We start from the raw sequence: 48,425 nt of genomic DNA, 5'->3' as shown, positions 1-48,425 counted from the left end.
CAACTCCGGAAAGAGCGGGCGAAGGGCGCGCCGAAGACGGGATCGGGCCCCTCCGGGTGGCAGGGCGCCGGCCGGAGGGACAGGAAGGAGTAATTTCAGCCCTTGGCCGGCAGCGTCGCGAGGAAGCGCTCGACCGTGGGCAGGATGTTGCGGACGATGACGCGGACGCCCTCGGCCGTGGGGTGGAGCAGATCGGGCTGGTTGAGCACCCGGTCGCCCGCGATGCCCTCCAGGAAGAAGGGGTAGAGCACCAGGTCGTGAGCCTTCGCAAGCTCGGGATAGATGCTGTCGAAGCGCGTAGCATACTCCGTGCCGAGATTGCGCGGGGCGTACATGCCGGCCAGCAGCACAGGGATGCCGCGCGCCTTCAGCCGGGTGATGATGGCCTCCAGCCCCTTGCGCGTCGCCGCCGGATCGAGCCCGCGCAGGGCGTCGTTGGCGCCGAGTTCGAGGATGACGCCGTCGGTACCGTCCGGCACCGACCAGTCGAGCCGCTCCAGCCCGCCCTGGACGGTGTCGCCGGAGACGCCGGCGTTCACGATCTCGACAGCATGGCCCTTGGCGCGCAGCGCCTGCTCCAGCACGGGCGGGAAGGCGGCGCTGGCCGGAAGATTGTAGCCGGCGGTCAGACTGTCGCCGAGAGCGACGAGTTTGAGCGTGCGCGCCGGCGCGGATGCGGGGCTGAGGGGCGGTGTCTGGGCCATGGTCGCGACCGGCAGCAGGCAGAGACAGAGCAGAAAAGCGGCGCAGAGAGATTGGACAAGCGCTCTCCCGCGCCCATATCGCGGCTCTGGGGCACGACATTTCGGCTTGCCCTGCTCGGGCCGCGTTCGGCTGCGAGCAGGGTCGCTGGTGGATTTCGAAGTCAGGATCATTGGATGATGAGCGATACGCGCGTCCCGCCGACGGATCAGCCGGCGATCGAATTGCGGGATGTCGAGCTTAGTTTGGGGCGTGCCGCCGCCCGCGTCCATATCCTCAGGGGTGTTTCTTTGTCGCTGGCGGCGGGGCAGGCCACCGGCCTCGTCGGTCCCTCCGGCTCCGGCAAGTCGACCCTGCTGATGACGATGGCCGGCCTGGAGCGGCCCGACAGCGGCATGGTCAAGGTCGCCGGCCAGGATCTCGGCGCGCTCGACGAGGACGGGCTGGCCGTCTTCCGCGGCCGCCATATCGGCATCGTCTTCCAGTCCTTCCACCTCGTCCCGACCATGACGGCGCGCGAGAACGTCGCCCTTCCGCTCGAACTCGCCGGCGCAGGCGACGCCTTCGCCAGGGCCGAAGCCGAGTTGCGCAATGTCGGGCTGGGCGCCCGCATGGACCATTACCCGGCCCAGCTCTCGGGCGGCGAGCAGCAGCGCGTCGCCATCGCGCGGGCCGTCGCGCCCGACCCGGCCATCCTCGTCGCCGACGAGCCGACGGGCAATCTCGACGAGAGCACCGGGCGCTCGATCGTCGATCTGATCTTTGCGCTGCGGCGCGAGCGCGGCGCGACGCTGGTGCTCGTCACGCATGACCTCTCGCTGGCGGCCCTGTGCGACCGCACCGTGCGCCTACGCGCCGGCAGGATAGAGACTGCCGGCCCCACCCCGGCCGCCGCGGACATGGCGGCGCTCTGAGATGCACGGGACCGTCAAGCCTCTCCCGACCTCCCCGGCCGGCGCCCCGCTGGCTGCGCTGGCGCTGCGCCTCGCCTGGCGCGATCTGCGCGGCGGCTTTCGCGGCTTCGGCGTCTTCATCGCCTGTCTCGCGCTGGGCGTCATGACGATCGCCGCCGTCGCCTCGGCCTCGCGCGGCCTGACCGAGGGTCTTTCCCGCGAGGGCCGGCGCATCCTCGGCGGCGACGCCGCCTTCGGGCTGATCCACCGCGAGGCGACGCCGCAGGAACTGGCCTTCCTCACCGGCCGGGGCACGGTCTCGACCATCGCCACCATGCGCGGCATGGCCAATGCCGGCGACAAGGGCGCGGCGCTCGTCGAGATCAAGGCGGTGGATGCCGGCTATCCCGGCATCGGCGAGCTGGTCACCGAGCCGAAGGCTCCCGTCGCCGATCTGCTCGCGGCGCGAGAGGGCGTCTATGGCGCCGTCGCCGATCCCGTCCTGTTCGGCCGTCTCGACCTGAAACCCGGCGACATCGTCCTCGTCGGCTCGGCCCGCGTCCAACTGCGCGCCAATCTCGTCTCAGAGCCCGACAAGATCGCCGCCGGCGTCGGCTTCGGCCCGCGACTGCTGATCTCGCAGGAGGCCCTGCGCGCCACCGGCCTGCTCCAGCCCGGCAGCCTGGTGCGCTGGACCTACCGCGTCGCCCTGCCACCTCAAGCCTCGAGCGATGCCGATCTCGCAGCCCTGATCGCCGATGCCGGCACGCAACAGCGCGATGCCGGCTGGGAGATCCGCTCCCGCGCCAACGCCAATCCGGGCTTCCAGCGCAATCTCGAACGCTTCACCCAGTTCCTGACGCTCGTCGGCCTGACCGCCCTGCTGGTCGGCGGCGTCGGCGTCGCCAATGCGGTGCGCCGTTTCGTCGAGGCCAAGAAACTCGATTTCGCGACGATGAAGGCGGTCGGCGCCACCGGCGGACGCGTCGTCGCCATTCACCTGACCGAGGTGATGCTGGTCGCGGCGCTCGGCACCGCGATCGGCCTTGCGCTCGGCGCCGCCGCGCCCTTCGCGCTCGGCGCCGCGCTGACCTCCGTCCTGCCGGTTCCCTTCGAGCCGACGCTGGCGCCCGGCGAACTCGGCGTCGCCGCGCTCTACGGCCTGCTCACCGCGCTGGTCTTCGCCATCCTGCCGCTCGGCCGCGCCCACGACGTCCCGGTCTCGGCTCTCTTCCGGGACCAGATCGCGCCCGATGCCCGCCGGCCCCGTGCGATCTATCTCGCGCTCTGCCTGGCGGCAGCGGCCGGTCTCGTCGGCGTGGCGCTGCTCTTCGCCTATGATCGGCGCATCGCCATGATCTACATCGCGGTGATGGCCGGCATCTTCCTGCTGCTGCGCGGCGTCTCCTGGGGGCTGATGGCCCTGGCGCGCAGGCTGCCGCGGCCGAAGAACCCCTCGCTGCGCATGGCGCTGGCCAACAGCCACCGCCCCGGCGCGCTGACGCCCTCGCTCGTGCTCTCGCTCGGGCTCGGCGTCGCCCTGCTCTCGGCGCTCGCCTTCATCGACACCAGCCTGACTCGGCAATTGACGCAGGCCCTGCCCCAGAAGGCGCCGAGCTTCTTCTTCCTCGACATCCCCAACGCCGAATCGGCCCGGTTCGACGCGATGCTGCGCGAGGAGCGGCCGGGCGCTGCGCTGGACCGCGTGCCGATGATGCGCGGTCGCATCGTCTCCATCAACGGCGTCCGTGCCGAGGACATCAAGGCCACCGAGCAGGCGGCCTGGATACTCGATGGCGACCGCGGCATCACCTACGCCCAGGCCATCCCCGAGGGCTCGCGTGTCGCACAGGGGGAATGGTGGCCGGCCGATTATCGCGGCGAGCCGCTCGTGTCCTTCGACGCCCAGATCGCCTCCGGCATCGGCCTCAAGATCGGCGACAGCCTCACCGTCAACGTGCTCGGCCGCAACATCACGGCCCGCGTCGCCAATCTGCGCACGGTCGAATGGCGCTCGCTCGGCATCAATTTCGTGATGCTGTTCTCGCCAAACACCTTTGCCGGGGCGCCGCACACCAACCTCGCCACGATCACGCCCGCGGCCGACCGCGCCGCCGCCGCCGGAACCGACGCCACCCTCCTGCGCCGTCTGGCCGTCGAGTTCCCGACCGTGACGGCCGTGCGGGTCAAGGACGCATTGGAGGCGGTCAACGCCATCGTCGCCCAGCTCGCCACCGCGATTCGCGGCGCCTCCGGGCTCGCCATCGCCGCCAGCCTGCTGGTCATGGGCGGCGCGCTGGCGGCCGGCCAGAGGGCGCGACTTTACGACGCCATGATCCTGAAGACGCTGGGCGCCACGCGGCGTTTCATACTTTCGTCGTACGCCCTTGAATACGCGGCCATCGGCCTCGTCTCGGCGCTCTTCGGCGTTGTCGCGGGCGCTCTCGCCGGCTGGGGCGTCGTCACGCAAGTGATGAAGATCGAATTCGTGAGTGACCCGACCGGCGCTTTACTGGCCGCGACTGCCGCTGTGGGCGTCACGGTCCTGTTCGGGCTTGCTGGCACGCTGAAAATACTGTCCAAAGCGCCGGCTTCTCACCTGCGCAATTTATGATGACTAGCTGAGAAAGACTCTCGATAAACATTACATCCCTATCATTTTGCATGCAGGGCGCGGCGCGTTTCTATGGATGCCGCCGTTTAATCATGGTGCCCCTTGTAAGAACCGGGGAAGCCGCTCATATTCCCGATATCGCCACCGTTGTGCGCGACGACCGGCTCCCGCTCAGGCGGCGCCGGTCCGGATTCAACGTCAGGGGAAACTCGCTCGATGAGCAACTTCGACCGCAATGCTCCAGTCTGGGGTGCCGGCCGCGCACAGCAGACCAGCGCCGTCGAGATGGATCAGGGCCTGCGCTCGTTCATGCTCGGCGTCTACAACAACATGTCGATCGGCCTGGCCATCACCGGCCTCGCCGCGATCGGCATCTCCATGCTGGCGATCGCCGGCGTCTCGCCGACCGGCAAGGTCACGGCGCTGACCCCGCTCGGCCAGGCGCTCTATCTCAGCCCGCTGAAATGGGTCGTGATGCTGGCGCCGCTCGCCTTCATCCTGTTCTTCTCGTTCAAGGCGGAGAGCATGAGCTCCTCGGCCGCGCGAGCCATGTTCTTCGCCTTCGCGGCGGTGATGGGCGTTTCGCTGTCGTCGATCTTCGTGGTCTACACGGGTGAATCGATCACCAAGGTGTTCTTCATCACCGCCGCGACCTTCGGTGCACTGAGCCTCTACGGCTACACCACCAAGAAGTCGCTCTCGGCGATGGGCTCCTTCCTGATCATGGGCCTGATCGGCCTGGTGATCGCCTCGGTAGTCAACATCTTCCTGCAGTCCAGCGCCCTGTCTTTCGCCGTCTCGGCGATCGGCGTGCTGGTCTTCGCCGGCCTGACCGCCTGGGATACCCAGCGTCTCAAGGAAATGTACCTCTACTCCGACATGAATCCGGAGGAGGCCGCGAAGCTCTCGGTGAACGGCGCGCTGTCGCTCTATCTGAACTTCATCAACATGTTCCAGATGCTGCTCTCGCTGTTCGGCAGCAAGCAGGAGTGATCCGCCACCCGCCCCTCATTCGGGGCAGGCATGCGAAAACAACGAGCCCCGGCCTCGCGGCCGGGGCTTTTCTTTTGACGGTGCCGCAGGAAGATCGGTGCATGACAGCACCTGCGATCCGTCATGCCACGCCCGCCGACATTCGAGACATCACCGCGATCTACGCGCACGCGGTGCGTCACGGGACGGCCTCGTGGGAACTGGAGCCGCCCGACGCGGCGGAGATGCAGCGCCGCTTCGAAGCCGTCACCGCAGGCGGCTACCCCTATCTCGTGGCGGAGCGCGACGGACGCCTTCTGGGCTATGCCTATGCCAGCGCCTACCGGCCCCGCCCCGCCTACCGCACCACCGTCGAGAACTCGATCTACATCGCGCCCGACGCCCAGGGCGCCGGCTCCGGCAGCGCGCTTCTCGCCGCCTTGATGGAGGCCTGCGCGAACCGCGGCTTCCGCCAGATGATCGCCGTCATCGGCGACGGCACGGGCGGATCGATCGGCTCGCGGCGGCTGCACGAGCGCGCCCGCTTCCGCCTGATCGGGGTGGCCGAGAAGGTCGGTTTCAAGCACGGCCGCTGGCTCGACCAGATGCTGATGCAGAAGGAACTCGGCGAGGGCGACCGCACGCCGCCGGCCTGAAGGCCGAGCCTCGAATCAGCCGACGACGCTGAGCTTCCGGTCGAGAACCCGCAGCACGCGCGACAATTCCGCGCCGCGCTTCAGCACCAGCCCCGTCGCTGCGACGACCGAATAGGCGCCCTGCCGCTTCGCCAGCGCGGGATCCTTGACGATGCGGTAGAGCGGCACCTCCGAGGAGCGCCGGTAGACCGAGAACTGCGCCTGGTCTTTCAGAAAATCGATCGCGTAGTCGCGCCATTCCCCGGCTGCGACCATCCGACCATAGAGGTTGAGTAGCTCGGACAGTTCCTTGCGGTCGAAGGTCACCGTCGCGGGTCTGGCTGCGACGGGGAAGGGAATCACCCCGTTGGCCGCCTGCGATTGCGGCGTCTCGCTTTCGCTCATTGCGCCTCCCGACGGCCGCGCCATGGCGGCCTCGATGCCTCGCACCCGATGATGCCCGCGCGATGCTGCGCTGGCAAGCAATCGGCGCGCCCCTGTTGCGGCGGCGGACCGCGCCAGAACCGGTGATGGGGCTCTCACGGCTTCGTCAGCGGCGCCGCATTTTCGCCGCGTTCGGGCCAAGTCCGCGCCCTGTTGCTTGGTTGGAATGACCGTGTTGCCTCGACGGCCCGGCTTCGCCGATCTTCGGTTTGTCAGCCCCCCAGCCCCCCGCGGATCGGGCGGGGCCGGGCCAGTTCGATCGGGGCCAACTCAGCGGCTGGCGTTCTGCGCCGGCCGTTTTTCTTTGTCGAACAACCCGACTCACCGAGCTTGCCGGTGGTATTCCGCGTTGGGGCGCATATCGACCGCCGAGGCCATGCGGTTCGACATGTTGTAGAAGGCGGCCACCGCCGAGACGTCCCAGATGTCCCGCTCGCCGAACCCGACCGCCCTTAATCCATCCCGATCAGTCTCGCCGACGAGCTGCGGTGTCTCCGTGAGCTTGACCGCGAAGTCGAGCATGGCGCGGTGACGCGACGACAGATCGGCGGCGCGGTAATTCATCGCCATCAGCTCGCCCAGCACCGGATCCTGCGACAGCTGCCGCACCGCGGCGCCATGGGCCGTGAGGCAGTAGTAGCAGCGGTTCACGCTCGACACGGCGACCGCGATCATCTCGCGCTCGAGTTTCGACAGCCCGGAGGGGGCCAGCATCAGGTCATTGTAGAAGGCGGCGAAGGCCGAGAGCTTGGCGTCGTCATGGGCGTAGGCCACCAGCACGTTCGGCACGAAGCCGAGCTTTTCCAGGCATTTGTCGAAATAGGCCTGATTCTCCGCGCAGAGAGGCCCCGGCGGCAAGTCGAGTGCCATCGCAGGCGGGGCGAGATCCTGTGGCGCCGGTTTCTCCCCGGGCTTCGGTTTGTCATGATTGGCCGTCATGGTTCGTCCTGTCATGTCGCCCGGGTCGTCGCCCAGCGCTGCACCACAATTGAAAGGCGTCCCAGCCTATGTCATCGCTGGGGCAAAATAACAGGGGTGGACCATGGGCAAACGCGTGACCAATGCGACGGCTGCCGCCGTTTCCGCAATCGAGGCCGCAGCCATTGGTCTTCCGGGAACGATGCCGCCCGAGTTTCCGCGCCTGCTCTTCGGCCGTGACGTCGCGGAGGATCTCGAAGCCCTGCCGGCGGACCTCTTGGCCCGCGCCGCGGCCTCGGCCTACGCGCATCTGCTCGCGCCCCGCCCACCGCAGGCGATCAATTTGCGTTTTCGCGACGACGCTTTCGACAGCGAAGGCCGGGAGCGCCAGGTCACCATTCTGGAGGTCGTCAACGAGAACAAGCCCTTCCTGCTCGATTCGACGCTGGCCGAACTCGCCGAGCAGGGCTACGAGCCGCGCCTCGTCTCGCACCCGATCCTGGCGGTCGCCCGCACAGCCGACGGCACCTTCATCTCGCTCGCCGGCGAGGCGGCGGGCCGGGCCCCCGAAGGCACCCGCCGCGAAAGCCTGATCCAGATCGTCATCGAGCGGATCGATTCGCCCGAGGCGCGCGACCGCCTCTGCACGGGGCTGGAGCGCGTCTATGCCGATGTCGGGCTCGCCGTCGAAGACTGGGCCGCGATGCGCGGACGAATCACCGAGGTGATCCAGGCCTATCGCGCCAATCCCCCGCCGCTGCCGGAGGACGAGGTCACCGAGGCGCTGCAGTTCCTCGAATGGATCGCCGGCGACAATTTCACCCTGCTCGGCATTCGCGCCTACCGTTTTCCCAATGGCGATGCGGCCGCCGACCCGATCGAGGGCTCCGGCCTCGGCATCCTGCGCGATCCCGCCGTCAAGGTGCTGCGCAAGAACCGCGAGATGGTCACCGTCACGCCGGAGATCCGCGCCTTCCTGGCCAAGCCGCAGGCGCTGATCATCACCAAGGCCAACGTCAAGAGCCGGGTCCACCGCCGCGTCCATCTCGACTATGTCGGCGTCAAGCTGTTCACGCCGGACGGGCGGCTCGATGGCGAATTGCGCATCGTCGGCCTGCTCACCTCGAATGCCTATACCGGCAGCGCGCTTGCCATTCCCTATCTGCGGCTCAAGGTCGCTCGCGTCGCCCGCACCATCGGCTTCGATCCGGCGAGCTATTCCGGCCGCGCGCTCTACAACGTGCTCGACGCCTATCCGCGCGACGAACTCTTCCAGATCGACGCTGCGACGCTGGAGAGCTTCGCGCTGTCGATCCTGCAATTGACCGAGCGGCCACGAATCCGCGCGCTGGCGCGCGTCGACGAATTCGACCGCTTCGTCTCGATCCTCGTCTTCATCCCCAAGGACCGCTACGACACCCGCGTGCGCCGCCGCGTCGGCGAGTTCCTGGCGCGCATCTATCAGGGCCGGATCTCGGCCGCCTACCCGGCCTATCCGGAAGGGCCGCTCGCCCGCACCCACTACATCATCGGCCGCGACGAGGGGAAAACCCCGAAGATCGACCGGGCCACGCTGGAAGCCGGCATCACCGCGATCGTGCGGACCTGGAGCGACGGGCTCAAGGACGTGCTCGATTCCGAGCGCTCCGGCCCCGCCGCCCGGGCGCTGGCCGAGCGCTATGCCGAAGCCTTCGGGGCCGCCTATCGCGATCGCTTCTCGCCCGCCGAAACGCTGGCCGACATCGATCTCCTGCAGAAACTCTCGGCCGATCGCCCGCGTGCCGTCGACCTCTACCGCCGCGAGGGCGATGCGCCGACGCGGGCCAACCTCAAGGTCTTCTCGCGCGGCACCGCGATTTCACTGTCGGCGCGCGTGCCGGTTCTGGAGAACATGGGCTTCCGCGTCGTCAACGAGCGGACCTACAACATCACGCCGCAGCCGGCCGCCGGCGAGGCCGCCGACACGACGCGTGTCTGGCTCCACGACATGACGCTGGAGCGGGCCGACGACGGCGAGATCGACGTATCCCGCCTCGGGCCCGCGCTCGAAGCGGCGATGATGGCGCAGTTCCGGGGCTTGGCTGAATCGGACCGCTTCGACCAGCTCGTCCTGGCAGCCGGGCTCGCCTGGCGCGAGGCCTCGCTGCTGCGGGCCCTCGGGCGCTACCTCCGTCAGGTCGGGGCGCCCTATGCGCAGGGCTACATCGCCGATGCGCTGGCACGCCATCCCCCCATCGCCGCCGGACTGGTCGCGCTCTTCATCGCGAAATTCGATCCCCGCCTCGGCGATGGCGAGCGCGCCGAGAAGATGGAGACCGAGCGCCAGGCGATCGAGACCGCGCTCGACGCGGTCACCAGCCTCGACGAGGACCGCATCCTGCGCCGCCTCGTCAACCTGATCGACGCAGGCCTGCGCACCAACTTCTTCCAGATCGGCCCCGACGGGCAGCCGCGGGGCACGATCTCGATCAAATACGACTGCGCCAAGGTCGATTCGCTGCCGCTGCCGCGCCCGCTCTACGAGATCTTCGTCTATTCGCCGCGCGTCGAGGGCATCCATCTGCGCTTCGGCAAGGTCGCCCGCGGCGGCCTGCGCTGGTCCGACCGGCCGCAGGATTTCCGCACCGAGGTGCTCGGCCTCGTGAAGGCGCAGCAGGTGAAGAATGCGGTGATCGTGCCGGTGGGCGCCAAGGGCGGCTTCGTGCCCAAGCACCTGCCGCCGGCCTCCGACCGCGCGGCCTGGTTCGCCGAGGGCACCGAGAGCTACAGCATCTTCGTGCGCACCCTGCTCGAGCTGACCGACAATCTCGACGGCGAGACCGTGATCCCGCCCGCCGACACTGTGCGCCATGACGGCGACGACCCCTATCTCGTCGTCGCCGCCGACAAGGGCACGGCGACCTTCTCCGACACCGCCAACGCGCTCTCGCTGGAGAAGCATCACTGGCTCGGCGACGCCTTCGCCTCCGGCGGCTCGCAGGGCTACGACCACAAGAAGATGGGCATCACGGCGCGGGGCGCCTGGGAAGCGGTGAAGCGGCATTTCCGCGAGGTCGACATCGACATCCAGACCACGCCCTTCACCGTGGCGGGCGTCGGCGACATGTCGGGCGACGTCTTCGGCAACGGCATGCTCCTTTCGCCCGCCATCAGGCTGGTCGCGGCCTTCGACCACCGCGACATCTTCCTCGATCCCGATCCCGACCCGGCGGCGTCGCTGGCCGAGCGCCAGCGCCTGTTCGACCTGCCGCGCTCCTCCTGGCAGGACTACGACAAGAGCCTGATCTCGGCCGGCGGCGGGGTTTTCTCGCGCCAGGCCAAGAGCATCCCGCTCTCGCCGGCGGTGCAGGCCCTGCTCGGCCTGTCCAAAGCGGAGGTCTCTCCGCCGGAGCTGATGACCGCGATCCTGAAGGCGCGCGTCGACCTGCTCTGGTTCGGCGGCATCGGCACCTATATCCGCGCCTCCGACGAGAGCGACGCGCAGGTCGGCGACCGCGCCAACGATCCGATTCGCATCACGGGCAGCGAGGTCGGCGCCCGTGTGATCGGCGAAGGGGCCAATCTCGGCGTGACCCAGCGTGGCCGCATCGAGGCCGCCCGCGCCGGCATCCGCCTCAACACCGACGCGATCGACAATTCCGCTGGCGTCAACACCTCCGACGTCGAGGTCAACATCAAGATCGCGCTCGCCGCACCCGTGAAGGATGGCCGTCTGGCGGAAGAGGCCCGCAACGCGTTGCTGGCGGAGATGACCGACGAGGTCGGCCAGCTCGTCCTGCGCAACAACTACCTGCAGACGCTGGCACTCTCCCTCACGGAGGCCCGCGGGGTCGGCGCGACGCCGGGCCTGCGCTACCTGATGCAGACGCTGGAGACGCAAGGGAGACTCGACCGCACCGTCGAGTACCTGCCGAGCGACGCGGTGCTGGCCGAGCGCGAGAAGCGCGGCGAGGCGCTGACGCGGCCCGAACTCGCCGTGCTGCTCGCCTATGCCAAGCTCGCCTTGCACGACGCGCTGCTGGAATCCGACGTTCCCGACGACCTCTATCTCAACAGCGAACTGGTGCGGTACTTCCCGCAGGCGCTGCGCGAGCGCTATGCCGGCGATATCGCGGGCCACAAGCTGCGCCGCGAGATCGTCGCGACGCAGCTCGCCAACGCCATCGTCAACCGCGGCGGGCCGACGCTGGTCCCGGTGCTCTCGGCGCTGACCCATGCCGAGGTGCCGGCCATCGCCGCCGCTTATGCGATTACGCGCGACGCCTTCGACCTGATCTCCCTCAATGGCGCGATCGACTCGCTCGACGCGAAGCTCCCCGGCAAGGTCCAACTCGGGCTCTACGGCGCCGTCCAGGATCTGCTGCGCGATCGCATGGGCTGGCTCCTGCGCCGCGGCGCGGCCACGCCCGGCACCATCGAGGCGACGGTCTCGCATTACCGGGCCGGCGTCACGGCCCTGGCCGAGACGCTCGAGACGCTGCTGCCGGAGGTCCAGGCCCATGCGCGCCAGGCCCGCATCGCCGTCCTGACGGCGGAAGGCGTGCCGGCCGACCTCGCCGCGCGCATCGCCAGCCTGCCGACCCTGGCTCAGGCGACGGAAATCGTCGACATCGCCGGGCAGAGCGGCGGCGACATCGCCTCCGTCGCCGCGATCCATTTCGGAGTCGATTCGATCTTCGGCCTGTCGGCTCTCGCGGCCGCGGCCGCGGCGGTGCCGGCGACCGATGATTACGAGCGCCTCGCCCGCGAGCGTGCCGTCGAGACGCTGTTCGACGCCCAGGCCGGCCTGACCCGCGAGATCGCGGCCGGCGGTTCGGGCCTCGACGCCTGGCAGGAGGCGCGCCGGGTCGACGTCGACCGCACCCGCACCACCGTCCAGGCCATCGCCGCCTCCGGCCTGTCCCTGCCGAAACTGATGGTCGCCGCCGGCATGCTGGCCGACCTGCCCCGCAAGGGCGCCTGAGCGCCCGCCCAACCGAAAGCTGAGCGATGACCGAGTCCGTTACCGAAACCGCCACCCGGATCGACCCGAAGCTGCTCGAAATCCTCGTCTGCCCGCTGACCAAGGCGACGCTGGAATATGACGCGGCGAAGCAGGAGCTGATCAGCCGCGCAGCCAGGCTGGCCTATCCGATCCGCGACGGCATCCCGATCATGCTGCCGGAGGAAGCGCGTCCGCTGGAGGACTGAGAGATGGCGTCATTCTCGGGCGAAGCCCTCGGGTCCGATCTTCGATCGGCCCAAGGATAAACGCCGCGGAGACCCGAGAATCTCCTGCCGATCTCGTCCGGAGAGAGATGGTCGGGTCGAGCCCGACCACGACGTACCCCCGTCAGAGCGCCTCGCCGCGCAGCAGCCGCGGCGGCGCGCCGGCGACACCCGCCGCCTCGCGGATGAAGAAACGCTTCAGCCCCGGCAGACGGTCCACGAGCCCCAGGCCCAGATCGCGCGCCAGCCGTAGCGGCGTCGCGTCGTTGGAGAACAGGCGGTTCAGCCCATCCGTGACCGCGCCCATCGCCACCGTGTCGAAGCGCCGGGCCCGCTCATAGCCCTCCAGAACGTCGGCCGCGCCCGGATCGAGCCCGAGGCGGGCGGCATCGACGATGACCTCGGCCAGCGCCGCGACATCCTTGAGACCGAGATTGAGCCCCTGGCCGGCGATCGGGTGGATCAGATGGGCGGCATCGCCCAGCAGGGCCAGGCGCTCGCCGACGAAGCGGCGCGCCACGCCGAAGCCGAGGGGATGCGCGCTCACCGGGCTCTCCAGCGCGATCTCGCCGAGTTCGAGCCCAAAGCGCCGCTCGATCTCGGCCAGCATGCCCTCCTCGTCGAGCGAGAGCAGCGCCGGCACGTTCTCGCTGCGCTCGGTCCAGACCATCGAGGAGCGATGGCCGAGCCGCCCGCCATCGCTGAGCGGCAGGATCGCGAAGGGCCCCGACGGCAGGAAATGCTCGACCGCCCGCCCGCCATGCGGCCGCTCATGGCCGATCGTCGCCACCAGCCCCGACTGGCCGTAGCCCCAGCCGACCCAGCCGATGCCGGCCTGCTCGCGCAGTTTCGACCGCGCCCCATCAGCCGCGACGAGCAGCCGGGCCCGCAGGACCTCGCCGCCTCCGAGCACGACACTGACGCCGCTCTCGCCACTGTCGAAGCGCGCGACGCCCTCGCCCCGCAAGTCGACGCCCGCCTCGCGGCAGGCTGCGGTCAGCGCCTCGATCAGCGCCCCGCTGCCGACCATATGGGCGAAGGGCTGGCCCGGCTCGACCTCGCCGTCGAAGGTCAGGAAGACCGGGCGGATGGCATCGCCGCTGCGGCTGTCGGAGACGACCATCTCGGTCATGGCCTGCGCGCCATCCGCGATCTTGTCCCAGATGCCGAGCGCCTGGAGCATCGCCTGCGCCGCGGCGGCGACCGCATAGGCGCGCGTATCGGGGCGGGCCTGTCGTGCGACGAAAGCGGGGTCGGCGACGATCACGCTGAAGCCCGCGCCGAGCGCCCGCTTCAGGGCGAGCGCCAGCGTCAGGCCGGCGATGCCGCCGCCGGCGATCAAAATCGACTCACGCGGCCCCATCTGCTCGCTCATGCGCCATCCTCCTCGTCGCCGCGGGAGCACGCCACCTCCCGCCTTGACGATCCGGGACGGCTCGGTGCTGATGCGGCGGAACCGGCGGCTGCTGTGCGCGCAAGCCGGCCGCACCGTCAACCCGCCTGCCGCCAGAGCCTGTTCGACCATGTCCCAGATCAGCGACTCCCTGATGTCGATCCTCGACCTCGAGCCGCTCGAGCGCAATCTGTTCCGGGGTCGCAGCCCCCGCGTCGGCTGGCCGCGCGTCTTCGGCGGGCAGGTCATCGCGCAGTCGCTCTACGCCGCCTGCAAGACGGTGGAGGGCCGCCAGCCCCATTCCCTGCACGCCTATTTCCTGCTCGGCGGCGATCCCGAAATCCCGATCCTCTACGAGGTCGACCGGCTGCGCGACGGCCGCTCCTTCACCACGCGGCGCGTGCTCGCGATCCAGAAGGGCGAGGCGATCTTCGCCATGTCCGCCTCCTTCCAGGTCGAGGAGCCCGGCTACGAGCACCAGATGCCGATGCCAGACGTGCCGCCGCCCGAGGACCTCCCCGATCGCGACGCGATGAGCCGCGACATTCTGCCCAACATGCCCAAGGCGGTGCGCGCCTATTACCAGCGCGAGCGACCGATCGAGATCCGCCCGGTCGAGTTGCGCCGCTATGCCGGCACGGGCGAGGCGATGGAACCGCGCTTCCATGTCTGGATCCGGGCGATGCAGCCGCTTCCCGACGATCCCGCGATCCACCAGGCCGTCCTCGCCTATGCCTCCGACCTGATGCTCCTCGATTCGAGCCTGATCGCCCACGGCACCTCCGTCTTCGACCCGCAGATTCAGGCTGCCAGCCTCGACCACGCGCTCTGGTTCCACCGTCCCTTCCGGGCCGACGACTGGCTGCTCTATGCGCAGGACAGCCCCTCGGCGTCGGGTGCGCGCGGTTTCTCGCGCGGTCTGGTCTTCGACCGGGCAGGCCGGCTCGTCGCCTCTGTGGCGCAGGAGGGGCTCGTCCGGCCACGGCCCGACCGCGCCTGACTATTTTATAGTCAATCGCCTGCCAATTACTCAATCGCTCGATTTCTGAGCAGGCTGCCCGCGCCGGAATCAGTCCGACGCGGCGATTCCCGGTGCATGCCAAGTTTCCAACCCCCGGTCGCCAGTTGGCACGCGGCTTGAATTGCGACCATCGACGCGCCGCGATGACAGGCGCGCGAGGCGCAACAGGATCGCCGGGGCTGACTTCCGGGCGGCGAAACGGGGAAACCCAGCAATGAAGATCGTGATGGCTATCATCAAGCCGTTCAAGCTGGAGGAGGTGCGCGACGGGCTCACCGCCATCGGCGTGCACGGCCTGACCGTGACCGAGGTGAAAGGCTATGGCCGCCAGAAGGGCCATACCGAAATCTACCGTGGCGCCGAATACGCCGTGAGCTTCCTGCCCAAGATCAAGATCGAGGTGGCCGTGTCCGACGAACTCGTCGGCAAGGTGATCGAGGCGATCACGGCAGCCGCCCGCACCGGCCAGATCGGCGACGGCAAGATTTTCGTTTCGTCGATCGAGAAGGCCGTGCGCATCCGCACCGGCGAGACCGACGGCGACGCCCTCTGATCACACGCGATCCTTCAAGGAGTTTCCCGATGACGTTGAAGACCTCTTTCCGATCCGGGCTGGCTGGCGTGGCATTGGCCGCGACCAGCGCCGGGCTCGCCTTCGCGCAGGCGACGGCCGAGGCGCCCGCAGCGGCCGTGCCCAACAAGGGCGACACGACCTGGATGCTGCTGTCGACGATCCTGGTCCTGCTCATGGTCATGCCCGGCCTGGCGCTGTTCTATGGCGGCCTGACGCGCAGCAAGAACATGCTCTCCGTGCTGAGCCAGGTCACGGCCACTGTGGCCCTGATGTGCATCGTCTGGGTCGTCTACGGCTACAGCCTCGCCTTCACGAGCGGTGGTTCGATGACGAGCTTCATCGGCGGCTTCTCGAAGAGCTTCCTGGCAGGTGTCGGCCCCGAATCGACCTCTGACACCTTCACCAAGGGCGTCGTCATTCCCGAATACGTCTTCATCTGCTTCCAGATGACCTTCGCGATGATCACTCCGGCGCTGATCATCGGCGGCTTCGTCGAGCGCATGAAGTTCTCCGCGATGCTGCTGTTCGTCCTCCTCTGGAGCACGTTCGTCTATTTCCCGATCGCGCACATGGTCTGGCACAGCGAGGGCTATCTCTTCACCCTCGGCGCGCTCGACTTCGCCGGCGGCACGGTCGTTCACATCAATGCCGGTATCGCGGCGCTGGTCGGCTGCCTGCTGATCGGCAAGCGCATCGGCTATGGCAAGGAACTGATGTCGCCGCATTCGCTGACCATGACCTATATCGGCACCGCCCTGCTCTGGGTCGGCTGGTTCGGCTTCAACGCCGGCTCCAACCTGGAAGCGACCGGAACGGCCGCTCTGGCCATGATCAACACCTTCACCGCGACCGCAGGTGCCGCGCTCGGCTGGCTCTTCATCGAATGGATGGTCAAGGGCAAGCCTTCGCTGCTGGGCATGCTGTCGGGCATCATCGCCGGCCTCGTTGCCGTGACGCCGGCCGCCGGACTGATCGGTCCGATGGGTGCGATCGTGCTGGGCGCCATCTCCGGCGTGGTCTGCTTCTTCTTCTGCACCTCGATCAAGAACGCCCTGGGCTATGACGACTCGCTCGACGTCTTCGGCATCCATGGCGTCGGCGGCATCATCGGCTCGATCGGCACCGGCATCTTCGTCGCTCCGGCGCTCGGTGGCGTCGGCGTCGCCGACTACGCCATGGGCGCGCAGGTCTGGAAGCAGTTCGTCGCGGTCGTCATCGCCATCGTCTGGTGCGGCGTCGGCTCGCTGATCCTGTTCAAGATCGTCGACGTGGTCGTCGGCCTGCGCGTCGCTCCCGATGCGGAGCGCGAGGGCCTCGACATCGCCGAGCACGGCGAGCGCGCCTACCACGCCTGAGGACAGGCGCCCGGCCGGGGCTGACCGGCCGCCACGACCTCATCCCCGGCGGGCGACCGCCGGGGATTTTTCATGCGGAGTGGGTCGCAGGCGGGGGATGCCGCCAAGGTTAAGCGTGTCTTAACCTCGGCTTCCTAACGTGATCGGACCGGCCGATGCGACGCGGCCCGCAGTCCTGGATGACGGCCCAACCCCGCATGCGCACGATCCGACGCTCCTCCTCGCTGATGGACCGCCTGCCCGATCCGGTGCGGGACTTCCTGTCGCGCCGCGCCAGCGAGATGGTCGGCCTCGCGCTGCTCGCGCTGATGGCGGCCGTCGCCCTGTCGCTGGCGACCTGGTCGGTCGACGACCCCAGCCTCAACAACGCCACCAGCGGCGCCGTCGCCAACTGGCTCGGCCGGCCGGGCGCGATGGTCGCCGACCTGCTGATGCAGCTCATCGGGCTCGGCGTCATCGCCCTGCTGTTTCCGCCGCTCGTCTGGTCGCTCAGGCTCGTCCGCTTCCACATCTTCGACCGTGGCGCCCTCAAGCTCGGCCTCTGGATCGTCGCCGTCGCCGCCACGGCGGCCGTCGGCAGCGCCCTTCCCGCCACGCCGCGCTGGCCCCTGCCGACCGGCATGGGCGGCGTCATCGGCGACGGCCTCCTCTTCGGCACGCGCAACCTCGCCGGCATCGCCGGCAATGCGGTCGGCGGACTGGTCGGCTTCCTCTATGCCGGCATCGCGATTCTCGCCGTCACCGCGGCCGCCGGCTTCGGCTTCGTCGGCGACGAGGACCCGGCCCTCGACGAGGACGAGGCCGACGAATCCTGGTCGGAAAGCGAGGACCGCCGCGACGACGAGCCCGGCATCGCCGTGATCCTCGTCGGCTGGCTCGCCCATGGCGCCATGGCCCTGCGCGGCATGATCCTGCGCCGCCTGCCGCAAGCGCCACGCGTCGCGACGCAGGGCGCCGGCTCATCCGGCACCGGCCGCAGCGGACTGGAGCCCGTGGCCGCCGCAGGCCGCGTGCGCCGCGAGCCGCAGTTCGACGACGGCACGGGGCGGAAGGCCGGCCCGCGTCCCGAGACCCCCTTCGACCCGGCTCCCCTGCCGCCATTGCGCGGACCGCGCGCCGCGCCGGCCGACGACGCTCCCTTCGACCTCGACGACGACGAGCCGCTCGACCTGCGCGACCTCAATGCGCCGCGCGTCAGCGCGCCGGCCCCCGGACCCAAGCCCGGCAAGCGCATCCAGCGCGAGGCCCAGCCCTCGCTGCTCGACCGCGACGAATTCGAACTGCCGCCGCTGACTTATCTCGGCGAGCCCAAGAAGCTGCCGGCCAGCGCTGTCTCGACGGATGCGCTCGAACAGAATGCCACGCTGCTCGAAGGCGTCCTCGAGGATTTCGGCGTGCGCGGCGAGATCACGCAGGTGCGCCCCGGCCCGGTGGTCACGCTCTACGAACTCGAACCCGCTCCGGGCACCAAATCCTCGCGTGTGATTTCGCTGGCCGACGACATCGCGCGTTCGATGAGCGCGATCTCGGCGCGCGTGGCGGTGATTCCCGGCAAGAACGCGATCGGCATCGAACTGCCCAACGCCAAGCGCGAGACGGTCTATCTGCGCGAATTGCTGGCGAGCCAGGATTTCGAGAGCTCCAAGCACAAGCTGGCGCTGGGGCTCGGCAAGACCATCGGCGGCGAGCCGGTGATCGTCGATCTCGCCAAGATGCCGCATCTCCTGGTGGCCGGCACCACCGGCTCGGGCAAGTCGGTGGCGATCAACACGATGATCCTGTCGCTGCTCTACCGGCTCAAGCCCGAGCAGTGCCGGCTGATCATGGTCGATCCCAAGATGCTGGAACTGTCGGTCTATGACGGCATCCCGCATCTGCTCACCCCTGTCGTCACCGACCCCAAGAAGGCGGTCGTCGCCCTGAAATGGGCGGTGCGCGAGATGGAGGAGCGCTACAAGAAGATGTCGAAGCTCTCGGTGCGCAACATCGACGGGTTCAATGCCCGGGTGCAGGAGGCGGCCGCGGCCGGCGAGGTCATCACCCGCACGGTCCAGACCGGCTTCGACCGCCATTCCGGCGAGGCGATCTACGAGGACGAGGTCATGGACCTCGAGCCCTTGCCCTATATCGTCGTGATCGTCGACGAGATGGCCGATCTGATGATGGTCGCCGGCAAGGAGATCGAGGGCACGATCCAGCGTCTGGCCCAGATGGCGCGCGCGGCCGGCATCCATGTGGTGCTGGCGACGCAGCGTCCGTCCGTCGACGTCATCACCGGCACGATCAAGGCGAATTTCCCGACGCGGATCTCCTTCCAGGTCACCAGCAAGATCGACTCACGCACCATCCTGGGCGAGATGGGCGCCGAGCAGCTGCTGGGCCAGGGCGACATGCTCTACATGGCTGGCGGCGGCCGGATCACCCGCGTGCACGGCCCCTTCGTCTCGGATGCCGAGGTCGAGAAGGTCGTCGCCCATCTCAAGACGCAAGGCCGGCCGCAATATCTCGACGCCGTCACCTCGGAAGAGGACGAGCCCGGCCCCGAAGCCGAGGACGGCGCGGTCTTCGACAAGACCGGCATGGGCCAGTCCGAGAGCGAGGATCCTTACGAGCAAGCGGTGGCGGTGGTGCTGCGCGACAAGAAGGCCTCGACCTCCTACATCCAGCGCCGTCTCCAGATCGGCTACAACCGCGCCGCCTCGATCATGGAGCGGATGGAGAACGAAGGCATCGTCGGCCCCGCCAACCACGCCGGCAAACGCGAAATCCTCGTCGAAACCGGCAGGGCGAGGGAAGACGAGGACTGAGGCCAAGCGGCGCAGGCCTTGTCCGGAGCGCCTGCGGTCCTCAAATTGCCATCAGCGCGCTGCAACCTGCACGGCAGCCGACGCGTTCAGGTCACGAAGCCGTGCGCCCCTTCGGAATGCACGGATCCGCCGACCCGACCGGGAACGGCACACGACCAAGGAGAAAGGCCGGCCCATGGCACCGACATCGACGCGACGGACCAGGGCTGCGCTCAACAGCCGCGTCACGGTGCTGGCATGCCTCGCCGGCCTGGCCCTGTCCAGCCCGCTCGCCGCCCAGCCGCTCCAGATCCTGCCGCCCAAGCCCGCTGCTGCAAAGCCTGCCGCTCCCCGTGCCCTCCCGCTACCGCCGATGCGGCCGCCGGGACTCGGCCTGCCGCGCGTCGCGGAGGCGGCAACGGTGCAGGCGGCCTCCGTCGGGGCCGCGGCCCCCACCGTCATGGAGGCCACACGCACGGCCCCGACTGCGCCCGTGACGCGCGCTCGCACAGCCGCCCCCGCCACCCGCGAGGAGGCGATCGAGCGGCTGAACGCCTATCTCAACAGTTTCACCACCCTGCAGGGCAACTTCATCCAGCATGCCGCCGACGGCCGCCGTCTCGAGGGCCGCATCTACATCCAGCGGCCCGGCAAGATGCGCTTCGAGTACGAGCCGCCCGCCACGATCGAGGTGATCGCGGATGGGACGTCCGTGGCCGTGCGTGACAAGCGCCTCGCGACGCAGGATATCTATTCCCTCGGCCAGACTCCGCTGAAGTTCCTGGTGCGCGAGCGCATGGATCTGGCCCGCGAGGGCACGATCACGGGTGCCGCCGTCGATGGCGACGTCCTGACGCTGCGGCTGGAGGATCGCTCGACGCTTGGCGGAACCTCCAAGATCGCACTGAAGTTCGACCTCGCGGCGAATGTGCTGCGGCAATGGGTCGTCGTCGATCCGCAGGGCTACGAGACCACCGTGTCGCTCTACAATCTCGACACGCAGCGGCGGCCCGACGCCAAGAATTTCGTGATCGACTACCAGCGCAAGCTCTGAGGGTTGGCCGGCGCCTAATCAGGCATCTTGCCTTTTGCGTGCCAGCGGATGAGTTTCCGGCACCCTTCTCGCCGGACGACCTCAGTGCAACTCACCGTCACAAGCTGGAACATCAACTCGGTCAGGCTGCGCATCGGCATGGTCACCGATTTTCTCGGCCGCCATGCGCCTGATATCCTCTGCCTGCAGGAGACCAAGACGCCGGACGAGCAGTTTCCGGCCAAGGCCTTCGAGAAAGCGGGCTATGTCCACCAGGCCTTCATCGGGCAGAAGGGCTATAACGGCGTTGCCATCGTCTCGAAGCTGCCCTTCAGCGAACGCGACGCGATGGCGATGTGCGGTCGCAACGACGCCAGGCACATGACCGTCGTGCTCGATGCCGCCGCCGGTGCCGCCGCAGGCATCGCCATCCACAATTTCTACATCCCCGCCGGCGGCGACATCCCCGACCCCGCGAAGAACGAGAAATTCGCCCACAAGCTCGCCTTCCTCGACGAGATCGGAGCTTGGAACGTGACGAAGCGCCCCACCGACCGTCCGGCGATCCTCGTCGGTGACCTCAACATCGCGCCCTATGAGCACGATGTCTGGAGCCACAAGCAGCTCCTCGACGTGGTCAGCCACACGCCGATCGAGACCACGACGCTGGAGAGGCTGCGCTCCGAAGGCGGCTGGACCGATGCGGCGCGCCTGCTGCGCCCGGAACCCGAGAAGCTCTACAGCTGGTGGAGCTACCGCGCCGCCGACTGGGAAGCGTCGAATCGCGGCCGCCGGCTCGACCATATCTGGCTGTCGGACGCGCTGCAGCCGACGCTGCGCGACGTGACCTTCCTGCGCGAGGCGAGGGGCTGGGAACGGCCCTCCGACCATGTCCCGGTGACGGCGACGCTGCAGCTCTGAGGAAAGCTCAGCGCCGGTCGATCGCGATCAGGGCCTCCTGCACGGCCGAGAGCTGCTCGACGAAGCCACGCAGCCTGTCGCTGATCGCCGCCGCGACGGCCTCCGCCGAGGCAGGCGATTCGGCCAGGACGCGGCGCATCACGCTGCGCGACAGGCGCATCACCTGCGTCGGCTCGCGCGCGATCGCCGTGACCGGACGCGCGACCGCCGTGAACAGGGCCATCTCGCCGATCAGGGCGCCGGGACCGACGATCTCCTGCGCCGGCTGCCCGTCCTCGCGGCTGTCGAGCGCGACCGCCCCCGAAATGACCAGCACGGCGCCGTCCGACGGCTCGCCGACGCGAAACAGCACGTCACCCGCCCTCAGGATGCGGCTCTCCGCCGCGAAAGCGACCAGCCTCAGTGCATCGCGTTCCATCAGGCCCAGCAGCGGCTGCCGGGCCAGCAGGGCAATGTCGTCGTCGAGGGCCATGTCCTAGGGGTTGAGCCGGTAGCCGCCGGCATCCGTCACCAGCAGGCGGGCATTGCCCGGATCGGGCTCGATCTTCTGGCGCAGCCGGTAGATATGCGTCTCGAGCGTGTGGGTGGTGACCTGGCTGTTGTAGCCCCAGACCTCCTGCAGCAGCACCTCGCGCGCGATCGGCTTGCGCCCGGCCCGGTAGAGGAAGCGCAGGATCGCGGTTTCCTTCTCGGTCAGCTTGGTCTTCGAGCCCTTCTCGCTGACCAGCAGCTTGGAGCCCGGGTGGAAGGTGTAGGGGCCGACCTGGAAAACCGCGTCCTCGCTCGCCTCGTATTGGCGCAGATGGGCGCGGATGCGCGCCAGAAGCACGGCGAACTTGAACGGCTTGACGACATAGTCGTTGGCACCCGCTTCCAGCCCGAGCACCGTGTCGGCATCCGAGCCTTGGCCTGTCAGCATGATCACCGGGCTCTTGAAGCCGTTCTTGCGCATCAGCTTCACGGCCTCGCGCCCATCCATGTCGGGCAGGCCGACATCCATGATGGCGAGGTCGATGCGCTCCGCCTGCACCGCCTTGACGGCGCCCGTGGCCGTCCCGGCGGTCGAGAGCTTGAACTCGTCATAGAGGGCGAGCTGCTCGGCGAGCGCGTCTCGGAGGGTCTGGTCGTCGTCGACCAGCAGGATATGATGCACGGCGGGCATGGGGATCGTTCGCACGAGAAATGAGCCGTCACCATGAGCCCGCGGAATCGCGACCGCAAGTCACGCGCTATGGAATTCCCGTGAGAAACCGTGATCGGGCCGGCTTTCGCCCCCTCCCTCAGCGCCCCCGTCTGCTCACCGCCCTGCGCGTCTTCGCCTCGGTCCGCGACCGCAGGAAGGGGTTTCTAGTCGCCGGTGGCGCGGTCTTTCCCTGCGCGCTCGGCCGCTCCGGGATCGGCACGCTGAAGCGCGAGGGCGACGGCCGGACGCCCCGCGCGAATCTACCGCTGCGCCGCGTGCTCTACCGCGCCGACCGCATTATCAGGCCCCACAGCCTGCTGCCGCTGCGCATCATCGCCCCGCGCGACGCCTGGTGCGACGACATGGCGGATCGCCGCTACAACCGCCTGATCGACCGCCCGCCGGGCGAGGCCGAGGAGCGGCTGACCCGCGAGGACCATCTCTACGACGTCATCGTCGAACTCGGCTGGAACGACGCCCCGGTCGTGCGGGGGCGCGGCAGCGCGATCTTCTGGCACCTCGCCCGCCCCGGCTTCACCCCGACGGCGGGCTGCGTCGCGGTCGAGCGTCATGTCTTCGCGAAGGTGCTGCCAAGGCTGGCGCAGCGCTGCATAATGCTGGTCAGATAGATCAAGCCGAATTATGGAGGCTGCGAGCACCGTCTCGACCCTCTCCGGGAACCCTCCGGCGGCCACGCGGGCACCGTCCCGCACCCGCTACGGTTTCCAAGCTCGAGACTATCATGACCAATTTCGCCCCTGACACCCTCCGTTTCGGCCGAATCGCCCCCACCATCGCCGTTGCCGACATGGCGCGTGCCTGTGATTTCTATGTCGGCGCGATGGGCTTCAGCAAAGCCTTTGAGAATGGCCAACCGGTCGGTTTCGTCATCCTGAAGCGCGATGCCGCTGAATTGCATCTGACGCTGCAGCGCGACCACAGGCCGGCGCCCTTTGCCGTGGCCCACATGCTGGTCGAGGACATCGACGCCCTGCATGCGATCATCCGGGAGCGCGGTCTGCGGATCGTCAAAGGCCTTCGCGCCAAGGATTACGGCCTTCGCGCCTTCGTCTTCGAGGATCCAGACGGCAACCGCATCGATGTCGGGGAACCGCTGAAGCGCTAGCCCCGCGCGCCGAAGATCGCGCTGCCGACGCGGACATGCGTCGCGCCGAGCTGAATCGCCGCCTCGTAATCGGCGCTCATGCCCATCGACAGGCCGCGCAGGCCGTGGCGCGCCGCGATCTTCGCCAGCAGCGCGAAATGCGGCGAGGGCGGATCCTCCGCGGGCGGGATGCACATCAGCCCCTCGATCACCAGACCGTGATGGACACGGCAGCTCTCGAGGAACGCATCGATCTCAGCCGGGCTGACGCCGCCCTTCTGCGGCTCGTCGCCGGTGTTGACCTGCACATAGAGCGTCGGCGCCCGGCCGCTGCGCGCGATCTCGCGGGACAACTCCTTGGCCAGGCTTTCGCGATCGAGCGAGTGGATCGCGTCGAAGAGCTCGACCGCCTCCCGCGCCTTGTTCGACTGCAGCGGCCCGATCATATGGACCTGCGCATCGGGGAAGCGCTCCTTCAGCGCCGGCCACTTCGCCTTCGCCTCCTGGACATAGTTCTCGCCGAAGACGCGCTGGCCGGCCTCGAGCACCGGGAGAATCGCCTCGGCCGGCATCGTCTTGGACACCGCGATCAGTTCAACCGAATCGGGATCGCGCTCGACATCGCGCGCCGCCCGCGCGATCGCCGCCCGGGTTTCCCTCCATCGCTTCACCGTATCGCTCATCGCGTGCCCTCGTATGCCCGGCGCGGCGTTGACCGCGCCGCCTCAATGGTGTCCTAGTCCCGGCACCTCCGATGATGCAAGAATAGCCCGCTGCCATGGCCGTCGAACGCTACAATCCCAAGGAATCCGAGCCGAAATGGCGCGCCGTCTGGCAGGAGCGCAGGCTCTTCGAGACGCGCAACGACGACCCGCGGCCGGGCTACTACGTGCTCGAGATGTTCCCCTACCCGTCGGGCCGAATCCATATGGGCCATGTCCGCAACTATGCGATGGGCGACGTGGTGGCGCGCTACAAGCGCGCCAAGGGCTTCGCCGTGCTGCACCCGATGGGGTGGGACGCCTTCGGCCTGCCGGCGGAGAACGCCGCCAAGCAGAAGAAGGTGCATCCGCGCGAATGGACCTATGCCAACATCGCGGCGATGCGCACGCAGCTTCAGTCCATGGGCCTCTCGCTCGACTGGAGCCGCGAGCTCGCGACCTGCGACCCGTCCTATTATCGCCACCAGCAGAAGATGTTCCTGGACTTCCTGAAAGCCGGGCTCGTCGACCGCAAGACCGCCAAGGTCAATTGGGACCCGGTCGACGAGACCGTGCTCGCCAATGAGCAGGTCATCGACGGCAAGGGCTGGCGCTCGGGCGCGCCGGTCGAGATCCGCGAGCTGACGCAGTGGTTCTTCAGGATCACCGCCTTCGGCCAGGAGCTGCATGACGCGCTGGAGGGTCTGACCCGCTGGCCCGACAAGGTACGGCTGATGCAGAAGAACTGGATCGGCCGGTCGGAAGGGCTGCTGGTTCGTTTCGCGCTCGAATCGAAAGCCGTCGAGGCCGACGAAATCGAGGTCTACACGACCCGGCCCGACACGCTCTTCGGCGCGAAATTTCTCGGCATCGCCCCGGACCATCCCATCGCCAGGATGGTCGCCGCCAAGAGCCCTGCCCTGCAGGCCTTCATCGAGGAGTGCAAGCGCACCGGCACGGCCCAGGAGAACATCGACAAGGCCGAGAAGCTCGGCTTCGATACCGGCCTGCGGGTCGCGCACCCCTTCGATCCGTCCTGGACGCTGCCGGTCTATGTCGCGAACTTCATCCTGATGGAGTACGGCACGGGCGCCATCTTCGGCTGCCCGGCGCATGACCAGCGCGACCTCGACTTCGTCAACAAGTACGGCCTCGGCAACACCCCGGTGGTCGCGCCGGAAGGCGTCGATCCGGCTAACTTCATCATCACCGACACGGCCTATGTCGACGACGGCCGGATGATCAATTCGCGCTTCCTCGATGGCCTGACGATCGCGCAGGCGAAGGAGGAGGTCGCCAGGCGTCTGGAGAGCGAGACCCGCGGCAACCGTCCCGTGGCCGCCCGAAAGGTCAATTTCCGCCTGCGTGACTGGGGCATCTCGCGCCAGCGCTACTGGGGCTGCCCGATCCCTGTCATTCATTGTTCCGCTTGCGGAACGGTGCCGGTTCCCGATGCCGACCTGCCGGTGCAGCTGCCCGACGACGTCTCCTTCGACCGGCCGGGCAACCCGCTCGACCATCACCCGAGCTGGAAACACGTCGCCTGCCCGCAATGCGGCGCGGCCGCCCGGCGCGAAACCGACACGATGGACACCTTCGTCGATTCGTCCTGGTACTTCGCCCGCTTCACGGACCCGTGGCGGACGGAGAGTCCGACCGACCGCGCCGTCGTCGACCGCTTCCTGCCGGTCGACCAGTATATCGGCGGCGTCGAGCACGCGATCCTGCACCTGCTCTATTCGCGCTTCTTCACCCGCGCGATGAAGGCCACCGGCCATGCCGGGCTCGACGAGCCCTTCGACGGCATGTTCACGCAGGGCATGGTGGTCCACGAGACCTATCGCGACGCGGACGGCAACTGGGTCGAGCCGGGCGATGTGCGCATCGAGACCGAGGGCAGCGAGCGCCGCGGCTTCCATGTCGACACCGGCGCGCCGATTGAAATCGGTGCCATCGAGAAGATGTCGAAGTCCAAGAAGAATGTCGTCGATCCCGACGACATCATCGCCTCCTACGGAGCCGACACAGCGCGCTGGTTCATGCTGTCGGATTCGCCCCCCGATCGCGACGTGATCTGGACCGACGAGGGCGTGCAGGGCGCTGCGCGCTTCGTGCAGCGCCTGTGGCGGCTCCTGAACGAAATTGGCGAGCGGACCGGAAACGCCGCAACGACCCCGGCCGCGGTCGGGGAAGCGGCCCAGACGCTGCGGAAGGCCACCCACAGGGCGCTGGACGCCGTCGGCAACGATATCGAGCGGCTCGCCTTCAACCGCTGCATCGCCCATGTCTACACGCTGACCAACGCGATCGGGAAGGCGCTGGACGCGGCCGCCGAGGCCGCGGCCCTGCCGGCCGACATGGCGTTCGCGCTGCACGAGGCCGGCGTCGTGGTAACGCAGCTCGTCGCGCCGATGATGCCGCATCTGGCGGAGGAATGCTGGCGGGTGCTGGGCCAGCCCGGGCTCGTTGGCGAGGCGGCCTGGCCGGCCGCGAATGCCTCCCTGCTCAAGGACGACAGCATCGTCCTGCCCGTGCAGGTCAACGGCAAGAAGCGCGCCGAGGTGACCGTGCCGGCCGATGCGGATATCATCGCCGTTGAGGCGCTGGTGCGCGCATCCGATGTCGTGACGAAGGCGCTTGACGGCCGTGCGATCCGCAAGATCATCGTGGTGCCCGGGAGAATCGTGAATGTCGTCCTCTGAAACCGGCCAGCGCCACGCCTTGCTCGGACGCCGGCTCATGCTCGCGATGGCCCTCTCGGCCGCCGCCGCCGCCGGGGGCTGCTTCCAGCCGCTCTACGCCGAGAACACGCGCTCCATCACCGGCGGCAGCGTCAAGGGGACCTTCAAGGAGATCGAGGTCCCCGAGATCAAGGGATTGATCGGCCATTACCTCCGCAACGAACTCGTCTTCGAACTCGACGGCGGCAACGAGCCCGACCGCGCCAAGCGACTGACCTTCCAGAGCCAGATTTCCGAGGCGATCGAGGTCGTGACCGTGGACTACGCCAATGGCCGGGCCGATTCGGCCATCCTCGTTGCGACAGCGAACTGGACGCTGACCGACACCGTCTCCGGGAAGGTCGTCTCCAAGGGCAGCAACGTTGTCCGGGCTCCCTATGAACGCTCCTCGCAGCGTTTCGCCACGGTCCGGGCCGCGCGCGACGCCCAGATCCGGGCGGCGAAGAACCTCGCCACGCTGATTCGCGGGCAGATCGCCGCCGACCTCGTCGCCGGCTGAACGGATCAGGACGCCTGATGGCCTCGATCAAGGCGCATGAGGCGGACCGCGCGCTCACCCGGCTGGACCCGGCCTATCGCCTGGTGCTGATCTACGGCCCTGACGCAGGCCTCGTCTCGGAGCGCGCGAAGGCCCTCGCCCGGGCCCATGTCGATGATCCCGACGACGCCTTCCAGCTCATCCGGATGAGCGGCGACGAGATTGCCGGCGACCCGCTCAAGCTCGTCGATGAAGCCAACACCATCGGGATGTTCGGCGGCCGGCGGGCGATCCGCGTCTCGCCCACCGCCAAGATGCTGCTCGCCGCCGTCGAGCCGCTGCTGGCAACCCCCTCGCAGGACGCCATCGTCATCATCGAGGCCGGCGATCTCCAGCGCAGCAATCCTCTGCGGACCGCCTGCGAACGCGCACGGACAGCACTTGCCGTGCCCTGCTATGGCGATGCCGCCCGCGATCTCGGCACGATCATCGACGAGATGGTGCGCACCGCCGGAAAGACGATCGACCGCACCAGCCGCGACCTGCTTGCCGGCCTGCTAGGCGGCGACCGCCAGACCTCGCGCCGGGAAATCGAGAAGCTGTTGCTCTATGTCGGCGACGATCCCGCGATCACCCCGGCCCATATCGAGGCCGTCGTCGGCGACACGGCCCAGCGCGAGCAGGCGATGCTGGTCGATGCCGTCTTCGCCGGGAAACTGCCGGTGATCGACCTAGCCCAGGCCAAGCTCGCCAGCGAGGGGCTGGACGCCGGCGTCATGCTCGGCGCCGTGCTGCGGCACGCCCTCGCTCTGCTGAAGGCCCGCCAGGGGGTCGATGCCGGCCGCAGCGCCCGCGACATGGTCGCGGCGATGCGCCTGCCCTATCCGCGCATTGCCACTACGGAGGCGGCGCTGTCGGCCTGGAGCACGGCGAAGCTGATGGAGGCGGTGACCCTGCTCGGCAATGCCACGCTCGCCGCCCGCCGCGACGGCGATCTCGGCCGGGCCGGCGCGACGCGGGCGCTGTGGGCACTGGCGCGCCTTGGCCGGGTGGCCGGCCGCGGGGAGTAGCCGCTCAGTCCTTCAGGCGGCGGCAGAGCGCGTCGAGCTGCTCGAGCGTCTTGTAGCTGATCCTGACCTCGCCGCTGCCATTGGCACGGTGGCTGATCGAGATGGAGAGGCCGAGCGCCTCCTCCAGCGCCTTTTCGACCGCGCGTGTGTCCGGGTCCTTCTCGACCCTGGGCTTGGTCGCGATACTCTTGGTTTCGCCGCGCGATTCCTCCTGAACGATGCGCTCGATGTCGCGCACGCTCAGACCCTCGTCGACGATCTTGCGCGCCATCAGTTCCGGGTCCGAAACAGACAGCAGCGCACGGGCGTGGCCTGCCGAGACCGCGCCGTCGCTGACCATCTGCCGGACGGAGGGCGGCAGCTTCGACAGACGCAACGTGTTGGCGACATGGCTGCGGCTCTTGCCGATCACCCGCGCCAGATCGTTCTGGGTGTAGTTGAATTCGGCGATCAGCTGCTCATAGCCGGCCGCTTCCTCGATCGCGTTGAGGTCGGTGCGCTGCACGTTCTCGACGATGGCGATTTCGAGCGCCTCGCGATCATCGGCCTCGACGAGAATGACCGGCACGTCGTGCAGGCCGGCCCGCTGCGCCGCCCGCCAGCGGCGCTCGCCGGCAATGATCTCATAGGCATCGAGCATACCGACGATGGCCCGCACGATGATCGGTTGCAGGATGCCGCGCTCACGCACGGACGCCGTCAGCTCCTCGAGATCCTCCTCCGCGAAACTCCGACGCGGATTGCGCGCGCTCGGCCGCAGAAACTCGACCGGAACGCGACGCTGGCCGCGAGCCCGCTCCAGCGCGCCGATCTCCTCGCCGACATCGCCGATCAGCGCTGCCAGACCCCGGCCCAGGCGCGAGCGCCCCTGTTCTTCGGCCATCGCCATCATTCAACCTCTGGTCAATGCTTCAGGCCGCCGCGCGCAGCGCGCGCTCGCGGCGGATGACTTCGGATGCCAGCTTCAGATAGGCCTGCGAGCCTGAGCAGCGCAGATCATAGAGCAACGCCGGTTTCCCATAGGATGGCGCCTCCGAGACCCGCACATTGCGCGGGATCACCGTCTCGTAGACCTTGTCGCCGAGGAATTCGCGCACATCGGCCATGACCTGGCCGGAAAGGTTGTTGCGCGGGTCATACATCGTCAGCACGACGCCTTGGATGATCAGGCGTGGATTGAGCCCCGCCCGAACCTGCTCGACCGTCTTCAGGAGCTGGCTCAGGCCTTCGAGTGCGAAGAACTCGCATTGCAGAGGCACCAGGACGGCATCCGACGCCGTCATCGCATTGATCGTGATCAGGCTCAGCGAGGGCGGGCAGTCGATTAGCACATAGGTCAGGTCCGAACAGCGCTGATCGTAGACGAGCTCGTCGATCGCGTTCTTCAGCCGGTGCGCCCGATCCTTGGATGAGGCGATCTCCAGCTCCACCCCGAGCAGATCCAGCGTCGACGGCGCCAGGAACAGTCCGGGAACGGCGGTTTCCTGCATAGCCTGGCCGAGCCCAACATCGCCGCAGAGCACGTCATAGGTCGAGGATTTGCGGCTGCGCCGGTCCACCCCCAGCCCGGTCGAGGCGTTGCCCTGCGGATCGAGATCGACGATCAGGACCTTTTCGCCGATTGCGGCCAGCGCCGTGCCCAGATTGATGGCCGTCGTGGTCTTGCCGACGCCGCCCTTCTGATTCGCGAGCGCCAGCACGCGCGGCCGGCGCGGCATCGGGATTGGCGTCAGATCGGTCATGGATCGGCCCGTTTCTCGGCTGCGCGGACCATCAGGATCCGGGCGGCCCCATCCGTCACGGAGGAAACCGTTGTGGCCTGAATCTTCCAATATCTGGACGACTCCGTCAATTCCGCATCTAGATGTTGTCCCTTCGGAAAGAGACCGAGGGCGCCTGTTCTCAACAGGTCTTTGCACCAGTCGAGCAGCTGCGGCAGCGGCGCCAGCGCCCGCGCCGTCACCACGTCGACACGCCCGGTGAAGTCGCCGATGACGTCCTCGATCCGGTCCGGATGCACGGTCACCGGGGCACCGGTCAGGCGCGCGGCGTGGCGCAGAAAGGCGCATTTGCGGCTGTTGCTTTCGACCAGATGAATACGCCCACCCTCGACCTCGGCGAGGCAGATGCCGATCACCAGTCCCGGGAAGCCGCCACCGGAGCCGAGGTCGAGCCAGGACCGGGCGTCGGGCGCGAGCCGGAACAGCTGGAGTGAATCGGCGATATGCCGCATCCAGACATCGGCGAGCGTCGTGCTCGACACGAGATTCTTGGCAGCCTGCCAGCGGCCGAGCTCCGCCACCAGCAATGTCAGGCGCTCCTCTGTTTCACGTGAAACAGGCGTCAAGCGCAAAGCGCGGGCGCGGTCCGAATTATCAACAGCCATGGCCTGGTTATCAACAGTTCCGTCAAGAGACCGTGACGGGAGCGGCCCGCTTCCGGCGGGCATGCGCTGCCAAAAGCGTCAACGCAGCCGGAGTCATACCCTCGATCCGGCCGGCTTGCGCGATGTCCGCCGGCCGTTCGGCGGTCAGCTTGGCCTTCAGTTCGTTCGAAAGCCCGGAAATTCCATCGAGATCGAGATCATCGGGCACCTTCAGCGACTGGTCCCGCTGATAGGCAGCAATCTCCCCGGCCTGGCGGTCGAGATAGACCGAATAGACCGCATCGGCCGTAACGCGCGCCACCACGCCGGGCGCGAATTGCCCCAGCTCCGGCCAGACGGCAGCAAGGCGCTCGAAGTCGATGTCGGGATAGGAGAGGATCTGGTAGGCGCTGCGGCGGATGCCGTCACGATTGACGGCGAGCCCCACAGCCTCGGCCTGTCCCGGCGTGAGCGTCAGCGCCTGCAGCCGCGATCTCAACGCCTCGATTGCCTGGCTCTGTTTGGTGAAGGCGCCAAACCGCTCCGAACCGACCACGCCCAGGTCCTGGCCCAGCGCCGTCAGCCGCTCATCGGCATTGTCCACGCGCAGCGAAAGCCGAAACTCCGCCCGCGAGGTGAACATTCGATACGGCTCCGTAACGCCACGCGAGACGAGGTCGTCGACCATGACGCCGAGATAGGAACTGGTGCGGGGCAGCACGACAGGCTCGGCACCACCCGCCATCCGCGCCGCGTTCAGGCCGGCCAGCAGACCCTGCGCTGCCGCTTCTTCATAGCCGGTAGTCCCGTTGATCTGGCCGGCCAGGAACAGCCCGCCGAGCGCGCGCGTCTCCAACGTGTTGCGCAACGCGCGCGGATCGACGAAATCATACTCGATCGCGTAACCTGGGCGCAGCATCGTGGTTCGCTCGAGGCCTGGGATCGTCGCCAGCAAGCCACGCTGGACGTCTTCGGGCAGCGAAGTCGAAATCCCGTTCGGATAGACCGTATCGTCGTCCAGCCCCTCCGGCTCGAGGAAGATCTGGTGTCCGTCCCGGTCGCCGAAGCGGCCGACCTTGTCTTCGATCGACGGGCAATAGCGTGGTCCGCGCCCCTCGATCTGTCCGGAGAACATCGGCGCCCGGTGCAGGTTGGCGCGGATTAGCTCATGCGTCGCGAGCGTCGTGCGCGTGATGCCGCAAGCGATCTGGGGATTCGTGATCGCCTTCGTCAGCGCCGAGAACGGCTCGGGCGGGTCGTCCCCGGCCTGCATCTCAAGCGCCGCCCAGTTGATGGTCCGGCCATCGAGGCGAGGGGGCGTGCCGGTCTTCAGCCGCCCCAGTGGAAAGTCATGGCGGGCGAGAGTGGCTGACAGCCCGACGGATGCTGCCTCGTCGACCCGACCGGCCGGAATTCGCGTCTCGCCGATATGGATCAGGCCCCGGAGGAAGGTGCCGGTGGTCAGCACGACCGTTCCGCAGCCGAATCGACGACCATCCGCGAGGATGACGCCGACGGCCCGGCTGTGCTCGACCTCGAGGTCGAAGACGTCACCGGCGACGACCGAGAGGTTGGCCTGCGTGGTCAGGAGGCCCTGCACCGCCGCGCGATAGAGCTTGCGATCGGCCTGGGCGCGCGGGCCACGGACGGCGGGACCCTTGCGGCGGTTGAGCATGCGGAACTGGATGCCGCCGCGGTCCGCTGCCTTGGCCATGAGGCCATCCAGCGCATCGATCTCGCGTACGAGATGCCCCTTGCCCAAGCCGCCGATCGCGGGGTTGCAGGACATGACCCCGATCGTGTCGAGGTGATGCGTGATCAAGGCCGTGCGCGCGCCATAGCGGGCGGCCGCCGCGGCTGCCTCGACGCCGGCATGGCCACCGCCCACGACGATGACGTCGTATCGGCTTTCGATGGGGTTCTGCGACATGGGATGTCGCTATCGGAGCCCTGGCGGAGGGTCAATCTCTATCGGAGATCCCGCTGCCAACCTATTTGCCGATGCAGAAGCCCGCGAAGAGCTGATCCAGGACATCCTCGATGTCGACGCGCCCCAGCAGGCGCTCCAGCGCACGCACGGCGAGGCGCAGATCCTCGGCCAGCAGTTCGACCTGGTCATGGAGCCCGGAGACGGCCCGCTCCAGCGCACGGATCGCCTGGGTCACCGCGACGCGGTGCCGCTCGCGCGTCAGCAGGGCCGGTTCGCCCGCGCCTTGGCCGGCAAGGCGCTCGATGATCAGGCTCAGGAGCTCCGCGAGCCCCTCGCCTGTCCGCGCCGATACCGGCACTTCGCCGGGATGCGCCGCACCGGCGAGATCGATCTTGGTCGCTAGAGCGATGACGCCGTCGGCGCCGTGAAGCCGGTCCGGTTCCGAATCGATCGCCCGAAGGCTCAGAACAAGATCCGCCCTCTCCGCCAGGGCTCGTGCCCGGCGGACGCCCTCCGTCTCGATCGGATCGGTGCTGTCGCGCAATCCCGCCGTATCGATCAGCGTAACCGGCAGCCCGGCGAGATCGAGGCGGACCTCGATCGCGTCGCGCGTCGTTCCGGCGATCGGGGAGACGATGGCGATGTCGCGGCGCGCCAGGGCGTTGAGCAGGCTCGACTTGCCGGCATTGGGCGGCCCCGCCAGCACGACGACGAAGCCCTCCCGGATGCGTTCACCGCGCGCGAACGCGCCCAACGCCTCGCGAAGCTGTACCAAGACGTCGCCGACCGTCGCCAGCGCCCGCTCGGTGAGCGGACCCGTCACGTCGGCCTCGTCGGAAAAGTCGATCTCGGCCTCGAGCAGCGCCATCGCTTCGATCAGCGATCGCCGCCAGTTCGTGGCAGCGATGCCCAGCGCGCCGTCCATCTGCCGCAGCGCCTGCCGGCGCTGCCATTCCGTTTCCGAATCGATCAGATCGACCAAACCCTCGACCTCGCTCAGGTCGAGCTTACCGGCCTCGAAGGCACGGCGGGTGAACTCGCCCGGCTCGGCCAATCGGATTCCGGGGATGTCGCACAGAACCTGCAGCAGCCGCGCCAGCACGGCCCGCGCGCCATGGATGTGCAGCTCGGCGATGTCTTCACCGGTGAAGCTCGCGGGGGCGGGGAAGTACAGGACGAGCGCCTGATCGATGGCCTCGCCGGCGGGGTCTCGCAGCGTGCGAAGGGACGCTCGGCGTGGCGACGGCAGGGTCCCGGCAATCGTCTCGATCGCGAATCGGACGCGTGAGCCCGAGAGCCGAACCACGGCGACGCCAGCCCGGCCGGCCGCCGACGATAGCGCGGCGATCGTCGGCAGATCATCGAAGGCGCTCATGCCGGACCCGTCTTCAAACCGGTACGGAAGCGAATCGATCCGCGCCTGTGGATCAGGTGTTCATGGAGTCGAAGAAGTCGGCGTTCTGCTTGGTCTGGCGCAGCTTGTCCATCAGGAACTCGATCGCGTCCTGCGGACCCATCGGGTTGAGGATGCGGCGCAGCACATAGGTCTTGGCCAGCACATCCTTCGGCGTGATGAGCTCTTCCTTGCGGGTGCCCGACTTGAGGATGTCGATCGCCGGGAAGATGCGCTTGTCGGAGACCTTGCGGTCGAGCACGATTTCCGAGTTACCGGTGCCCTTGAACTCCTCGAAGATGACCTCGTCCATGCGGCTGCCGGTATCGATCAACGCGGTGGCAACGATGGTCAGCGAGCCGCCTTCCTCGATGTTGCGGGCCGCGCCGAAGAAGCGCTTGGGGCGCTGCAGGGCGTTGGCGTCGACACCGCCGGTCAGGACCTTGCCGGAGGAGGGGACGACCGTATTGTAGGCGCGGCCGAGGCGGGTGATCGAGTCCAGCAGGATCACGACGTCGCGGCCATGCTCGACCAGCCGCTTGGCCTTCTCGATCACCATTTCGGCGACCTGAACGTGGCGGGTCGCCGGCTCGTCGAAGGTCGAGGATACGACCTCGCCCTTCACCGAGCGCTGCATGTCGGTGACCTCTTCCGGCCGCTCGTCGATCAGCAGCACGATGAGATAGCATTCCGGGTGGTTGGTCGTGATCGACTGCGCGATGTTCTGCAGCAGCACGGTCTTGCCGGTGCGCGGCGGGGCCACGATCAAGGCGCGCTGGCCCTTGCCGATCGGGGCGACGATGTCGATGACGCGGGCCGAGAAATCCTTCTTGGCGGGCTCCGCGACCTCGAGCTTCAGTCGCTCGTCGGGATAGAGCGGGGTCAGGTTGTCGAAATTGATCTTGTGCTTGATCCGCTCGGGATCCTCGAAATTGATCGTATTGACCTTGAGCAGGGCGAAGTAGCGTTCGCCGTCCTTCGGGCTGCGGATCGGGCCTTCGACGGTGTCGCCGGTGCGCAGCCCGAATTTCCGGATCTGTGTCGGCGAGACATAGATGTCGTCGGGACCGGGCAGATAGTTCGAATCGGGCGACCGGAGGAAGCCGAATCCGTCCGGCAGAACCTCGACCACGCCCTCGCCGAGAATCTCGGTCTCCCTGGCGGCGAGCTGCTTGAGGATCGCGAACATCAGCTCCTGCTTGCGCATCGTGCTGGCGTTCTCGACCTCGAGCCCCTCCGAGAAGGCGAGGAGTTCGGTCGGCGATTTGACCTTGAGGTCTTGGAGCTTGATTTCCCGCATGGGGCACCCGGATCGAAAATGTCTCGGCTCAGGCGGCCGGGACCAGGACGGTAATGGGATGATCGACAGGCCCGGACGGACGGCGCTGGGGTTGAGCGCCACGAGCGGCTGCCAGGGCAGTCGGCTCACGAACCATCGACAACAGGGAGAACGCTGGAGAAGCGTACCGTCTGATAACCGGAAACGCTGTCCGGCTCAAGCGGCAAACCGCATTCGCATCAGAACGGTTTGACGATGACGAGAATGACGATGCCGACCATCAGGACGGCCGGCACCTCGTTGATGATGCGGTAAAAGCGGCCCGACTTCGTGTTGCAGTCGTTGGCGAAGTCCCGGACCCGCCCGACGAGATAGCCATGGACGCCCGAGAGCAGCACGACGAGGAGGATCTTGCCGTGCAGCCAGCCGCCTTTGAAGCCGAACGCGTCCCAGGCGAGATAAAGGCCGAGCACCCACGTCACGATCATCGCGGGGTTCATGATCCCCTTGAGCAGCCGCCGCTCCATGACCTTGAAGGTCTCGGACTGGACCGAGCCCGGCGCGGCATCGACATGGTAGACCATCAGCCGCGGCAGATAGAGCATCCCGGCCATCCAGGAGATCACCGCCAGGACGTGGAAGGCCTTCAGCCATTCATACATCGCACACCTGCTCCATCGGCCCGCGGACGGTCAGCCCCGCACCGCCGCCAGCAGCCGCTCGACATGCGCGATCGGAGTGTCCGGCAGGATGCCGTGCCCGAGATTGAAGACGAAGGGCCCTTTGCCGAAGGCTTCCATCACGGCCGCGATCTCGCGTTCCAGCTCCGGCCCACCGGCGCGCAGCACCAGCGGGTCGAGATTGCCCTGTACCGGCACGAGCGACTGGATCTCGTCGCGCGCAAACTCGCGATCGATCTCGGATTCGAGCCCGACGGCATCGACGCCCGTCCCGCGGACGTATGATGGAATCAGTCGCCCCGCCCCACGCGGGAAGCCGATGATTCTCGCCTTGGGTTGCCGCGATCGCACGCCATCGACGATCCGCCGCGTCGGCTCGATGCACCAGCGCTGGAAATCAGCCTCACCCAGCGAACCCGCCCAGCTGTCGAAGATCTGCACGGCATCGACCCCGGCCTCGATCTGCGCACAGAGATAATCGATCGAGGTCTCGACGATCCGGTCGATCATCAGGCGAAACAGCGCTTCGTCACGGGTGAAGAGTTCCTTCGCCGGCCCCTGGTCGGGCGTACCACGGCCCGCGACCATATAGGTCGCCACCGTCCAGGGCGCGCCACAGAACCCGATGAAGGCCGTCTCCTTCGGCAGCGACGCACGAACGCGACGCACCGTCTCGATGACCGGATCGAGAACGGAAAGCCCTGCATCCCTGTCGATCTCGGCGAGCCTCTCGCGGTCGGCCACCGGCTCGAGGCGGGGACCTTCGCCCTCGACGAACCAGAGCTTCTGGCCCAGCGCTTGCGGCACGACGAGGATGTCGGAGAACAGGATCGCGGCATCGAAACCGAACCGCCGGATCGGCTGGAGCGTGACCTCCGCGGCCCATTCCGGATTGTAGCAAAGGCCGAGGAAGCTGCCGGCCTTGGCGCGCAGTTCCCGGTACTCGGGCAGATACCGCCCTGCCTGGCGCATCATCCAGATGGGTGGCGTCGGCAGGGTCTCGCCGGAAAGAGCCCGCAGGAAGGCAGGCTCGGCATGCGTCGTGAGGCTCATCGGCGATCCATCCCCCATCTCTCTTAAATAGATTCCTAGAGAGAGAATCTTCTTTTTTGACTCTTGGATGGGGGCAGATAGCCCGACGCAATCCGATCCACAACCTGTCCACAGGCAGGCAGCGTGAGGCAGGCGATGCGTCCTGTCCACCGGTCCTTCGTTAACGGTTTGTTAACCCGTACGAATCGGCAGCGCCGGCCGATGCGGCAAAATGATTCACGTGAAACACTCCCCCCTCTCCCCACAGCCCCTGGCCTGTTAACGGATCGTTAGGGTTATACAGACCTTAACGATACGCCCTCGACAGCGCTCTCTTGTCCACAGCGCTCCCCAGCCCACACATCATCCTCCGCCTCGGCGCCGCCCGCGCATCCCAGCGACGTTCGCCGGCCGATTTGCTTTGACGGCCCGCCGGGCTAGAGGTGGCTGACCGCGTCTTGGCCCCGGGGAGCCCCGTGCACCGCAATTACTTCCACCTCCATCTGGTGTCGGACGCGACCGGCGAAACCCTCATCGCCGTCAGCCGCGCCGCCGCGGCGCAATACGAAACCGTGTCCGCGATCGAGCACGTTTACCCGCTGGTGCGCTCCGAAGCGCAGCTCGCCCGAGTCCTGGCGGAGATCGAGACCTCGCCCGGCGTCGTGCTTTACACCCTGGTCGAACCGGAATGGTCGCAGCGGCTGGAGAACTTCTGCCGCGAACTGGGTTGCCCCTGCCTGTCGGTGCTCAACCCGGTGCTGGCGCTCTTCCAGTCCTATCTCGGCCAGGCCTCGGCGCCGAAGCCGGGCGCACAGCATGTTCTCAATGCCGAGTATTTCCGCCGCATCGACGCGATGAACTACACGCTGCTGCATGATGACGGCCAACTCGGTGGCGATCTCGAATCTGCCGACATCATCCTCGTCGGCATCAGCCGAACCTCGAAGACGCCGACCTCGATCTATCTCGCCAATCGCGGCATCAAGACCGCCAATATCCCGCTGGTGCCGAACGTGCCGCTGCCGGCGGAACTCGAACATGTCCGCAAGCCACTGATCGTCGGCCTCGTCGCCAGCCCTGATCGGATCGTCCAGATCCGTCAGAACCGGCTGCTCTCGCTGCGCGCCGACGACGAGACGCCCTATGTCGACCCGGCCTCGGTCGCCGACGAGGTCGCGCAGTCGCGCCGGCTCTGCGCCCGCAAGGGCTGGCCGGTGATCGACGTGACCCGGCGTTCGATCGAGGAGACGGCGGCCTCGATCCTCGACCTGCTGCGCGACCACCGCATGAAGTTCATCGCGACATGATCGCGGGCTCGGGCCTCTGGCTCTCGCCTCGACCGTTGGTGCTGGCCTCCGGCAGCATCACACGGCGCGACATGTTGTCGGCGGCCGGCATTCCCGTGGAGACGGTAAAGCCGTCGGTCGACGAGCGGGCGGTCGAAGCGCCCTTGCTGGCCGCTGGCGAAGCGCCGGCGCGGATCGCTCGGGCTCTCGCCGTCGCCAAGGCCTCGGCCGTCTCGGCGCTGCAGCCGGACAGGCTGGTGCTCGGAGCCGACCAGACGCTGGCCTGCGCGGGCGAGGCCTTTCACAAGCCGGCAGACCGTGCGGCCGCGGCGCGGCAGATCGCCGCCCTGGCCGGGCACGAACATGACTTGCACAGCGCCTTCGCGCTGGTGCGGGGCGGAGAGGTTCTGGCCGAAGGTCACCAGACCGCCCGGCTCACCATGCGCCCGCTGACGCCGGCCTTCATCGAATCCTATCTCGACACGGTCGGTGCGGCGGTTCTTTCGAGCGTCGGCGGCTACCAGATCGAGGGCCTGGGCGCGCAGCTCTTCGAGCGCATCGAGGGCGACCATTTCACCATTCTCGGCCTGCCACTCCTGCCCGTCCTGGCAGCCCTGCGCGATCTCTCCGTCCTTGCCCGCTGACCATCGAGAGCCATGACACCGCGTTGTTTCGTCCTCGGCCATCCCGTCGCCCATTCGCGCTCGCCGCTCATCCATGGCAGCTGGCTCGCCGAACATGGCCTCGCCGGCAGCTATGAGCGCATCGATGTGGCGCCGGCCGATCTGGCGACCTTCGTCGCAAGGCTGCGTGCGGGCGAATTTACCGGCGGCAATGTCACCGTCCCCCACAAGGAGGCGATGCTCGGGCTGGTGGACCACGTCACGGACGCCGCGCGCGCCATCGGCGCGGTCAATACCGTCTGGCGCGAGGGCGAGCGGATCTGCGGCGACAACACCGACGTCTCGGGCTTCCTCGCCCATCTCGACGCCACAGCTCCAGGCTGGGACCGGCGCGTCGGGACGGCGCTGATTCTGGGTGCGGGAGGCGCCGCCCGCGGCATCGCCTTCGGGCTCAAGGGTCGCGGCATCGGCCGGATCATCCTCGTCAACCGCGGCCGTGCGCGGGCCGATGAACTGGCGGCCGCACTCGGCGGCAGCGTCGAAGCGGCCGACTGGGCACGGCGCGACGCGCTCGTCGGCGAAGCCGATCTCGTGATCAACACCACGGCGCTCGGCATGCACGGCCAGCCGCCGCTGGAGATCGACCTCGCGCGCCTGCGCCCGGGTACGATCGTCGACGACATCGTCTATGTCCCGCTGAAGACGCCGCTGCTGATCGAGGCGCAGCGCCGCGGCGGCATCCCCGTCGATGGGCTCGGCATGCTCCTGCACCAGGCGGTGCCGGGTTTCGCGCGCTGGTTCGGCGTCACGCCGACCGTCACGCCGGCGCTGCGGGCAAGGCTCGAAGCCGATATCCTCGGCCACTGATTCGCAGGGCGAGCCTTCGTCGGGCTCCGGGACGCGGCATGCCATGACCTTCATCCTCGGCCTGACCGGCTCGATCGGCATGGGCAAGTCGACCACTGCCGCCTTGTTCCAGGCGCGCGGCATTCCGGTCCACGATGCCGATGCCAGCGTCCATGCGCTCTATCGCAGCCGGGCCGTCCCCCTGATCGCGGCGGCTTTTCCCGACGCCGTCCGTGACGGCGCCGTCGATCGGCCGCGCCTCTCAGCCGCCGTGCTGGGCCAGCCGGAGGCGCTGGCGCGGCTGGAGGCGATCATCCACCCGCTGGTACGCGAGGAGGAGGAGGCCTTCCTGCGCCGTTGCCGGGAGAGAGGGCAGGGCCTCGCGGTGCTCGACGTGCCGCTGCTCCTGGAGACGGGCGGAGAGGGGCGCTGCGACGCGATCCTCGTCGTCAGCGCCCCGGCCGAGGTGCAGCGCGCGCGCGTGCTGGCCCGGCCGGGGATGACCGCCGAGCGGCTCGATGCGATCCTGGCCCGGCAGATACCGGATGCGCGGAAGCGCACGCGGGCCCATTTCATTGTGGACACGTCGCGCGGCGTTGTGGCGGCGGGCCGGCAGGTCGGGTCTATCCTGGCTGCGCTGGCCGGGCGCCCGGGCCGGGGCGGGCGAGGGTGGACCGACGACCATGCGTGAAATCGTTCTCGATACCGAGACCACCGGCGTCGAGGCGCTAGGTGGCGACCGCGTCGTCGAGATCGGCTGCGTCGAGCTCGTCAACCACTGCCCGACCGGGCGCAGCTTCCACAAATACATCAATCCCGAGCGGCCGATGTCCGAGGGCGCCTTCAAGGTCCACGGCCTGTCGGACGCTTTCCTCGCGCCGCAGCCGGTCTTCGCGGCCATCGCCGACGAGTTCGCCGGGTTCATCGATGGCGCCCGTCTGGTGATCCACAACGCCGCCTTCGATGTCGGTTTCCTGAACATGGAGTTCAAGCGCATCGGCCGGCCGCCGATCGAGTCATCGCTGGTCGTCGACACGCTCTCCATGGCCCGCCGCAAGCATCCGGGCGCCTCCAACAGCCTCGATGCGCTGTGCACGCGCTACGGGATCGACAACAGCCGCCGCACCCGCCACGGCGCGCTGCTCGACGCCGAGATCCTGGCCGAGGTCTATATCGAGCTGATCGGCGGCAAGCAGGCGTCGCTGGGGCTGGGGGCCGGGGCGGCCGGCGGCAGCGGCCATGTGCCGATCCGGATCGAGCGGCCGCAGCGCCAGCGCCCGCTGCAGCCGCGGCTGGACGAGGCGGCGATCGCCGCTCACGAGACCTTCATCCGCTCGCTCGGCAAGAACCAGCTCTGGCGCGGCTATCTCGGCATCGCCGAGGAGGCCTGAACCTCATCATTCGCCTTTGCGGCGCAAAGCCCGGCGTGACGCCATATTGAGCGCCTCGACCGTCGCCGAGAACGCCATCGCCGCATAGATGTAGCCCTTGGGCACATGCGCGCCGAAGCCTTCTGCGATCAGCATCCCGCCGATCATCAGCAGGAAGCCCAGCGCCAGCATGACGATGGTCGGGTTCCGCTCGATGAACAGCGCCAGCGGGTCGGCCGCCAGCAGCATGACCAGCACGGCGACGATGACGGCGATGACCATGACCGGGATATGGTCGGTCATGCCGACCGCGGTGATGATCGAATCGATCGAGAAGACCAGGTCGAGCAGCAGGATCTGGAAGATCACGCCGCCGAAGGTGACCGCTGCGGCCCGGCCGCCGTCGAACACGTCCGGCCCGTGATTGGGATCGACCTTGTGGTGGATTTCGACGGTCGCCTTCCAGACCAGAAACAGCCCGCCGCCGATCAGGATCAGGTCGCGCCAGGAGAAGGCCTTGCCGAAGACCGAGAAGATCGGCGCGGTCAGCTGCACGATGATCGCGACCGTGCCGAGCAGGGCGAGCCGCAGGAACAGCGCCAGACCGATACCGATCTTGCGCCCGCGCGAGCGCTGCTCCTGCGGTAGCTTGTTGGTCAGGATCGAGATGAAGATCAGGTTGTCGATGCCGAGGACGACCTCCATGGCGATCAGGGCGCCGAGCGCTGCCCAGACGGCGGGATCAGCGGCGAGTGTCAGGAGATAGTCCATCGGTTCTCCGGCAATGGCACGCCCGGCGGGCGGCGCTCGGCCATCCGTCGGGATTAAAGGGGTCGGTGGCGAGCAATGGCGACCCCTGCAAGGCAACCTGTCGGGAATGCGCGTGGGGCGCAACGAAAAAGGGCCCCGCAGGGCCCTTGGTCGTCACGGCGTTGCTCGCGGCTCAGGCGAGCGGGGCACCCTGCTGCGACTGAAACTCCTGCAGCCGCTGCTGATACAGCGCCGCGAAGTCGATCGACGGCACATAGAAGGGCGGGAAGCCGCCGCCCTGCACCGCTTCCGCGATGATCTGGCGGGCGAAGGGGAACAGCAGGCGGGCGCAGTCGATCACGAGCACGGGATGGATGTGCTCCTGCGGAATGTTCAAAAGTCGGAACACGCCGCCATAGCTGAGATCGAAGGCGAACAGCATCTCGCCATTGAGTTCGGCCTTGCCCTCGAGCTGGAGCACGGTCTCGTAGTCGTTCTCGCCCAGCGCGCTGCTGGAGACGTTGACCTGCAGCGACATCTGCGGGCCTTCCTGGGCCTGCTGCTGGCCGAGCGCGCGCGGCGCCTTCGGGTTCTCGAAGGAGAAATCCTTGGTGTACTGGATCAGGGCGCTCATGCTCGGCGCTGCGTCTGCGGCACCGTTGCCGTTGCCGTTGGGAAATTCGTTGGCCATCGGTCCCATCGCTTCTGGCTGGCTGTCTCGGGAAGTCCGCACCCGTCCGGAGGCCTTGGACTGCGCTCTGCACTCACGCAACGGCGCGGGCGTCGGCTATCATGGTCCAAAGCGCCGCACAAGAACTCGCCTTCACAAGCAGGGGGGTGGATGTTACGAGCCTAGGTCACCATATGACGCGTGACGGCGCTCCCGCGTGGAGATGCTGGTCCTGCAATACGACTGGAGCCTCGGGTCAGCTTTCGATGCAAAATTCCTTCGACATGACGACTCTGGTCTTCCTGGCTCTGGCCGTTTTCGTCGCCTGGAAGCTGCGCTCGGTCCTGGGCCAGAAGACCGGCAGCGAGCAGCCGCCGACCGACCCGTTTTCCCGTCGCGAGACGCCGATCCGGCCCGATCAGGCCGCGCCTGCCGATGCGCGTCGCGACAATGTCATCCGTCTGCCCGGCGCCGCCAATGATCCGGCCGCGACCGCGCCGGTGGCCGAGCGCTTCAAGGACATCGCGCCGGAAGGCTCGCCGATTCTCGCCGGCATCGAGGCCATCATCAAGCAGGAGCCGGGCTTCGATCCGCGCGAGTTCCTCGGTGGTGCCAAGGCCGCCTATGAGACGATCGTCACCGCGTTCGCCCGCGGCGACCGCAAGATGCTGAAGGGCCTGCTCGCCAAGGAGGTCTATGAGGGCTTCGAGCAGGCCATCACCGAGCGCGAGAAGCGCGGCGAAAAGGCGGAGTCCAGCTTTGTCTCGATCGACAAGGCCGACATCGTCGCGGTCGACGTCAAGGGCAAGACGGCCCAGGTCACCATCGCGTTCGTCTCGCAACTGATCAGCGTGACGCGAGACGCCCAGGGCAATGTGGTCGACGGCAGCGCCGAGGCGGTCTCCGAGGTCAACGATATCTGGACCTTCTCGCGCCAGCTCGGCAGCCGCGATCCCAACTGGCTCCTGGTTGCGACCGAATCCGCCGCGTGATCCGTGGCGCCGGTCTCGCACTGGCGCTGCTCGCGGCCTGCGCGACATCCCTGACCGCGATGGCGATGACGCCTCCCCCTCTGCCTCACGGGGCTCGCGCCGAGCCTCTGACACCCGCCCAGGTGCAAGGCTGGGCCAGTGACGATCACCGCATCGTTCTTTCGCTTTTCGCCGCCGGCTGCCAGGCCGAGCCGCCTCTGCGCGCCGCCGTTCCTGTTCCGCCCGCTCTCCTGGCCGCCTGCGCCGACGCACAACGCCTGCAGGCCTCCGCCCCGGTGAGCGCCGTGGCGGCCAGACAGTTCTTCGAAACGAAATTCGGCTTTTGGCGGATTCGCTCGGCCCCGGAAGCGACCGGCTTCATGACCGGCTATTTCGAGCCCGAATTCGAGGGCGCGCTCAGCCGTTGCGCCGATTTTCCGACTCCCCTCTACGGTCGCCCCCCGGAGCTGGTCACCCGCATGCCGGGAGATGACTGGCCCGGCCTCGATGCCGCTCTGTCGGCCGCCCGCCGGACGAAAGGCGGGCTCGAGCCCTTCCCGGACCGCACGGCGATCGAGACCGGTGCGCTGGACGGGCGTGGCCTGGAGATCCTCTGGATGCGCGATCCCGTCGATCGCTTCGTCTTGCAGGTCCAGGGCTCGGGCCGCATCCGCCTGCCCGACGGACGCGTGACGCGGCTGGTCTATGCCGGCCGCAACGGCCATGCCTACACCTCGCTCGGCCGCGTCCTGAGCCAGCGCGAGGCCATCCCGCCCGCGCAGATGACCATGGACGTCCTCGTGGCGCGGCTGAAGGCCGATACCGACTTCGCACGGGACCTGATCCGGCTCAACCGCTCCTTCGTCTTCTTCGCCCGCCGCGACGACCTTCCGTCCGAGAGCGGGCCGATCGGTGGGGCGGGCCTGCCGCTGACGCCGCTGCGCAGCATCGCCATCGACCGCGGCATCTGGCCCTATGGCCTGCCGGTCTGGATCGATGCGACCGTGCCGGGCGAGGCGGGTGGCGAGGAGCGGCTGACGCGCCTGATGCTGGCACAGGACACCGGGTCAGCCATTCTGGGCCCGGCCCGGCTCGATCTCTTCGTCGGCTCGGGCGCTGCGGCCGGCCACCGTGCCGGGCTGATCCGCCATCCGGTCGATTTCATCGTCCTCTGGCCGCGCGACGTCCGGCCTTAGCGATGCGGTCGCGGCGGGGGCGGACATTGTCGGAGGCCGATCTCGCGCTCTGGCGCCAGGTCGCGCGTTCGGTGACGCCGCTGCCAGGCCGGGCGCCGGTCGAGCCGGAACCTCCTCCGTCAGCGCCGCAGGCCAGCCCCGAGGAGCCGCAGCCCGCGGCGGGTGCCGCCCTGGGGCGTCCATCCCCGGGAAAGCCCGCCCCACCGCCACTGGCGCCGCTGGAGAACCGGCTGCGGACGCAGCTCCGGCGTGGTCAGCAGGGCGTCGAGGCGGTCATCGATCTCCATGGCATGCGGCAGGACGAGGCGCATCTGGCGCTAAGGGCCTTCCTGCGCCGCGAACAGGGACGGGGCACGCGGCTCGCATTGGTGGTGACCGGAAAGGGCGCGGCCGGCACGACGCTCTTCGGCGAGGAGCGCGGCGTGCTGCGCCGTGTCGTGCCGCACTGGCTGCGATTGCCTGATCTGCGCCCGCTCGTCGTTGGTTTCGAGGAAGCGCAGCAGCGACATGGCGGCTCGGGCGCGCTCTATGTCCGGCTGCGCCGCGCCCGCGAGGCCGGGCCGTGACCCCGTTCGGACAGCGCGTGCGCGCGCTGCGGGAGCAGCGCGGGATGACCCTGGCGGAAATGGCCGGCGTGCTCGGCGTCACTCCCGCCTATCTCTCGGCGCTCGAGCACGGCAAGCGCGGCCGTCCGACCTTCACCTTGATCCAGGGCGTCATCCATGTGCTCGGGGTGATCTGGGACGAGGCGGACGAGCTGGTTCGGCTCGCCGATCTGTCGCATCCGCGGGTCGTCATCGACACCGCCGGCCTCGAGCCGGAGGCGACCCTGGTGGCGAACCGGCTCGCCCGCGACATCGGCGAACTCGACGGCGACGACCTCGCGCGCCTCTCGACGGTGCTGGACGACGCCCTGCTTCGGCGCAGCCGCTCCCGGGGCACGGCTTGACCCGCATCGTCATGGATGCGACAGGCCGCGCCACACGCGCTTTCCCTTCCGACATCCCTTTCCGAACAGCAACGGGCTTCTCATGACCAGCACGCGCACCGACGTTCTCGCCCTCGGCAACGCCATCGTCGACGTCATCGCGGCGGCGGAAGAGGATTTTCTGGCGAAGCACGGCCTGACCAAGGGCGCGATGGCGCTGATCGACGAGGCCCGTGCCGAATCCCTGTACGCAGCCATGGGTCCCGGCAAGGTCATCTCGGGCGGCTCGGCCGCCAACACCATCGCCGGCCTCGCCTCCTTCGGCGGCAAGGGGGCCTTCATCGGCAAGGTCAAGGCCGACGAGCTCGGCAAGCTCTATCGGCATGATCTGACCTCGCTCGGCGTCGCCTTCGACACGCCCGCCGCGACGGAAGGGCCCGCCACCGCCCGCTCCTTCATCATCGTGACCCCGGATGGCGAGCGCACGATGAACACCTATCTCGGCGCCTGCCAGGGCCTTGGCGTCGCCGATGTCGACGCCAAGGCGGTCGAGAATGCCGACATCATCTATCTCGAGGGCTATCTCTGGGATCCGCCGGCCGCCAAGGACGCCTTCCGCAAGGCCTCCGAGATTGCCCACAAGGCGGGCGGCAAGGTCGCGATCACCCTGTCGGATTCCTTCTGCGTCGACCGCTACCGCGACGAGTTCGTCGGGCTGATCCGCAACCGCATGGTCGACATCGTCTTTGCCAACGAGCACGAGCTGAAGAGCCTCTACCAGGCTTCGGCCTTCGAGGACGCGCTGGCGGCGCTGCGCCAGGAGAACATCCTCGCCGTCGTCACCCGCTCGGAGAAGGGCGCGCTGGCGGTCACCCCCGATGGCGTGATCGAGGAGCCGGTATTCCCGATCGAGCGCCTGGTCGATGCCACCGGCGCGGGCGATCTCTTCGCAGCCGGCTTCCTGTTCGGCCTGACCTCGGGCCGCGAGGTGCGCGACTCGCTGCGGCTCGGCGCGCTCGCCGCAGCCGAGATCATCAGCCATGTCGGCGCCCGGCCGGACGTGAACCTGAAGGTGCTCGCGGGGAACGAAGGGCTGCTGTGAGCTTTCCTTCTCCCCTTGGGGGAGAAGGTGTCTGCGCAGCAGACGGATGAGGGAAGGGTCGCGCGAGCGGCCCTTTCTTGTTTTCGGGAGAGGGTCTGCCCTCATCCGTCACGGCTTCGCCGTGCCACCTTCTCCCCCGAGGGGAGAAGGAAGACGCCCCCTCAATACAGCGTCGCCCTGACCCGCTCCGGCAGCGCCCTGTCGTAAGCCTCGCCGTCGAAGGTCTCCACCGCCGCGTTGCGCGCCGTGATGTCGCGCAGGATCGTGCCGGCGCTCGGCACGGTGCTGCGGTCGACATGCCGCTCCGCGTTCCACAGCTCGGCCCGCACGATCGCGCGCGAGCACTGGAAGTAGACGCTCTCCACCGCGACCACGATGACGCAGGCCGGGAGCTTTCCGGCCATCTCGAAGCGCCCGCGCAACTCAGGGTCGTCGGAAAGCGACGCGACTCCGTTGACGCGCAGCGTCTCCCCATAACCGGGGATCAGGAAGAGCATTCCGATTCTCGGATCGAACAGGATATTCTTCAACGAATCCAGACGGTTATTGCCTTTTCGATCCGGAATCAGCAGCGTTTTCGCGTCCCGGACCGTGACGAAGCCCGGCTGATCCCCGCGCGGTGAACAATCCAGCCCCTCCGGACCGTTCGTCGCGAGCACGAAAAACGGCGAGGCGGCGATCAGCGCGGCATAGTTTCCGTCGACATGGTCGATCTCCTTGTGGACCGACGCTGGCGCGACCGGGTTGGGATAGAGCGCTGCGAGCTGCTCTGGCGAGGTCACGGTGTGGGCAGGCATGGGGCCTCCAGGCAGCACAAGATAAGTCTAGACTATCGAGATTTGCTGCAGACCGCGAGCCACCTGCTGACAATCACGTCGATTTGTCATCGGAGCCTACGGGCAGCGCCCTGATGGCCAGCCCAAACGAAAGAAGCCCCGCATCTCGCGATGCGGGGCTTCTGTTTACGTGAGTCGCGTGAGGCGGCGACTTACTCGGCCGACTGCTTCTCGCGGCTCTTCTCGGCGTCGCGCTGGGCCTTGAGCTTCTCGGTCAGGTCCTCGCCGGTCTCCTGGTCGACGACCTTCATCGAGAGGCGGATCTTGCCGCGGTCGTCCTGGCCGAGGAACTTGACCTTGACCTTGTCGCCTTCCTTGACGACGTCCGAGACCTTCTGGACCCGGGCGGCGGCGAGTTCGGAGATGTGGACGAGACCGTCCTTGGCGCCGAAGAAGTTCACGAAGGCGCCGAACTCCATGA

46 protein-coding genes are annotated in these 48,425 nt (G+C 68.0%); 27 read left to right on the top strand and 19 right to left on the bottom strand.

Features of this window, described 5'->3' with window-relative positions:
• Nucleotides 1-95: 95 nt before the first annotated feature.
• On the bottom strand, nucleotides 96-704 hold the full coding sequence (locus tag Q8M82_RS13845) for an arylesterase (protein WP_305691921.1): 609 nt from the start codon (nucleotides 702-704) through the stop codon (nucleotides 96-98).
• A 174-nt stretch (nucleotides 705-878) separates the two neighbouring features.
• Between Q8M82_RS13845 and Q8M82_RS13840 the strand changes: the two genes are divergently transcribed.
• From Q8M82_RS13840 to Q8M82_RS13825, 4 genes are all read left to right on the top strand, one after another.
• Nucleotides 879-1,616 carry an ABC transporter ATP-binding protein gene (locus Q8M82_RS13840; RefSeq protein WP_371126353.1) on the top strand — a complete coding sequence of 246 codons (738 nt, stop codon included), beginning with the start codon at nucleotides 879-881 and terminating at the stop codon, nucleotides 1,614-1,616.
• Between the two features lies 1 nt (nucleotide 1,617).
• The gene (locus Q8M82_RS13835) at nucleotides 1,618-4,209 is read left to right on the top strand and encodes an ABC transporter permease (RefSeq protein WP_305691919.1); all 2,592 of its coding nucleotides are present in this window, start codon (nucleotides 1,618-1,620) and stop codon (nucleotides 4,207-4,209) included.
• A gap of 216 nt (nucleotides 4,210-4,425) precedes the next feature.
• Nucleotides 4,426-5,202: a Bax inhibitor-1/YccA family protein gene (locus Q8M82_RS13830; RefSeq protein ID WP_305691918.1), complete on the top strand. Its 777-nt coding sequence runs from the start codon at nucleotides 4,426-4,428 to the stop codon at nucleotides 5,200-5,202.
• Between the two features lie 101 nt (nucleotides 5,203-5,303).
• A complete protein-coding gene (locus Q8M82_RS13825) occupies nucleotides 5,304-5,837 on the top strand; it encodes a GNAT family N-acetyltransferase (protein WP_305691917.1) in 534 nt (177 codons plus the stop codon).
• A gap of 15 nt (nucleotides 5,838-5,852) precedes the next feature.
• Here the strand turns inward: Q8M82_RS13825 and Q8M82_RS13820 are convergent, their stop codons facing one another.
• Nucleotides 5,853-6,221: a DUF2794 domain-containing protein gene (locus Q8M82_RS13820; protein WP_305691916.1), complete on the bottom strand. Its 369-nt coding sequence runs from the start codon at nucleotides 6,219-6,221 to the stop codon at nucleotides 5,853-5,855.
• A gap of 360 nt (nucleotides 6,222-6,581) precedes the next feature.
• The gene (locus tag Q8M82_RS13815; protein ID WP_305691915.1) at nucleotides 6,582-7,130 is read right to left on the bottom strand and encodes a peroxidase-related enzyme; all 549 of its coding nucleotides are present in this window, start codon (nucleotides 7,128-7,130) and stop codon (nucleotides 6,582-6,584) included.
• Between the two features lie 172 nt (nucleotides 7,131-7,302).
• On the opposite strand from Q8M82_RS13815, the gene Q8M82_RS13810 reads away from it, so the two are divergent.
• A complete protein-coding gene (locus Q8M82_RS13810; protein WP_305691914.1) occupies nucleotides 7,303-12,141 on the top strand; it encodes an NAD-glutamate dehydrogenase in 4,839 nt (1,612 codons plus the stop codon).
• A 26-nt stretch (nucleotides 12,142-12,167) separates the two neighbouring features.
• Nucleotides 12,168-12,368 (top strand): Trm112 family protein, encoded by a 201-nt coding sequence (locus Q8M82_RS13805; protein WP_305691913.1) that lies wholly within the window; start codon nucleotides 12,168-12,170, stop codon nucleotides 12,366-12,368.
• 142 nt (nucleotides 12,369-12,510) lie between these two features.
• Here the strand turns inward: Q8M82_RS13805 and Q8M82_RS13800 are convergent, their stop codons facing one another.
• The gene (locus tag Q8M82_RS13800) at nucleotides 12,511-13,761 is read right to left on the bottom strand and encodes a ubiquinone biosynthesis hydroxylase (RefSeq protein WP_305691912.1); all 1,251 of its coding nucleotides are present in this window, start codon (nucleotides 13,759-13,761) and stop codon (nucleotides 12,511-12,513) included.
• Nucleotides 13,762-13,909: 148 nt separating this feature from the next.
• On the opposite strand from Q8M82_RS13800, the gene tesB reads away from it, so the two are divergent.
• The 6 genes from tesB (at nucleotide 13,910) to xth (ending at nucleotide 21,469) form a co-directional block, all read left to right on the top strand.
• A complete protein-coding gene (gene tesB, locus Q8M82_RS13795) occupies nucleotides 13,910-14,779 on the top strand; it encodes an acyl-CoA thioesterase II (RefSeq protein WP_305691911.1) in 870 nt (289 codons plus the stop codon).
• Between the two features lie 235 nt (nucleotides 14,780-15,014).
• Entirely contained in the window at nucleotides 15,015-15,353 is a 339-nt protein-coding gene (locus tag Q8M82_RS13790; RefSeq protein ID WP_054141588.1) for a P-II family nitrogen regulator, read from the top strand.
• A 29-nt stretch (nucleotides 15,354-15,382) separates the two neighbouring features.
• Nucleotides 15,383-16,729 (top strand): ammonium transporter, encoded by a 1,347-nt coding sequence (locus tag Q8M82_RS13785; RefSeq protein ID WP_305691910.1) that lies wholly within the window; start codon nucleotides 15,383-15,385, stop codon nucleotides 16,727-16,729.
• Nucleotides 16,730-16,926: 197 nt separating this feature from the next.
• The gene (locus Q8M82_RS13780) at nucleotides 16,927-19,536 is read left to right on the top strand and encodes an FtsK/SpoIIIE family DNA translocase (RefSeq protein WP_305691922.1); all 2,610 of its coding nucleotides are present in this window, start codon (nucleotides 16,927-16,929) and stop codon (nucleotides 19,534-19,536) included.
• Between the two features lie 175 nt (nucleotides 19,537-19,711).
• Nucleotides 19,712-20,569 carry a LolA family protein gene (locus Q8M82_RS13775; protein WP_305691909.1) on the top strand — a complete coding sequence of 286 codons (858 nt, stop codon included), beginning with the start codon at nucleotides 19,712-19,714 and terminating at the stop codon, nucleotides 20,567-20,569.
• Between the two features lie 84 nt (nucleotides 20,570-20,653).
• Nucleotides 20,654-21,469, top strand: coding sequence for an exodeoxyribonuclease III (xth, locus tag Q8M82_RS13770; RefSeq protein ID WP_305691908.1), 816 nt, complete (start codon nucleotides 20,654-20,656; stop codon nucleotides 21,467-21,469).
• 7 nt (nucleotides 21,470-21,476) lie between these two features.
• Here the strand turns inward: xth and Q8M82_RS13765 are convergent, their stop codons facing one another.
• Both Q8M82_RS13765 and Q8M82_RS13760 read right to left on the bottom strand, forming a co-directional pair.
• On the bottom strand, nucleotides 21,477-21,941 hold the full coding sequence (locus Q8M82_RS13765; protein ID WP_305691907.1) for a cyclic nucleotide-binding domain-containing protein: 465 nt from the start codon (nucleotides 21,939-21,941) through the stop codon (nucleotides 21,477-21,479).
• 3 nt (nucleotides 21,942-21,944) lie between these two features.
• Nucleotides 21,945-22,631 (bottom strand): response regulator transcription factor, encoded by a 687-nt coding sequence (locus tag Q8M82_RS13760; protein WP_066733763.1) that lies wholly within the window; start codon nucleotides 22,629-22,631, stop codon nucleotides 21,945-21,947.
• An 80-nt stretch (nucleotides 22,632-22,711) separates the two neighbouring features.
• Between Q8M82_RS13760 and Q8M82_RS13755 the strand changes: the two genes are divergently transcribed.
• Nucleotides 22,712-23,281, top strand: coding sequence for a L,D-transpeptidase family protein (locus Q8M82_RS13755; protein WP_305691906.1), 570 nt, complete (start codon nucleotides 22,712-22,714; stop codon nucleotides 23,279-23,281).
• A gap of 113 nt (nucleotides 23,282-23,394) precedes the next feature.
• A complete protein-coding gene (locus Q8M82_RS13750; RefSeq protein WP_305691905.1) occupies nucleotides 23,395-23,778 on the top strand; it encodes a glyoxalase superfamily protein in 384 nt (127 codons plus the stop codon).
• On the opposite strand, the gene Q8M82_RS13745 is transcribed toward Q8M82_RS13750, so the two are convergent.
• A complete protein-coding gene (locus Q8M82_RS13745; protein ID WP_305691904.1) occupies nucleotides 23,775-24,440 on the bottom strand; it encodes a YggS family pyridoxal phosphate-dependent enzyme in 666 nt (221 codons plus the stop codon). The genes Q8M82_RS13750 and Q8M82_RS13745 overlap by 4 nt on opposite strands.
• Before the next feature lie 95 nt (nucleotides 24,441-24,535).
• On the opposite strand from Q8M82_RS13745, the gene leuS reads away from it, so the two are divergent.
• The 3 genes from leuS to holA are packed head-to-tail and all read left to right on the top strand — an operon-like array spanning nucleotide 24,536 to nucleotide 28,747.
• On the top strand, nucleotides 24,536-27,160 hold the full coding sequence (gene leuS / locus Q8M82_RS13740; protein WP_305691903.1) for a leucine--tRNA ligase: 2,625 nt from the start codon (nucleotides 24,536-24,538) through the stop codon (nucleotides 27,158-27,160).
• Nucleotides 27,147-27,698: an LPS assembly lipoprotein LptE gene (locus tag Q8M82_RS13735; protein WP_305691902.1), complete on the top strand. Its 552-nt coding sequence runs from the start codon at nucleotides 27,147-27,149 to the stop codon at nucleotides 27,696-27,698. Before leuS ends, Q8M82_RS13735 begins: the two co-directional genes overlap by 14 nt.
• Before the next feature lie 17 nt (nucleotides 27,699-27,715).
• A complete protein-coding gene (gene holA / locus Q8M82_RS13730) occupies nucleotides 27,716-28,747 on the top strand; it encodes a DNA polymerase III subunit delta (RefSeq protein ID WP_305691901.1) in 1,032 nt (343 codons plus the stop codon).
• Between the two features lie 4 nt (nucleotides 28,748-28,751).
• On the opposite strand, the gene Q8M82_RS13725 is transcribed toward holA, so the two are convergent.
• The 8 genes from Q8M82_RS13725 to hemE form a co-directional block, all read right to left on the bottom strand.
• The gene (locus Q8M82_RS13725; RefSeq protein WP_305691900.1) at nucleotides 28,752-29,630 is read right to left on the bottom strand and encodes a ParB/RepB/Spo0J family partition protein; all 879 of its coding nucleotides are present in this window, start codon (nucleotides 29,628-29,630) and stop codon (nucleotides 28,752-28,754) included.
• A 28-nt stretch (nucleotides 29,631-29,658) separates the two neighbouring features.
• Complete coding sequence (locus Q8M82_RS13720) at nucleotides 29,659-30,489, bottom strand: ParA family protein (RefSeq protein WP_069053182.1); 831 nt, start codon at nucleotides 30,487-30,489, stop codon at nucleotides 29,659-29,661.
• Nucleotides 30,486-31,133 (bottom strand): 16S rRNA (guanine(527)-N(7))-methyltransferase RsmG, encoded by a 648-nt coding sequence (rsmG, locus tag Q8M82_RS13715; protein WP_305691899.1) that lies wholly within the window; start codon nucleotides 31,131-31,133, stop codon nucleotides 30,486-30,488. Before rsmG ends, Q8M82_RS13720 begins: the two co-directional genes overlap by 4 nt.
• A 22-nt stretch (nucleotides 31,134-31,155) precedes the next feature.
• A complete protein-coding gene (mnmG, locus tag Q8M82_RS13710) occupies nucleotides 31,156-33,042 on the bottom strand; it encodes a tRNA uridine-5-carboxymethylaminomethyl(34) synthesis enzyme MnmG (protein ID WP_305691898.1) in 1,887 nt (628 codons plus the stop codon).
• A gap of 61 nt (nucleotides 33,043-33,103) precedes the next feature.
• On the bottom strand, nucleotides 33,104-34,417 hold the full coding sequence (mnmE, locus tag Q8M82_RS13705; RefSeq protein ID WP_305691897.1) for a tRNA uridine-5-carboxymethylaminomethyl(34) synthesis GTPase MnmE: 1,314 nt from the start codon (nucleotides 34,415-34,417) through the stop codon (nucleotides 33,104-33,106).
• Nucleotides 34,418-34,469: 52 nt separating this feature from the next.
• Nucleotides 34,470-35,735: a transcription termination factor Rho gene (gene rho / locus Q8M82_RS13700; protein ID WP_305691896.1), complete on the bottom strand. Its 1,266-nt coding sequence runs from the start codon at nucleotides 35,733-35,735 to the stop codon at nucleotides 34,470-34,472.
• A gap of 218 nt (nucleotides 35,736-35,953) precedes the next feature.
• Complete coding sequence (hemJ, locus tag Q8M82_RS13695) at nucleotides 35,954-36,376, bottom strand: protoporphyrinogen oxidase HemJ (protein WP_305691895.1); 423 nt, start codon at nucleotides 36,374-36,376, stop codon at nucleotides 35,954-35,956.
• A 30-nt stretch (nucleotides 36,377-36,406) separates the two neighbouring features.
• Nucleotides 36,407-37,447 (bottom strand): uroporphyrinogen decarboxylase, encoded by a 1,041-nt coding sequence (gene hemE / locus Q8M82_RS13690; RefSeq protein ID WP_305691894.1) that lies wholly within the window; start codon nucleotides 37,445-37,447, stop codon nucleotides 36,407-36,409.
• 455 nt (nucleotides 37,448-37,902) lie between these two features.
• Here hemE and Q8M82_RS13685 point away from each other — a divergent pair, with 455 nt between their 5' ends.
• The 5 genes from Q8M82_RS13685 to dnaQ are packed head-to-tail and all read left to right on the top strand — an operon-like array spanning nucleotide 37,903 to nucleotide 41,572.
• Nucleotides 37,903-38,733, top strand: a complete 831-nt coding sequence (locus tag Q8M82_RS13685) for a pyruvate, water dikinase regulatory protein (protein ID WP_305691893.1) — start codon at nucleotides 37,903-37,905, stop codon at nucleotides 38,731-38,733.
• On the top strand, nucleotides 38,730-39,356 hold the full coding sequence (locus tag Q8M82_RS13680) for a Maf family protein (protein ID WP_305691892.1): 627 nt from the start codon (nucleotides 38,730-38,732) through the stop codon (nucleotides 39,354-39,356). Before Q8M82_RS13685 ends, Q8M82_RS13680 begins: the two co-directional genes overlap by 4 nt.
• Before the next feature lie 12 nt (nucleotides 39,357-39,368).
• Entirely contained in the window at nucleotides 39,369-40,202 is an 834-nt protein-coding gene (locus tag Q8M82_RS13675) for a shikimate dehydrogenase (protein ID WP_305691891.1), read from the top strand.
• 43 nt (nucleotides 40,203-40,245) lie between these two features.
• A complete protein-coding gene (coaE, locus tag Q8M82_RS13670) occupies nucleotides 40,246-40,872 on the top strand; it encodes a dephospho-CoA kinase (RefSeq protein ID WP_305691890.1) in 627 nt (208 codons plus the stop codon).
• Entirely contained in the window at nucleotides 40,865-41,572 is a 708-nt protein-coding gene (gene dnaQ / locus Q8M82_RS13665; RefSeq protein ID WP_305691889.1) for a DNA polymerase III subunit epsilon, read from the top strand. Before coaE ends, dnaQ begins: the two co-directional genes overlap by 8 nt.
• A gap of 6 nt (nucleotides 41,573-41,578) precedes the next feature.
• On the opposite strand, the gene Q8M82_RS13660 is transcribed toward dnaQ, so the two are convergent.
• A complete protein-coding gene (locus tag Q8M82_RS13660; RefSeq protein ID WP_305691888.1) occupies nucleotides 41,579-42,322 on the bottom strand; it encodes a TerC family protein in 744 nt (247 codons plus the stop codon).
• 172 nt (nucleotides 42,323-42,494) lie between these two features.
• Nucleotides 42,495-42,992 (bottom strand): protein-export chaperone SecB, encoded by a 498-nt coding sequence (gene secB / locus Q8M82_RS13655; protein WP_305691887.1) that lies wholly within the window; start codon nucleotides 42,990-42,992, stop codon nucleotides 42,495-42,497.
• 245 nt (nucleotides 42,993-43,237) lie between these two features.
• Between secB and Q8M82_RS13650 the strand changes: the two genes are divergently transcribed.
• From Q8M82_RS13650 to Q8M82_RS13630, 5 genes are all read left to right on the top strand, one after another.
• Entirely contained in the window at nucleotides 43,238-43,963 is a 726-nt protein-coding gene (locus tag Q8M82_RS13650; protein WP_305691886.1) for a Tim44/TimA family putative adaptor protein, read from the top strand.
• Entirely contained in the window at nucleotides 43,960-45,138 is a 1,179-nt protein-coding gene (mltA, locus tag Q8M82_RS13645) for a murein transglycosylase A (protein WP_305691885.1), read from the top strand. Before Q8M82_RS13650 ends, mltA begins: the two co-directional genes overlap by 4 nt.
• Nucleotides 45,139-45,140: 2 nt before the next feature.
• Nucleotides 45,141-45,704: a Smr/MutS family protein gene (locus Q8M82_RS13640; RefSeq protein WP_305691884.1), complete on the top strand. Its 564-nt coding sequence runs from the start codon at nucleotides 45,141-45,143 to the stop codon at nucleotides 45,702-45,704.
• Entirely contained in the window at nucleotides 45,701-46,087 is a 387-nt protein-coding gene (locus tag Q8M82_RS13635; protein ID WP_305691883.1) for a helix-turn-helix domain-containing protein, read from the top strand. The genes Q8M82_RS13640 and Q8M82_RS13635 overlap by 4 nt, the downstream gene beginning before the upstream one ends.
• Nucleotides 46,088-46,169: 82 nt before the next feature.
• On the top strand, nucleotides 46,170-47,168 hold the full coding sequence (locus Q8M82_RS13630; protein ID WP_305691882.1) for an adenosine kinase: 999 nt from the start codon (nucleotides 46,170-46,172) through the stop codon (nucleotides 47,166-47,168).
• A gap of 161 nt (nucleotides 47,169-47,329) precedes the next feature.
• Here Q8M82_RS13630 and Q8M82_RS13625 read toward each other — a convergent pair whose 3' ends face one another.
• A complete protein-coding gene (locus tag Q8M82_RS13625; RefSeq protein ID WP_305691881.1) occupies nucleotides 47,330-47,965 on the bottom strand; it encodes a pyridoxamine 5'-phosphate oxidase family protein in 636 nt (211 codons plus the stop codon).
• Nucleotides 47,966-48,156: 191 nt separating this feature from the next.
• Nucleotides 48,157-48,425, bottom strand: a 269-nt coding sequence (locus tag Q8M82_RS13620; RefSeq protein ID WP_305691880.1) for a S1 RNA-binding domain-containing protein, incomplete at its 5' end; no start/stop codon positions are given.

The sequence above is a fragment of the Allobosea sp. genome (assembly GCF_030694325.1).
In the GTDB taxonomy this organism is placed as follows: Bacteria; Pseudomonadota; Alphaproteobacteria; order Rhizobiales; family Beijerinckiaceae; genus Allobosea.
This window is presented reverse-complemented; position numbering and strand designations above follow the sequence as displayed.

What these genes read in the sequence shown, in the direction of transcription:
- Q8M82_RS13845 (WP_305691921.1), bottom strand. Translation starts at nt 704, where the DNA reads ATGGCCCAGACACCGCCCCTCAGCCCCGCATCCGCGCCGGCGCGCACG.
- Q8M82_RS13840 (WP_371126353.1), top strand. Translation starts at nt 879, where the DNA reads ATGATGAGCGATACGCGCGTCCCGCCGACGGATCAGCCGGCGATCGAA.
- Q8M82_RS13835 (WP_305691919.1), top strand. Translation starts at nt 1,618, where the DNA reads ATGCACGGGACCGTCAAGCCTCTCCCGACCTCCCCGGCCGGCGCCCCG.
- Q8M82_RS13830 (WP_305691918.1), top strand. Translation starts at nt 4,426, where the DNA reads ATGAGCAACTTCGACCGCAATGCTCCAGTCTGGGGTGCCGGCCGCGCA.
- Q8M82_RS13825 (WP_305691917.1), top strand. Translation starts at nt 5,304, where the DNA reads ATGACAGCACCTGCGATCCGTCATGCCACGCCCGCCGACATTCGAGAC.
- Q8M82_RS13820 (WP_305691916.1), bottom strand. Translation starts at nt 6,221, where the DNA reads ATGAGCGAAAGCGAGACGCCGCAATCGCAGGCGGCCAACGGGGTGATT.
- Q8M82_RS13815 (WP_305691915.1), bottom strand. Translation starts at nt 7,130, where the DNA reads ATGGCACTCGACTTGCCGCCGGGGCCTCTCTGCGCGGAGAATCAGGCC.
- Q8M82_RS13810 (WP_305691914.1), top strand. Translation starts at nt 7,303, where the DNA reads ATGGGCAAACGCGTGACCAATGCGACGGCTGCCGCCGTTTCCGCAATC.
- Q8M82_RS13805 (WP_305691913.1), top strand. Translation starts at nt 12,168, where the DNA reads ATGACCGAGTCCGTTACCGAAACCGCCACCCGGATCGACCCGAAGCTG.
- Q8M82_RS13800 (WP_305691912.1), bottom strand. Translation starts at nt 13,761, where the DNA reads ATGAGCGAGCAGATGGGGCCGCGTGAGTCGATTTTGATCGCCGGCGGC.
- tesB (WP_305691911.1), top strand. Translation starts at nt 13,910, where the DNA reads ATGTCCCAGATCAGCGACTCCCTGATGTCGATCCTCGACCTCGAGCCG.
- Q8M82_RS13790 (WP_054141588.1), top strand. Translation starts at nt 15,015, where the DNA reads ATGAAGATCGTGATGGCTATCATCAAGCCGTTCAAGCTGGAGGAGGTG.
- Q8M82_RS13785 (WP_305691910.1), top strand. Translation starts at nt 15,383, where the DNA reads ATGACGTTGAAGACCTCTTTCCGATCCGGGCTGGCTGGCGTGGCATTG.
- Q8M82_RS13780 (WP_305691922.1), top strand. Translation starts at nt 16,927, where the DNA reads ATGCGCACGATCCGACGCTCCTCCTCGCTGATGGACCGCCTGCCCGAT.
- Q8M82_RS13775 (WP_305691909.1), top strand. Translation starts at nt 19,712, where the DNA reads ATGGCACCGACATCGACGCGACGGACCAGGGCTGCGCTCAACAGCCGC.
- Q8M82_RS13765 (WP_305691907.1), bottom strand. Translation starts at nt 21,941, where the DNA reads ATGGCCCTCGACGACGACATTGCCCTGCTGGCCCGGCAGCCGCTGCTG.
- Q8M82_RS13760 (WP_066733763.1), bottom strand. Translation starts at nt 22,631, where the DNA reads ATGCCCGCCGTGCATCATATCCTGCTGGTCGACGACGACCAGACCCTC.
- Q8M82_RS13750 (WP_305691905.1), top strand. Translation starts at nt 23,395, where the DNA reads ATGACCAATTTCGCCCCTGACACCCTCCGTTTCGGCCGAATCGCCCCC.
- Q8M82_RS13745 (WP_305691904.1), bottom strand. Translation starts at nt 24,440, where the DNA reads ATGAGCGATACGGTGAAGCGATGGAGGGAAACCCGGGCGGCGATCGCG.
- leuS (WP_305691903.1), top strand. Translation starts at nt 24,536, where the DNA reads ATGGCCGTCGAACGCTACAATCCCAAGGAATCCGAGCCGAAATGGCGC.
- Q8M82_RS13735 (WP_305691902.1), top strand. Translation starts at nt 27,147, where the DNA reads ATGTCGTCCTCTGAAACCGGCCAGCGCCACGCCTTGCTCGGACGCCGG.
- holA (WP_305691901.1), top strand. Translation starts at nt 27,716, where the DNA reads ATGGCCTCGATCAAGGCGCATGAGGCGGACCGCGCGCTCACCCGGCTG.
- Q8M82_RS13725 (WP_305691900.1), bottom strand. Translation starts at nt 29,630, where the DNA reads ATGGCCGAAGAACAGGGGCGCTCGCGCCTGGGCCGGGGTCTGGCAGCG.
- Q8M82_RS13720 (WP_069053182.1), bottom strand. Translation starts at nt 30,489, where the DNA reads ATGACCGATCTGACGCCAATCCCGATGCCGCGCCGGCCGCGCGTGCTG.
- rsmG (WP_305691899.1), bottom strand. Translation starts at nt 31,133, where the DNA reads ATGGCTGTTGATAATTCGGACCGCGCCCGCGCTTTGCGCTTGACGCCT.
- mnmG (WP_305691898.1), bottom strand. Translation starts at nt 33,042, where the DNA reads ATGTCGCAGAACCCCATCGAAAGCCGATACGACGTCATCGTCGTGGGC.
- mnmE (WP_305691897.1), bottom strand. Translation starts at nt 34,417, where the DNA reads ATGAGCGCCTTCGATGATCTGCCGACGATCGCCGCGCTATCGTCGGCG.
- rho (WP_305691896.1), bottom strand. Translation starts at nt 35,735, where the DNA reads ATGCGGGAAATCAAGCTCCAAGACCTCAAGGTCAAATCGCCGACCGAA.
- hemJ (WP_305691895.1), bottom strand. Translation starts at nt 36,376, where the DNA reads ATGTATGAATGGCTGAAGGCCTTCCACGTCCTGGCGGTGATCTCCTGG.
- hemE (WP_305691894.1), bottom strand. Translation starts at nt 37,447, where the DNA reads ATGAGCCTCACGACGCATGCCGAGCCTGCCTTCCTGCGGGCTCTTTCC.
- Q8M82_RS13680 (WP_305691892.1), top strand. Translation starts at nt 38,730, where the DNA reads ATGATCGCGGGCTCGGGCCTCTGGCTCTCGCCTCGACCGTTGGTGCTG.
- Q8M82_RS13675 (WP_305691891.1), top strand. Translation starts at nt 39,369, where the DNA reads ATGACACCGCGTTGTTTCGTCCTCGGCCATCCCGTCGCCCATTCGCGC.
- coaE (WP_305691890.1), top strand. Translation starts at nt 40,246, where the DNA reads ATGACCTTCATCCTCGGCCTGACCGGCTCGATCGGCATGGGCAAGTCG.
- dnaQ (WP_305691889.1), top strand. Translation starts at nt 40,865, where the DNA reads ATGCGTGAAATCGTTCTCGATACCGAGACCACCGGCGTCGAGGCGCTA.
- Q8M82_RS13660 (WP_305691888.1), bottom strand. Translation starts at nt 42,322, where the DNA reads ATGGACTATCTCCTGACACTCGCCGCTGATCCCGCCGTCTGGGCAGCG.
- secB (WP_305691887.1), bottom strand. Translation starts at nt 42,992, where the DNA reads ATGGCCAACGAATTTCCCAACGGCAACGGCAACGGTGCCGCAGACGCA.
- Q8M82_RS13650 (WP_305691886.1), top strand. Translation starts at nt 43,238, where the DNA reads ATGCAAAATTCCTTCGACATGACGACTCTGGTCTTCCTGGCTCTGGCC.
- Q8M82_RS13640 (WP_305691884.1), top strand. Translation starts at nt 45,141, where the DNA reads ATGCGGTCGCGGCGGGGGCGGACATTGTCGGAGGCCGATCTCGCGCTC.
- Q8M82_RS13630 (WP_305691882.1), top strand. Translation starts at nt 46,170, where the DNA reads ATGACCAGCACGCGCACCGACGTTCTCGCCCTCGGCAACGCCATCGTC.
- Q8M82_RS13625 (WP_305691881.1), bottom strand. Translation starts at nt 47,965, where the DNA reads ATGCCTGCCCACACCGTGACCTCGCCAGAGCAGCTCGCAGCGCTCTAT.